This is a genomic window from Trinickia sp. HAY1-2D, from assembly GCF_056754935.1.
Window position 1 is genome coordinate 3,928,928 of sequence record NZ_JBPGWX010000002.1, and the last position, 57,036, is coordinate 3,985,963.

A 57,036-nucleotide genomic window follows, 5' to 3' on the forward strand; every position below is an offset into this window, starting at 1 on the left:
AGGAAATGTTCGCCGCCCGGAACGACCACCACAGGCAGCTCCTGCGGCCGTGCCCATTCGAAAACGGAGCCGATCGGCACGGTTTCGTCCAACTCGCTATGAATGACGAGCGTGTTTTCCGGCACGGGCGCAACGTCCCAGCGGCTCGCGGCCGTGCCGACGAACACGATCCGCTCGATGGCGACGCCGGCATCGCGCAGCCGCGCCGCCACATGCGAGAGCACGACCGTGCCGAACGAGAATCCGGCCAGTACGAGCGGCAGCTTGCCGTGCTCGGGGTCGGCGCGCATATGCTCGAGGACCGCCATCAAATCGTCGCGCTCGCCGACGCCGTTATCGTGTTCGCCCTGCGTGGCACCCACGCCGCGAAAGTTCGACCGGTAGACGACATAGCCCAATTGCACCAGGGTGCGCGCGAGCGTCACGGCAACCTTGTTGTCCATCGTGCCGCCGAACAGCGGATGCGGATGGGCAACGAGCGCCATGCCGCGCGGCGCATCGGCGGGCATATCGACGGCAACTTCGATCTTGCCGACGGGTCCGTCGATCAGAAATTTTTTCGTTTGGGCATTCATGGCGCGCGTGGTTCCGTCAATCGATCTTGAGCCGCTCGACAATCGTGCCGTGTTGGAGGTGCGACTCGACGATCTCATCGATATCCGATTCGTCGACATACGTGTACCAGGTGCCCTCGGGATACACGACGACGGTCGGCCCCAGTTCGCAGCGATCGAGGCATCCGGCTTTGTTGATCCGGACGTTGCCGGGGCCGGCGAGCCCCAGTTCTTTCACGCGCTTTTTCGCATAGGCCTGCATCGCCTCGGAGTTGCAGTTCGCGCAGCTGGGACGATCGGCGCCGGGCTCGCGCCGGTTGACGCAGAAAAATACGTGGTACTTGAAAAAGGAATCCATGATTTCCAGAAAATGAAGCGGCGCCAGGCGGCGGCCGCATCGGCCTACGAGGCCCGGCCGATTATAGCCAGTAAGCGGGCTCGTCCGCTCGCGCAGGGCTTGCGCACGGCCGACGCACAGCCGGACGGTCCCGCGTACGTCGAGCCGGTCAGCAATCAGCCTTCGGATGACGCCGACGTCTCGAAGCCGGCATCGATGCGCTTCGATGAACGGGCCCGTCGGAACTGGGTCGGCGTGACCGAGGTCTGCGCGCTGAACGCACGGCTGAAATGGCTCTGATCAGCGTAACCGCACCGGATCGCGATCTCGGAAAGAGCCAGCGCGGTGTTGGTCAGCAAATCCTTCGCCCGGTCGACTCGTTTGCGCGCCAACCATTGATGCGGAGCATATCCCGTCGACCGCTTGAATGAACGCGAGAAATGGCTACGCGAAAGACCGCAATAATTGGCAAGTTCAAGCAATGAGACCTGTCCATCGAGGCGCTCGATCAGGTAGTCGGTGGCGCGCCGCATCTGCCAAGGAGCGAGACCACCGTTCACTCTGGCGAACCGAAGCTGCATTTTCCCGTACGTGACGGCAATATGCAGATTCAGCGCATATGAAACGTGCTCGACAAACAATTGGCTCGCGCGTTCCTGATGCTCGAGCGCCGGAAGCAAGCTTGTCCCCAAGGAAAAAATCACCGGATCGAGGGTGTTCTCGTGAGGAGGGCAAACAAGATCGTTGATCCGCTGAGTGCCCGCTTCCCATGCGATTTCGTCGAACGCTGCGCGTGCGATATGAATATGCAGGCAATCGAATGTCGCCCGCATGTTGGCCCGCCACAACTGATCGAGGTTGTATATCGCGACTTCCCCGGCTCGATGATCCACCACCGGTCGAGGCTTGCCGTCGCACCACAGGTCCCAACTGGGCATCGCTTCCAGCATCAGATAAACGGCGAATGCGTCCTCCAGCGGATAGTCCGGAGTGAGACCGTGGTTGGCTACGTCGCATCGTTCCCTGTTGAGGAACATCGTCGACTTCTGCAACGTCGTCACGAATAGCGTCGGCGTGTCTCGCACGCCGATGTAAGAGGTATGTAATCTTTCGCGCGGGTCCATTTCGTCGATGACAGTAGTTTGCGAAAGTTGCGCCTTCGTAACAACGAGCCGGCAGCACCATCGTGCGGTGCCCCTGGACACGGCAATGCGAATTGCATAGTGCAAGCCAGTTTACAGCCATTAAATAAAAAATAAGAGCACACAGAGTCAAACACGGCACGCCGATTCAAGCCCGCCAGGCGCGTTGTCCCGATCATGGAACGCGTTCCGCCCCACTCGACGCAGCGTCCTCCGCGAAAAACCCACCATGAACCGTGCCGTTGCCCGCTTCTTGACCGCTTGCTCGCTGCTGGCGAGCTTATGCGCCTCCGCGCAAACTTCCCAACCCAATGGCTGGCGCGCCCCAGAGGCAATTGTCGCGCCGTCGCATTTCTCGGGTGTGCATGGCTTGGCAATCGATGAGCATGGCCGCCTGCTCGCCTGCACGATCATCGGCAATTCGATCTGGCAAGTCGACCGCACCACCGGTGACACAAAGGTGTTCATCGGTAGTCCCGATGGGCAGGCCGACGACATGGCCATCGGCCCGCAAGGCCAGATGGCCTGGACCAGCTATCTGGCGGGCGTCGTGCACTATCGCGCGGGTCCACGTGCGCCGATACAGGTGGTGGCCAGCGATTTGCCGGGCATCAATGCCGTCGCTTTCGACCCAAGGACGGGCAAGCTCTATGTCAGCCAGGTCTTCGCCGGTGATGCCCTCTGGGAAATCGACGTGACGGGCGCACATCCGCCTCGGCTCATCGCGAAGGACCTCGGCGGCTTGGACGGCTTTCAGGTCGGTGCCGACGGCATGATCTACGGCCCGCTGTGGTTCAAGCACAGCGTCGTGAGAATCGACCCGGCGAACGGCGCGCTCAGCGTGATCAACGCCGAATTCAGCGCGCCCAGCGCCGTCAAACTCGATGCCTCGGGCAACCTCTGGGTCGTCGACGCGGCAACCGGGGAACTCAGCAAGGTCGATCCGGTAACCGGCCGCAAGACGGTGTTCAAGACGCTGAAGCCCTCGCTGGATAACCTCGTGCTTGCGTCTGACGGCACGATCTACGTCTCCAACTTCGCTGACAACTCGATCACGGCTGTCGATATGGCGAGCGGTTCGTCGAGGCTGCTGACCGGCGGGCTGGTTGCGGTGCCCGCCGGCATCAAGGTGTCGGGCGGCAACATGTGGCTTGCCGATATTTTCAGCTACCGCAAGGTCGATTTGGCCAGCGGCGCCGTGACAGACGTCATGCGCATGTGGGCCGCCGGCTCTACGTTGCAATACCCGTTCGCCCTCGGCCTCTCCGATAAGCTGGTCGTTTTGGCCTCGTGGATCACCGGCACCGTACAGGTGCTCGATCGCGCGAGCAACACGACGCTCGCCACGACGACCGGCTGGCAGACGCCCTACGCTGCGCTGCCGCTCGCGGACGGCAGCGTGCTCGTCGCCGAGTTCGCCACCGGCAATATCACGCAGGCGAGCGGTGCGGGGTTCGCCACGCGCAAGATCGTAGCCACGGGGCTGGCGGGACCGGCGCAAATGACGCTCGGCCGCGACGGCGCACTCTACGTCACCGAATCTGCCGCGGGCGACCTTGCGAGGATCGACCTCGCGACGGGCAACAAGCGTGTGGTGGCCAGCCAGCTCGCGCTGCCTGAAGGCGTTGCTCAAACGCCCTGGGGCACCTTCATCGTTGCGGAAGCGGGCGCGGGCCGCCTGAGCGAAATCAACCCCATCACGCAAAAGCGTCGCATCGTGGCCGATCAGCTGCCCATCGGCATGCCCGGTGCTCCGGGCATGCCGCCCCCTACGTGGCGACAGGCGTCGACGTCGGTACCGATGGCACGGTTTACTTCAGTGCGAATCGCAACAACGCGATCTACCGCGTGCGGCCACGGTGAACATGCGCGCAATGCAATCCCTTGTTCATCGCGGACCCTGGCGGATGAAGCTTGCAGACGATCGTCGCATCGACGTGGCGGCGTTCGGCGAGCGACAACTCGATGATGTCGGGTTGCCGAAGGGGCCCGCGCCGGACGACGCGACCTCCGGCACCTCCAGGCTGTTGTCGGCTATCACGCGTTGCCCCGACGGCGTCGCGCGCGAACGGCAGGTTCGCGCCGCGATTCAAGACGCAGGGTTCCAATGGCTGTGCTATTGGCGCATACATCGCATGGGCGGGAGCGTTCGACATGCCGCATGGTTCGACACGTATTCGCCCCCGGCCTGGCGTGCGTGTTTCGAGCGAAGCGGGTTGCTCAGCGGCGATCCTCGCATCGACCCGGCGAGCCGGTGCGACTGGCCATTTGCTTGGGAGCTCGCTTCGCTCTGCGCGGACCGGCATGGCCGTCACGCCGACCCCGCGACCCGGCGTTTCAGCGAGAGCGCGGCGCGGGCCGGCGTGCGCAGCGGCGTGACGATCGGACTTCCCACCGGCAAGACGTTCCAGCGGGCGATCGTCACCTTGTCGAGCGCGCGAGCCGATCGACGCTGGATCACCGATAAAGCGATCGGCGAAGCCCATGCGGTCGCCCTTGCCATGCATGAGTTCGTCCAACCACGGCTACGGCATCTGATTGCAGATCCGGAAGCCGGCGTGTTGAATGACGTGCAGCATGCTGTGCTGCGCTTCGTCTCACGGGGAATCAGCAATCGGGAAATTGCCGAGCGCTTATCGATATCGACTCACGTCGTGGCGTACCACCTGGAGCAGTTGGAACGCAGATACGCCGCCCGGAATCGGGTCCAGCTTGCGTATATGGCGGGCCGGATTCTGCATGAGTAACTCACGGGTCCTCGCGGGCGTGCGTGGCGAACGGGACCACGGGCATGGCGAACGGCTGCACTGCGCAGCACCGGTGACCTCCTCTGCGCTTCAGCAATCGGGAGGGCGGTATGTCATACGAAGCACTCGATGACGAGCGGGCGAGTGTGCTGTTGCCAAGCGAGTTCGACGCCTGTACCGGGTTTCAAGCGCCCGTGGGGGCCTCGCAGGCCCCATGCTGCGCGCCCCGGATCCATTATGTGGATGAATCCGCGGTCGAGCCGATGCTGCGCAGCGATGAACTCGGCAGCGAGACGCGCCTCGCGGCTGAAATTGGCGCGGCGGCCGACCTCGGCGAACTGACGCGTCTGGTCGGCAGTGTCGCGCACGTGCTAGGTTTCCGTCGTCTCGCTTATCTGACAGTGAGGACCGACGCCCACGGCCGAGTCGATCGCATCTATCTGCTGCGCAACGCTTTCGCGCCGAGCCTCATGCAACGCATGGTGCGTACGGGCATGCTCGAACGCAACGCGCGTCTGCGCACGGTGCTGACCAGCCAGCTGCCGCAGCGATGGGAGCTGAAGACGTTGATGCGCACATACGGTGCGAGCCAGTTCGCGGACGAGGACCGACAACTCCTCCATGAAATGCGCGAGAAGGGTTTCCTAAGTGGTCTGGCCTTTGGCTTGCCGATTTCCAATACGTCGATGCGTTCGATCCTCGTCCTTGCGTCGCAGCGCGAGAGCGCGGCCGACTGGCTCACCGAGGATGTCATCGTTCAATGCCTGACGTTCGGTTCGTCGCTGCATCAGCGTTGCGCGGCTTATCTGCGCGCGGCCCAACGGCAGGAGGCGTTCGGTCTGCTCTCGCCGCTGCACCGGCAAATCCTCGATCTGCTGGTGCTCGGGCTGACGGACAAGGAGATTGCCGCCAGGCTCGATATGAGCGCCCACACCGTCGACTATCACCTGCGCCAGCTCAAGGAGCGATATGGCGCACGCGATCGCAGCCACCTGGCATTCATTGCCGGTAGCCGCGATTGGAGATGAGGAAGTCGCGTCCCGTTGGGCAGCGGCCAGGTCACTGAGCTTGCGCAGCCAGCGGGGCCTGCATGCCGAGCCATGCGATCAACTGCGCGATCAGTTCGTCGCTCGCGGCGGACAGCGCTCCGACCCCGCCCGCGGCGCTCGACGTCCTCGCGGGCGCGCGGGCGGTGAACGTGCGTTGCGCGAGGACCTTGCCACTGCGGGCCAGCGTCGCGCGCGCGGTGACGGCGCCATGACTCTGGTCCTCGCCATCGAAATCCTGCTCGAACTGGTCGAGCTCGACGGTGAGAAGCGGCGCGCTCGCCGTTTCGTCGCCGGAGAGCACGGCGCCTTGCGCGGCAAGCGCGCTGCGCAAGCGCTGCGTGAGCAACTGCGGGGGCGCCATCGTCCAGTGGCTGTGCGCATATGACGAGGTCTGGCGCGGATCGACGTAGTTCATCCGGTAGAGGATCGCGTCGCTGTCGAGCGCGCGCGGCGAGCGCACTTCGAACATTCTCACCGCGGGTAGCGGGACCACCGACGGATGCGTCTTGGGCGCGGGCCCGAGGTCGTAGCGGATATCCGATACGGCTGCGGGAGTACCCAGCGTGCATGCCGCAAGCAGCATCGCCCCCAACGCGGCAAGCGTTGCCGACGCATAGTGCGCGCGCATGAAGATGCGCCCTGCGCGGGTATCCGAAATTGATTCCATCGAACGTGTGATACGTGACATAGATCGCTTCCTTTCCTTCCCTTCTTTTTCGAACCCGGGTCCTCAGCGCGAGGCGGCAGCCCCCTTGGGCCATGCGAAACCGCGCTCGCCCGGTCCCGGCGTAGCGGCACCGACGCCGAACAGCACACTGCGCGGACTCGTGCCGAAAACCGTCGCCGCATGGTCGATCGAGCGCGCGGCGCCGCCGACGTCGGCCGCGAGTGCATTCACGCGCGGCAACGTGTCGTACTCGATGCGCGCCGACATGGCTTCGATCGACGCGTCCATCTGCGCAACGGCCGCGCCCGCGCGATCGGCCGCCGCCCCCATTTTGTCGAGATTCGCGTAAAGCGGCCCGTGCGGCGCACTGAGCGTGCTCATCAATGTCTCGGCCGATGCAAGCGTGCGCCTCGTCTGCGCGAGCGTGTCCGGCAATTGCTTCGCCGCGGGCGCGGCCTGCGAAGCGAGCACCGTCAACGCGTCCGCTGCGTGCTGCACGCTCGCGGCGGTTGCCATCAATTGAGCCTGCGTCTCGGGAGAAAGCATTGCGTCCGCACGCGTCGCGACGCTTTCGAGCTCGCCCAGCAATGCATCGCCGCGCCGTTGCAATTGATCGAGCAGTCCGGGCCGCAACTGCAACTGCGCGACATGCTTCGACGAAGACGGCAACGGCGCCTGGTCGCCCCCGGTGTCGTCGAGTTGCACGAAGGCGAGCCCCGTCACGCCTTGCAAGGCGAGGCTGCCGTATGTCGAGCGCGTCATGGGCGTGCTCTTGTCCAAGAGAATCCGGATCACGATCTGCCCGGGATGGGCGCGGTCGAAGCGGATCCACTGCACTTTGCCCACATCGAGGCCGCGATAGCGGACCGGGGCATCGGTCGTGAGTCCCGTCACGCTCGTACGCGATACGAGATCGTAGGGGATGCGCACCGCGCGATCGAAGTTGAACCAGAAAACCGCGAGCACGATCGTCACGGTCAGTCCGATCGCGAACACCCCGGTCCAGAACGCATGCGACTTGTTTTCCATTCGCGTATTCCTTGAAGCTCAAAGTCGCGAGGCGCCGCGCCGGCGCCTCACAGGGGCACTTCGGCCGACGCGGCCTCGAGTGCGGCCGGCGGCAGCTTGGCCCGGCGCTCGGGCGGCAGGGCCTGCAGCGCGCGCCGCCCGCGGCGGCCGAGGAAGAACTCGCGGATGAACGGATGATCGACGCCCGCCGCCTCTTCGATGGGCGCCGCCACGAGGACCCTGCGATCGGCGAGGACGGCCACACGCGTCGAGATCGCGGCCATGGTGTCGAGGTCGTGCGTCACCATGACGACAGTGAGCCCGAGCGCGCGATGCAGGGTCGCGATCAGCTCGACGAACTCTTCCGACGACTGGGGATCGAGGCCCGCCGTCGGTTCGTCGAGAAACAGCAGCTCCGGCTCGAGTGCGAGCGCGCGCGCAATGCCCACGCGCTTGATCATTCCGCCCGAGAGCGCGGCCGGCATTTTCGAGGCGTGCTTGCAAGGCAGTCCCACCATCTCCAGCTTGAGCATCACGAAGTCGTGCAGCAGTTTGCGCGGCACCCGGCCGAGCTCGCGCAGCGGCTGAGCGACGTTATCGAACACGGACAGCGACGAAAAAAGCGCACCCTGCTGAAAAAGCATCCCGAGGCGGCTGCGCATGAGCTTCGCCGTTTTCGCATCGACCTTCGTCGTGTCTTCGCCGAAAAGCAGGATGGAGCCCGAGCTTGGCGCTTCGAGACCGAGGATCTGCCGCACGAGCGTCGTCTTGCCGGAGCCCGAGCCCCCGACGATCGAGACGATTTCGCCTCGCCGTACCGCGAAATCGAGGTGCTCGTGCACGATGTTGCTGCCGTAGCGCTTGGTGAGATCGCGCACGTCGATGACCGTCTCCGCAATGGCCGGCGGCGGGCGGTCGCGTACGGCGGCGGAAAGCGGCGCGGTCATGGGCTCTTCAGATGCCTACGTTCTGGAACATGATGGCGAAGATGGCATCGGCCAGAATCACGACCGTGATCGACGACACGACGGATGACGTCGTGCCGGTGCCGAGGCTCTGCGAATTCGGCTGGATGCGAAAGCCGAAATGGCACGCGACGAGCGCAATCAGGATACCGAACGCCACCCCCTTGCCGAGGCCGATGTAAAGATTCACGATCGGCACGACCTTCGGCAAGGCGCGCACGAAATAGCTGATGTCGATGCCGAGCACGAATTGCGCCGAAAGCGCACCGCCGGCCAGCGCGACCAGGTCGGTCCACATCACGAGCAGCGGCATGGCCACGCCGAGCGCCACGACGCGCGGCAAAATCAACCGCAGCCCGTGCGGGATGCCCATGACGCGCATCGCGTCGAGCTCCTCCGTCACGCGCATGACGCCGATTTGCGCCGTGATCGCCGACCCCGACCGGCCCGCGACGAGGATCGCCGCGAGCACCGGCCCGAGCTCGCGAATCACCGCCAGCCCGAGAATGTTGACGATGAACTGATTGGCGCCAAAAAGCCGAAGCTGCTGCGCCGAGAGGTAGCTGAGCACGATGCCGATCAGGAACGCCACGAGTGCGGTGATCGGCAGCGCGCGTGTGCCCGCGTGATAGATATTGGCCGAGATCTCGGTCCACGGGGCGCTCGACGGATGGCGCACGATCGAGAGCAGATCGAGTATCACGCGCCCGAACATCGTCACGCCGCCCTGGACATGCCCGGCGAACGTGAAGATCGCTTCGCCGAGCGCCGTGACCGGACCGATGCGCTCCACGCGCTCGGGCTCCTCGCGCTGTTTCTCGAGCAACGCGATGCGCGCGAAAATGTCGCGCTGCGTCTCGGTCAGCGCGAGCCGCTCCGGCATCTTGCGTCCCCAGACGCTCCAGAGCGCCTGCGCACCGACGTGGTCCATCCGTGCGATCTCCGACAAATCCCACTGCGCCGACGTGTTTCCCATCAGGCCGACAAGGCGTGTGGTCGCACCGGCGCGGGCGCGGTCGCGCGCGAGCGCCAGCGCGGTCCATTGGCCCGACAGACGCACGAGCGGACCGGCGCTGCCGGCCGTGACCTGCAACCCGGGCGGAGTATCGAAGTCCAAGGACGACACGCTCCTTTCGCGATGGTGAGCGGCCATTGTAGCCAGCCACAGGGGCAAGCGCACCGTTCGCGTCGCGCGACGCCGCGCTCGATGCGATGCCGCTCGATGCCGCGCGATGCCATTAGCCGCCTCGCGCGAATGACAGGCCCTACAATACGCGTCATGACCGATACCCATTTCGACGCGTCGTCCTCGACGCCTTCGGGCGAGCCCCGCCCAAATGAATCGCGCATCGATCGGGAGCGCGCCGTGGCGCTCAGCCGCGGCGTGTCCTCGCCGATGCTCGAGATCGTCGACGAAACGGCCTCGACCAATACGGATCTGATGCAGCGCATGAAAGCGATGCCGCGCGAGGGGGCAGTGGCCGGCGTGCACGTGGTGCGCGCAGCTTACCGGCAAACGGCCGGGCGCGGGCGACAAGGTCGTAGCTGGCAGGCGGAACCGGGCCGCGCACTGATGTTCTCCGTGGGCTGCATCGTGCCGAGGCCCCTCTCGGGGCTCGCAGGTTTGAGCCTGGCCGTTGGCGCCGCGCTCGTCGAACGACTGCGCGCGTTGCCCGGGCTGGCGGCCGGCGACGCGGCGCGCATCGCCCTCAAATGGCCCAACGACCTGCTGCTCGACGGCGGCAAGCTCGCGGGCATTCTCGTCGAAACGGCCTGGAGCACGGCCGCGGCAACCGCAGCCGTGATCGGCGTGGGCATCAACGTTCGCAGCGACCCCGCGCTCGATGCCGAGCTCGCCGCGGCGGCAGCCGCCTTGCCCGAGCAGGCTCGGCCGACGCCTCCCGCGGCGCTCTCGCAGATTCTGCCGGACGCGGACCTCACGCTGACGCTTGCCGCCGCCCTGGCGGGGCTCTCCGCCATGGTCGACACGTTTTCCAGCGAGGGTTTCGCGGGATTTCGCGCGCGCTGGAGCGCCTGCCACGCCTACGCGGGGCGCGAGGTCGTGCTGCTCGAAAACGGCGAACCGTTCGCGCGCGGCACGGCACTCGGCGTGGACGACGCCGGCCAGTTGCTGCTCGAAACGGCCGACGGCATCCGGGCCATCGCGACCGGCGATGTCTCGCTGCGTCTCGCACCATCGACACCATGACACGCGCGCCGTTTCTGCTGGTCGACGCAGGCAACAGCCGCATCAAATGGGCGTTGACCACGGTTGATGGGACGATGTTGGAAACGGGGGTATTCGGGCACGCGAGCGCTGCGCAGGCGCAATCGGATCAGCCTGTCCCCGCGGAACCGGCGTGGCAGTCGTCGTCGCTGCGTCCTTCGGGGGCATGGATATCGAACGTGGCGGGCGCCGCCGCGGGAGAGCGTCTGGACGCGCTGATCGACGCCGCTTGGCCGGGCCTGCCGCGCACGACGATCCGCGCATCGGCGCATCAGTGCGGCGTCACGAACGGCTATCGGGAGCCGGCGCGCCTGGGCAGCGACCGCTGGGCGGCGATGATCGGCGCGCGCGCCGCCTTTCCCGGCGAAGATCTGCTGATTGCAACGCTCGGGACTGCGACGACGCTCGAGGCGCTGCGCGCGGACGGCATGTTCACGGGAGGCCTCATTGCGCCGGGTTGGTCGTTGATGATGCGCTCGCTGGGCGAACACACGGCGCAACTACCGATAGTCGCGGCCCATTCCGTACAGGAGCCGTCCAGGTCCAGCACGGCTCACGCTCGCGAGTGGTTCGCGACGGACACGCCGCAGGCCATTTCGGCGGGCTCGCTGCTGGCGCAGACGGCACTCGTCGAGCGCGCCTGGCATGAACTCGCGCGCGCCTGGAATGCGCCGGTGCGGCTCGTGCTCGGCGGAGGCGCAGCCGATACGATCGCGCGCGCGCTGAACGTGCCGTGCACGCGCCACGATTCGCTGGTGCTCTCGGGGCTGGCGCTCATTGCGGCCGAGGGTTCCGCATAGGAGAAAGTTAGGAGAAAGCCGAGCGCGCGACGCAGCGCGCGGTGCGGGCACGCTGTGAGCCTGCGGCTTTTGCGATCGTTCAAGTTCGACTACGAGGGAGACAGGCAATGTTGCGCTGGCTGATTGTCATTCTTTTACTAGCCAATGTGCTCGCCTTTGGCTTCGCGAGCGGCATGCTCGGCCGCCTGCCGGCATCCGGGCCGCTCGAGCCCGGCCACCTGAACCGGCAGGTTCACCCCGAATGGCTGCAGGCGCATCCGATCACGGCCGCCGACGCAGGCGAGCAAGCCGTTGTCGGAACCCCTGCACCGGCGCCGCTGGTTGCGGCGACGCCGCTCGGGCGATGACGTGTGTGATTCGGTTGTGGTCGTTTGCTACGGTCGGCAGCGCGACACGAGCGAGACGTACTGGAAACGACTGCCGGACTACGCGCCGGATTGCGCGCGGACCCTCGTCAACAGCGCTGTGGTCGAGCGGTCGTGCTCGAACGGGATCGCCAGCGCACGCCCTCCCCAGCCGCGCACGAGCGCCGATTCGGGTAGCGTGTCCATGTCGTAATCGCCGCCCTTCACCAGGATGTCGGGATGCAGCGCCGCGATCAGATCGATCGGCGTTTTTTCCTCGAACGTCACGACCCAGTCCACGCTTTCGAGCGCGGCCAGCAAAGCCATGCGGTCGACTTCACGATTGATCGGGCGATCGTCGCCCTTGCCGAGCATGCGGACCGATGCATCGCTGTTCACGCCGACAATGAGGCACGCGCCAAGCGCCTTCGCTTGCGCGAGATAGGTCACGTGGCCGCGATGAAGAATATCGAAGACGCCGTTCGTGAATACCACGGGCGCCGCCAGCGTCGCGCGGCGCGCGGCCAGTGCTTCACGCGTGACGATCTTGCGCTCGAAGGAAGCGCTCATCAGGCCGGTTGCTGCTCGGCCGAGCCTTGTTGCGACTGCAAACGCGCCGCGACTTCCTTGCGATAGCGATTGAGGTCCTGCGCCGTCGTGAACGTGCGTTCGAACAGGATCGACAGATTGTGCAGGATGCGCTCGACGACCTTCTTCTCCCAGCCGTCGTCGAAACGGATCTGCTCGTCGAGCCAGCGCTCGAGCCATTCGGGATCGGGAAGACGCGATTGGATCGTGTCGCGCGGGAACAGGTCGCGATTGACGTGCAGGTTGGTCGGGTGCAGCGGCTTTTCGGTGCGGCGGGCCGACGCCATCAGCACGCCGATCTTGGCGAACGCGGCACGTGCCACGTCGCCGCAATTGGTGAGCGCCTTTTTCATATACCGCAAGTACGCACCGCCATGACGCGCCTCGTCACGCGAGATCGTCTCGTAGATGTGCTTGATGACGGGCTCGGTATGCCACTCGGCCGCGCGGCGATACCAGTGATTGAGGCGAATCTCGCCGCAAAAGTGCAGCATCAGCGTTTCGAGCGGCGGCGCGGGATCGAATTGGAATCGCACGGCATGCAGCTCTTCCTCGCTCGGTACCAGTTCGGGGCGGAAACGCCGCAGGTATTCCATCAGAACGAGCGAATGCTTTTGCTCCTCGAAGAACCACACGCTCATGAACGCCGAAAAATCGCTGTCGTGATGATTGTCGCGCAGGAACATCTCGGTCGCAGGCAGCGCCGACCACTCGGTGATCGCGTTCATCTTGATCGTGGCCGCCTGCTCGTCGGTCAGCAACGAGGCATCGAACGTGTCCCAGGGGATGTCCTTTTCCATGTCCCATCGAACCGATTCGAGCGATTTATAAAGTTCCGGATAAAGCATGGTGTTCATCTTCCCACCCCTCGTCTGCCCATTGCGACTCGTCAGTCGTCCACTCAACTATTGCTGCAAATGCACCAATGAGCACATCGAAGCAGCCAAATTCACTATTTTACGCGGTAATGTTGGCCGATCGTTGATCGAGCTCAAGTCACGAGCCCACGGCATCGGCCCGGCAGTCCGCCCGCCAGGACGGCCTATCGCCGCCCGTCGATGTCGGCCGCCGGATGTCGAGCGGGGCATCGCCCTGGCGCCGAGCCTTTCCTTTCGTGTACCCGGCGGACGGCGGCTCAACGGACTGCCGCGATCATGGTTTTCGGTATCGCCCACAAGATCGAAAGCTTTGGAATGATAGCATGGCGCCGCCCGCCAGCGGGGCATTTGGAGGCCGCCCGAGGCGATCCAGCCTCCGCGCAAACCGTCGCATCCACACGATGCGGATCGCACTCAACGCGCCGCGTCGCCGCTTGCGTGCATCGGCGCGTTCGCAGGCGGTGGGCTCGCGCGCACGCCGCGGTGATTCGCGGCCGCGATCCACGCGCGCAGTTGCTCGCTATGGGCCAGCGTGTCGCGGTAGCCGAGTTCCAGCAGCTCGCTCGCGAATTCGGCCTCGAAAAGCAGGTAGCTCGCGAACGACGCGCCGGCAGCGCGATTGCCCCCTACGGCGCCGAGCAGTCCACGCACGGTCAGCGGCAGCCGCTTCAAATGCCGTGCGGCGAGCAACTCGATGCGCTCGGACGGCGCGATCGCCAATACCTCGATATGGCGCCATCCGCTGGCAGGCTCGATTTGATGCGGCAGATGAAGAATCATCCGGTTGATGTGCTCGATACGCTCGATATCGGCACCGATCGAATCGAGAAACACGCTGGCCATCACCTGCTGGCCGATCTGCGCCAGCGTCGGATAGCCGGTCGCCGCACCCGGTGCAACCGGCACTTCGGGCCGCGGCGCGGCGGCGCCGAGCACGATGATGCGCTCGGCTCCGAAATGGATGGCCGGGCTGAGCGGTGCGATCTGGCGAATCGATCCGTCGCCGAAATACTCGATGCGCCCATCGAGCGGCAACGGGACGGCCGGAAAAAGGAATGGAATAGCCGAAGACGCGAGGAGATGCTCGGGGCCGAGCTTCACCATGGCCGCCGAGCGCTGCGCGCGCCGCCACTGTTGGATCGGCTCGGCGGCCTGGTAAAAAGTCAGATGCCGGCCGCTCGAATAACTGAGCGCGGAGATCGACAGCGCATGCAGCGCGCGCGATTCGAGCGCGGCGCCGATACGCGAGAACTCGAGTCCGTGGGCCAAAAGCTCGGCGAGCGGGCTGTTGTCGAAGAGCCCCCGCGGCGCTTGATGAACCGCCCAACCGATGCTCATCGCCGCGAGCCAGCGCGCGCCGGCCGCGGCGACGCCCCGCCAGTCCGTCCGATAGACCTGCCGGGCGCTGATATGGGACCAGAAATCGACGAGCCGCTCGACCCCCTCGGCAAAATCGTCGGCGTGGCTCGCTATGGAAGCCGCATTGATGGCACCGGCCGAGGTGCCGCAAACGACTGGAAACGCGATCGTGCGCCGATCGGGATCGACCTCGCGCGTGAGCTCGGCCAACGCCTTTAGCGCGCCCGCCTGATAGGCGGCTCGCGCGCCGCCTCCCATCAAAACGAGCGCGAGCCGCACGGCGCCTCCTTGCCGAGCGCCCCATGCACGCCCATCGATGCGTTCCGTCCGCCTGCTATTGCCACGTCAACCGCCTTCCCGCCATTCGGCCCGCCGTTGGGTCTTTCATTAGCGGGTTTATCGGCTTGTTCTCTCACTTCTTTACCGGCGCTTCCATCGTAAATCTAGCCTCGGTTTGAAACCCCGGCCTTCAGGCCGGTGAGCCGGACCCCGGCCTGAAGGCCGGGGTTTCGGCGATTCTTCGGGAGGGGTGCAAACCCCTTCCAAAAGGGTCTTGCCAAACCGGCCTGAAGGCCGGTTGTGGACAGTTGCTGCAGCTCCTGCAAGTCGTGCGCCTCGTTACCCCACGCGCGCTTCGTACGGTCCCGCGAGCGCCTACTTTTCGTTCGGCGAAGCCGGGGCGCCGCCGGCCGGTTTGCGCGTCGAGCTCCGCTTGGGCGAACTCTTCGCGCCCGTCTTCGCCGAGCTGCCGGTCGCCGTCTTGCGCGCACCGGCCGCCGCATCGCCCGGGCCGTCGGGCTTCGCGTCCGGCGCCGCGCCGGGCTGCGACACCGCGAACGATGCGAGCTGGTTGAACTGGGACTGCAGCATGTTCCACCAGGCCGTCGGGTCGAACGCGCCGGCATCGCTCGCTGCCTCGTCCTCCTTCGCACCCGCGCTTTCCTCGCGCGGTGCGCTGCCGGCGCCCGAGGGCTTTGTCGATGCCGCCGATGCGGCCGATGCCTCGCCGGCCGCCGGCTGCGTCATCGACGCCTGCGCAAACGCGCCGAACGCGCGCAGCGTGGAGAGCGTGGCGCGCTGCACCTCGAGCCCCTGAATCGCGGACTGCAGCATGTTCAGATTGAGCTTGAGCCACTGTTCGACGGCACGCAGATCGGTGATGCGTTTATCGAGCTCTTCGACGTTCGTGAGCGGCGTCATCATGTCCGACATCGCCGAAAGCGGCGAAGGGAAGCCCTGCGCGGTACCCGGCTGCGTGCCGGGAAACGCCGAGCCGAACGGGGTGAGGCGCATCATGCTCCACATCTTGTCGAGCATCTCGGCGGGCGGAAAACCCGGGAACCCGGGAAACGGCTGGTCGCCTTGGTTATCGGTCATTTGCGTCTAGCCTCTCAACGTCTATCGGTTATCGGGACGCGCCCCGCGCGCCGCCATCAGTGTAGGCTGCTTGTCTGCCGCATGCATCGGGCGAAACCCGGCGCGGCGAACGCGACGGCAGCCAGAACGCCGGATCAAGCCGCGGCAGCGGCATCGAGCGGCGCGACGGATTGCTCGATCGCGCCGAAGATCGAGCGGCCCGGCTCGTCGAACATCTCGATTCTGACCGTGTCGCCATATCGCATGAACTCGGTGACAGGGGCGCCGTCGGCAATTGTTTCGAGGCAGCGTTTCTCGGCGATACAGCAATATCCGCGCTGGGCATCCTTGTTCGATACCGTGCCCGAGCCCACGATCGCGCCCGCTCGCAGGTTACGCGTTTTCGTCGCGTGCGCAATCAACTGCCCGAAGTGAAACACCATGTCGGTGCCCGCGTCGGGCTGTCCTACCTTCTTGCCGTTCCAATGCACGATCATCGGCAGATGCAGCCGTCCCTCGCGCCAATGTTGGCCAAGCTCGTCGGGCGTCACGGCCACGGGCGAAAACGAAGTGGCCGGCTTGCTTTGAAAGAAGCCGAATCCTTTCGCTAGCTCGGGGGGAATCAGATTGCGCAGCGACACATCGTTCGCGAGCATCACGAGTCGCACCGCGCGCAGCGCGGCGTCGGGGGCGGTCCCCATGGGCACATCGCCGGTGACGACGGCCACCTCGGCCTCGAAGTCGATACCGAACGACTCCGACGGGCACACGATGTCGTCGCAAGGCCCCAGCAAATCGTCGCTGCCGCCTTGATACATCAGCGGGTCGGTCCAGAACTCGGGCGGCATCTCGGCACCGCGCGCGCGGCGCACGAGTTCCACGTGATTCACGTAGGCCGAAGCGTCGGCCCATTGATAGGCGCGCGGCAGCGGTGCCATGCAGTCTTTGGGCTCGAACGCGAAAGTGTTGCGCGCACGGCCCTGATTGAGGGCGTCGTAACGCTCGGCAAGCTGCGGCGCGTAAAACGGCCAGTCGTCGAGCGCGCGCTGCAGCGTGGGCGCAATGGCGTCGGCAATCGAGGCCGTGCGCAAATCGCGCGAGACGACGATCAATTGACCGTCGCGCGAACCGTCCTTGAGCGTGGCAAGTTTCATGAGTGGATGGAAATCGTTGTAGTGACGATGGAGGAAATCTATTTTACGATGGTGAATCCGCAACGGCGCCTTATCGTCCAGCGTCCCTATCGGCCTGATCGCTCCGATCATGCGCCGCACAGGTTTCAGGCCATATGTCCGCTTCCTCGATCATCCCTGAAGATTCCAATACGCGCACGGCCGCGTCCGGCGGTCAGGGCCACTCCGGCGATCCGCCCGACGATACGCCCGAGACCGAAGAGAAGGCGCGTGCCGGAATTCAATCGATCGAAGTCGGCTTCCGGCTGCTCGACGTGCTGACGCAGGCGCCCCGCGCGATGATGCTGCGCGACCTTGCGAGCCGCGCGGAAATGAGTCCGGCGAAGGCCCACCGCTATCTGGTGAGCTTCGTGCGACTGGGCGTCGTCGCCCAGGATCCGCTTAACGGACGCTACGAACTCGGCGGCTTCGCGCTACAAATGGGGCTCGCGCGGCTTGCCCGCATCGACGGCGTGAAGCTCGCGCGCATCGCGCTGGCCGAGCTTCATGAAGCGCTCGACGCGACGCTGGGCATCGCCGTCTGGGGTAATCTGGGGCCGACGGTCGTGCACTGGATCGAATCGAGTCGGCCCGCCAAGGCCGCGCTGAAGCTCGGCGACGTCATGCCGCTGATCGGCTCGGCCACGGGCCTGCTTTTCGCTGCATATTTGCCGCGCGGCAAAACGGAGCGGCTCATCGAGCGCGAACTATCCGTTGTGCGGCGCTCACCCCACGGTTCGGGGCCGCGCACGCGCGAGGAGCTCGAGCGCTTGCTGGCCGATGTACGAGCGCATGGCGGGGCGCGCGTCGAAGGATTGCTGCTGCCCACGATCGATGCGTTTTGCATGCCCGTGTTCGATTCGACGGGCGGGCTCGCTCTCGGGCTCATTGCGCTCGGCCACGAAGATACTTTCGACATTTCGTGGGAGGGCCAGATCGCCTGTGCGCTGCGAAGCTGCGCGCACAGGCTCTCGTATGAGCTCGGGTATAGCGCCGAGCCGCGGTAGTCGCAACAGCCACCCGCTGCGGCGGGCAGCGCCCACCGCCGGAACACGTTGCGGCGAATGTCGGTCGAACGGGACCTCGGTATGCGCCGAAGCGTCGTTCTTCACGCTGGAGCCTGCATTGCGCCGCACCTCGTTTCATCTGACTTTTGCGCTGGATCGCCATGCCACTCAGTTACGCCGCCGATTCGTCCCAAGCGCTGCCGGGCGCCGCGACGCTGCCGGCGCGGCCATGGCGCTGGGGCCTCGTGGCGGCCGGCGTCGTGCTGGCGCATGCCGTAGCCGCGCTCTGGCTCGTCCGCCATCGCGATGCATTTGCGCCCGATATCGCGAAGCCGCCCGTCGAGGTCGCGCTCCTTACGCCCGAGCGCATCGCGCGTGAGCCGGCTCCCCGTGCGACGCGCACCCCGGCGGCGACGCCGCGCGCAGCGCGTGTTCGGCGCGAAAAAGCGCCGCAGCACGTGCTGCAGTCCATCGCGCCAGACGCACCGCGAGCCGCCGCGCAGCGTCCGAGCGCGGACGCCGCCACCGCGGCGAGCACGAGACACGGCAACGCATCGGCAACGACTGCGGCCGGCGGCGCATCGGCCGACGGCGCCGGCACGGCACAGGACAAAGCGGTCGGAGTGAAATTTTCGGTGCCGCCGTCGGGCAATCTGAACTACGACACGTTTTACAACGGCGTGCAAAACGCGCCTGGCACGATCCAGTGGACGAGCGATGCCACCGGCTATCAGATAGTGGTCTCCGTGCCGCTGCCGTTCGTCGGCACGTTCACTTATGCCAGCGAGGGGCGCATCGACGCCTTCGGGCTCGCGCCGGAGCGCTATGTGGAGCGTCGCGGCCGACGCCCGGAGCAAGTGACCACTTTCGATCGCACGGCCCACCGCATCGCTTTCACGCGCACGAGCGCAACACTGGCGTTGCCCGACGGCGCGCAGGACCGCTTCAGCATGGTGATGCAGCTCGCCAGTCTCGTGCGCGGCAATCCCGATGCTTACCGGCCGGGCGTGACACGCAATTTCTATGTAGCCGACGACGATAGCGGCGAAACCTGGCCGATTGAGACAGTCGGCGACGAAACCGTGCGTACCGCCGCCGGTTACATCGGCGCGCGGCACTTCACCCGGGCGCCTCGGCACGCCGGCGATATGCGCCGCATCGATGTCTGGCTCGCGCCTGCGCTCGGCTGGTTACCGGCAAGAATTACGCAGACTGAACCGAACGGTACGCGGATCGAACTCGTCTGGCGGGGGCCTCTGGCCGCGCCAGGCGCGGAAAATGCATCGGCACAGATGACGACGGGCGAGCGGCCCGACGTTGTGCCGGTGCCAGTTCCGACACGCGAAGAACCCTGAACCGGCGGCCTGAGCAGCCGCGGAAGGACGCATCCGAGTAGTGTGGTCGGCCCCACGTTGCACGCCTCGAATGTTCCTTCGCCGCTCGAACGTTTTGTATGACCGGGGTCTAACTTTCAGGTCCGCGACGCTTTGTTTCGAATTCGATGTATGTTTCTTGCACGGTTTAAGCGTCGTTTAAGACCCACCCCTTGAAATTCCATACACAACGCTCCAATTACAGGGCGGAAACGGCCAGGAGCCAAACGGAATAAGGAGTGTCGCCATGCAAATGATCTACAACAGCCCTAATTATTGTGTCGTCGAGTTCGCGCCGCAGGCCGGCCACCTCGCGATGAATGCGGGCGGCTATGAAATCGTAGACAAGAACACGCAGCGCGAGATCTTCATCGACGGCGCGATGGCGGCACGTTTTCGCGAACACGTCCGCAAGCTGATCGAAGAGGAGCCTAGCCTCGACGAAGTGGACGAGTTCCTCGGTCAGTTCGACAGCCTGATGAACCAGCCCGTCGTGCTGCACTGACGTACGAGCGGAGCCCCGCACGGGCAGCGCCTCTCCTGCCGTAACCTACTGCAAACCCCTGTCCGGCATCCGCCGGCGGGGGTTTCGTCTTTATCGATCGCCACGGGGCCGCGCCGGCGGTGCCGGCGATGTCGAGCCGCAACCGCTACAATATCGGGCTCCCAACGTGCTCGGGCTCACGCCCCTTTAGCCATGACCTCGCAAGCCGCCCCATCCGTCGACACCGCCGCGGCCGGCGCAACGACCTATACGCGTGCCCACGCGCTGCCGGCACTGCTCGCATCGCGCATCCTCATTCTCGATGGGGCCATGGGTACGATGATCCAGCGCTACAAGCTCGACGAAGCGCGCTACCGCGGCGAGCGGTTCAAGGATTTCGAGCGCGACGTGAAAGGCAACAACGAGCTGCTTTCGATCACGCAGCCGCAGATCATCAGCGAAATCCACGAGCAGTATCTGGCGGCCGGGGCCGATATCGTCGAGACGAACACGTTCGGAGCCACGGCCATCGCGCAGGCCGACTACGGCATGGAAGCGCTCGCCCGCGAGATGAACCTGGCGTCGGCGCAACTCGCGCGGGCGGCCTGCGACAAATACTCGACGCCCGACAAACCGCGCTTCGTGGCCGGCGCGATCGGGCCGACGCCGAAGACGGCGAGCATCTCGCCCGACGTCAACGACCCGGCAGCGCGCAACGTGACGTTCGACGAACTGCGCGCCGCCTACTATGAGCAGGCGCAAGCGCTGCTCGAGGGCGGCGTCGATCTTTTTCTCGTCGAAACGATTTTCGACACGCTGAACGCGAAAGCCGCGCTTTTCGCGCTCGACGAATTGTTCGAAAACACCGGCGAGCGCTTGCCGATTATGATCTCGGGCACGGTAACCGATGCCTCGGGCCGCATTCTCTCGGGTCAGACGGTCGAAGCGTTCTGGAATTCGCTGCGGCACGCGAGGCCGCTTACGTTCGGTTTGAATTGCGCGCTCGGCGCCGCCTTGATGCGGCCTTACATCGCCGAGCTCGCGAAGCTTTGCGACGTCTACGTCTCGTGCTACCCGAACGCCGGACTGCCGAATCCCATGAGCGATACGGGCTTCGACGAGACACCGGCCGATACTTCGGGACTGCTGAAGGAATTCGCCGAAGCCGGGCTCGTCAATATCGCGGGCGGCTGCTGCGGAACGACGCCCGAGCATATCGCGGCGATCGCGAAGGCGCTTGCCGGCGTCAAACCGCGAACATGGGCCCACTATCGGGAGAAGGCCGAATGAGCATGACCGAGCACACGATGCGCCTTGCCGGCCTCGAACCGTTCAACGTCTCGACCGGCGCGCTTTTCATCAACGTCGGCGAGCGCACGAACGTCACGGGCTCGAAGGCATTCGCGCGCATGATCCTGAACGGCCAGTTCGACGAGGCGCTTGCGGTGGCGCGCCAGCAGGTCGAAAACGGCGCGCAAGTCATCGACATCAACATGGACGAGGCGATGCTCGATTCGAAAGCGGCGATGGTCCGCTTCCTGAATCTGATCGCGTCGGAGCCCGACATCGCGCGCGTGCCGATCATGATCGATTCCTCGAAGTGGGAGGTGATCGAAGCAGGCCTGAAGTGCGTGCAGGGCAAGGCCATCGTCAATTCGATCTCGATGAAAGAGGGCGAAGACGCCTTTCGCCATCACGCGCGTCTCATTCGCCGCTATGGCGCCGCCGCCGTCGTCATGGCCTTCGACGAACAAGGGCAGGCCGACACCTTCGAGCGCAAGACGCAAATCTGCGCACGCTCGTACCGGATCCTCGTCGATGAAGTGGGCTTCCCGCCCGAGGACATCATCTTCGATCCGAACATCTTCGCGGTGGCAACGGGCATCGAGGAGCACAACAACTACGCGGTCGACTTCATCCAGGCAACGCGCTGGATCAAGCAAAACCTGCCGTACGCGAAGGTGAGCGGCGGTGTGTCGAACGTGTCGTTCTCGTTTCGCGGCAACGATCCGGTGCGCGAAGCCATCCATACCGTGTTCCTCTACTACGCCATTCAGGCAGGCATGGACATGGGGATCGTCAATGCCGGTCAGCTCGGCGTGTATGCCGATCTCGACGCCGAGCTTCGCGAGCGTGTCGAGGATGTCATTCTGAATCGCCGCGCCGATGCGACCGACCGGCTGCTCGAGATCGCCGATCGGTTCAAGACCGGCGCCGCGAAGAAGGAAGAAAACCTCGAGTGGCGCAACCAGCCCGTCGAGGCACGCCTCGCACACGCACTCGTGCTCGGCATCACCACGTTCATCGTCGAAGACACGGAAGAGGCGCGCCAGAAAATCGACGCGGCGGGCGGACGCCCGATCAACGTGATCGAAGGCCCGCTCATGGATGGCATGAACATCGTCGGCGACCTGTTCGGGCAGGGCAAGATGTTCCTGCCGCAGGTCGTGAAATCGGCACGTGTCATGAAGCAGGCCGTCGCGCATCTGATTCCGTTCATCGAAGCGGAAAAAAAGCTGCTGGCCGCAGCCGGCGGCGATGTGCGTGCGAAGGGCAAGATCGTCATCGCCACCGTCAAGGGCGATGTCCACGATATCGGCAAGAACATCGTTTCGGTCGTGCTTCAGTGCAATAACTTCGAAGTCGTGAACATGGGCGTCATGGTGCCGTGTAACGAGATCCTCGCGAAGGCGAAGGTCGAAGGCGCCGATATCGTCGGCTTGTCGGGGCTTATTACGCCGAGCCTCGAAGAGATGGCCTATGTTGCGTCCGAAATGCAGCGCGACGAATATTTCCGCGTGAAGAAGATCCCGCTCTTGATCGGCGGCGCCACCACCTCGCGCGTGCATACCGCCGTCAAGATCGCGCCGCACTACGAAGGGCCCGTGGTCTACGTGCCCGACGCGTCGCGCTCGGTGTCGGTCGCCTCGAGCCTGCTCTCGGACGAAGGCGCAACCCGATATCTCGAAGAGATCAAGACGGAGTACGAGCGGATCAGGCAACAGCATGCGAACCGAAAGACGCAGCCGCTCGTCACGCTCGCGGCGGCCCGCGCGAACAAGACGAAGATCGATTGGGCGCATTTCAAACCCGTCAAGCCCAGAGCCGCCGGGCGGCGCGTGTTCAAGAACTACGATCTGAACGAACTCGTCAATTACATCGATTGGGGCCCGTTCTTCCAGACCTGGGACCTCGCGGGGCCCTACCCCGCGATCCTCAACGACGAGATCGTCGGCGAATCGGCGCGGCGCGTGTTCTCCGATGCGAAGTCGATGCTCGCGCGGTTGATCCAGGGCCGTTGGCTCACCGCGAACGGCGTGCTGGCCCTGTTGCCGGCCAATACCGTCGGAGACGACGACATCGAGATCTATACCGACGACTCGCGCAGCGAAGTTGCGCTGACCTGGCGCAATCTGCGTCAGCAAAGCGTGCGGCCCGTCGTCGACGGCGTGATGCGGGCGAACCGATCGCTTGCCGATTTCATTGCCCCGAAAGATTCGGGCATTGCCGACTACATCGGGCTTTTCGCGGTCACGGCCGGCATCGGCGTCGACGTCAAGGAAAAGCAGTTCCTCGCCGATCTCGACGACTACAGCGCCATCATGCTCAAGGCGCTCGCCGACCGCCTCGCCGAAGCGTTCGCCGAAGCGCTCCACGCGCGCGTGCGGCGCGACCTGTGGGGCTACGCGGCAAACGAGGCGCTCGACAACGAGGCGCTCATCGCCGAGCGCTATACCGGCATTCGCCCCGCGCCCGGTTATCCGGCCTGCCCCGATCACCTCGTCAAACGCGATCTTTTCAGGGTGCTCAAAGCGGAAGAAGTAGGAATGAGCGTCACCGATTCACTGGCCATGCTGCCGGCCGCCAGCGTGTCGGGGTTCTATCTTGCGCATCCGGATAGCCGCTATTTCTCGGTCGGCAAGATCGGCCGCGATCAGTTGGAGGATTACGCGCGCCGTATGGGCCTCTCCCTGCCCGACGCCGAGCGGGCGCTCGCGCCGCAGCTCTGAAATCGCGGGCCGCCCGTCGGCGGCCGCCATTTCGCCCAGCGAGGATGGATTTCGTCGAGCCCCCGAAAGGCCGGGTGCGCCACGCGGTAGCTTACGCGTTCTGGGTATTGCGGAAACGGCAGCGTGAAGCGGCTTTCCCCCGCGGTGCCGGCCAATACACCGCACTCGCCGGCCGCCCATTTCCGGCCGAGGGGAGCCACACGATGTCTCGTTTTCACTTTTCGCCGACCGCGAGTCCCTTGATCACGGATACGGCCTCGCCGATGCTGCCTGTTCGGCACAGCCCGTCACAACCGCCATCGCCTGAGCCGCCCGCATCATCGCCTGCCCAGCGCTCCGCGAGCGGGATGCTGAGCGCACTATCCGGTTTGCGCAGGTCGCCGCGAACGCCAGCGCCAGCCCCGCCGTCAACGCCTGCCGCTTCGCCAACGCCTGCCGATTCCCCAACGCCTGCCGCTTCGCCAACGCATGCTGCTTCCTCGTCGGCAATGGCGGCGGCGCGCGCACGCCTCGACATGACCGTTGCCACGGACAGCAGCCCCAGCTACTGGGACGTGCACAACGGTATCCAGCATATGTCGACTTTGTCCGCCAAGCGCGAGAAGCGCTTGTTCAAGAAATCGGCATCGCAGCAGTACCTGTATGCGAAAGGGCTGACGCCACAGGAGCGCACGGATCTGGAGCAGGCACTCGCATTCACGATCAGGTCCGGCCCGGACGAAGCGGCCCGTCAGGCGATGACCATGTGGTTGTCGGTACAGCAAGCCCGGTTGCGCATCCATAGCCAGGTGCAGCGGGTCCGATACGAGGCCGAGCAGTATCAAAATATCGCCACCCCGCTGGCAACGATCGTGGGTGCGCCGGTGGCGTTGCCGCTGCTTTACAGGACGCGCAACAGGTACTACGCCGACGCGGAGCGCCCCGAGTATGCCACTGCGTTCAACAACTTCATGAAGATGATCGACGATCCGCACGTCAGCGAGGATCTGCGCAACGTGGCGGCGTCGCGCCTCGCCTATCATGCGCGCAGGGAAGGAACGATCGCGCCCTTGGAGCGATTGTTGCTCCGTGGGGGCGGTCCGGCCGGGCTTGCGGAAGAAGGCTATCGTGTCGATGCAAGCGAGAACGACATTGCGTCGCATATCGGATCCGCATCCGACGACATCGACGCTCAGCAACGGCCGCTTGGCGCCGAGATCAACCGTTTTCTGTATTTTGCGCGCCAGCCCGCGATGCCCGATGCCGGCCGTTTCGATGACGGGGTAGGCGCCCGCGCGTTTGCCCGAGTATTGGCGCGCACCCTCGAAGACGTGGTCGACACCAACACGCCCAATCTCCACAATCACCCGACGATGCGGGCAGGCACCGACGTATTGAATGCCATCTCGCAGGATGCCGAACTGCGCGAATTCGTCTTCGCGATGTCCGTCAACGCCCTGGGCTCATGCACGGACAATGTCGCCGAAGGGTTTTCGTCGATCGTCAACGCGGTTCAGAAGCACAAGGTACTGACGGAGATCCAGGCCGGACGGATGGGCGAGACGGGGTTGAGAGAATGGACGGACGCCCAATTCCGGCTATCGGCACTCGAGACCGAGGTTCATCGCTTCATCGGACACACGCTCGCCGAATGCAACAGGCTGCTGCCCGAGCACCGCCAGGCCTTGACCGAGATATCGCCTGAATTGGGGCAACTGGCGAATCAGTCGGTGGAACCTCACCGCTCGGAGCACGAACGTATGGCTATTCTGGCCCGGCTCGGAGACGCGCAGCAGGATATACGAGAACAACTGGATAGCGGCATGGAGAGCGGGGCACTGTCCGCCGACGAGAAGCAGCATCTGGAAGCGCAGCTGGCACTGCTGCGAACGCACGACGACCTTGCGCGGCGCTGGACCAGCTTGACCTACGAGCCGCTCGAAACCATGCTTCATGCGAAGGCTTCGCTTTATAAAACGTTACACCTGCCGGACAGCACGCCCAGAAGCATGCAGTTCGACTTGACGAGCGCCCTGACGAAGCAGGATCTGCGGAAACTGGCCGAAGCGGTTCGGCAGCAGGCATCCGATCCCGAAGTCATGCGCGCCTACCGCCTCGGCCATGACACCTGGTGCGCGGGCACTCGGCTGATTCATCACGAGGCGTTCGACAAGCTCGAGGAGAAATTCGCGAGCGATCCGCTCTATGATCGCCCGATCCCACCGGCCGGCGAGGAGCATATCGAGGCGCAAGCGGCCTATGCGGCTGCCTTCAAGGAACTGGAGGCGCGCCAGCGGCAGGAGGAGAACGCCCTTTTGCAGCAGTACGCCCAATAAACGCGGTCAGACGCCCCAAAGCACGTCCGTGTTCTCCTTTTTTGCCGCGCGCAGCATATCGAGAAACGGATAAGCGCGCTGAGCGAGCCCGATCGGCAGCTCGTGCGGCTCGTGGCCTTCCTCGCCCTCGTGAAAATGGCCTTCGTGCTCGGCGGTTTCCTTCTTGTCGACGACGATCGCGGCCTCGAGCCGCTTGATGGCCGCATCGAGCTCGTCATGCGTGATGACGCCGCGCTCGCCCAGTTTCTTGCCGACGATGCCGACGAGGTACTGGGCCAGATTTTCCAGCATGACGACGTCCGGCGCCGAGCGGCATTTGAAGGTGATCAACATGAGCATTCCTTACGTTTTTCTGTCGAATCGAAACGCCCCGGCGCACTCCGACTGGCGGCCCCGCGCGAGGGCTTCTGATTCGAGATATTAGCACCTGCTAAAATCCGGCTAGACCGAAAAACGCATCGTCGCATGGTATGGTGCGTCGCACCGTCATTCGACGTCCAGGGCTCGCGCCGGCTGCCTTCGGCGCGCCGCCCGCTCGCAAGCGAGCGCCTGCCTCCTGCCGGTCCGCACGCGCGGGACCGCCTCACTCGATTCGCACGAAACAGCATGCTGCCTGATCAGAAAGAAACGCTTGAATCCCTGCTCGCCGCGAGCATTCGCCAAGTCACCACCGAGCCGGACGGCGCCGCCGCGCCCGCGCTGCCCGCGATCGTGCTCGAGCGGCCCAAGGTGGCCGCGCACGGCGACATCGCCTGCAATGCCGCGATGCAGCTCGCCAAGCCGCTCAAGACGAACCCGCGCGAGCTCGCGCAACGCATCGTCGACGCGCTGATGGCCGCGCCCGGCGCGCGCGATCTGATCGAAAGCGCGGAAATCGCGGGCCCGGGCTTCATCAACCTGCGCCTTGCGAGTGCCGCCAAACAGGCAGCGGTAGCGGCCGTGCTGAGCGCCGGCGAGGCATTCGGGCGCGCCAGGCGCGCAACGGGTCAGCGCGTGCTCGTCGAGTTCGTCTCGGCCAATCCGACCGGGCCGCTGCATGTCGGCCACGGACGGCAGGCCGCGCTCGGCGACGCGCTGGCCAACCTGCTCGCAAGCCAGGGCTTCGATGTGCATCGCGAGTTCTACTACAACGATGCAGGCGTGCAGATCCGCAATCTCGCCATCTCGACGCAAGCGCGCGCACGCGGGCTCAAGCCCGGCGATACGGGCTGGCCCGAATCGGCGTACAACGGCGAGTACATCGCCGACATCGCGCGCGATTACCTGAACGGCGAGACGGTAGCGGCCAAGGACGGAGAGCCCGTGAAGGGCGCGGGCGACCCCGAGGATCTCGACGCGATCCGCCGGTTTGCCGTCGCCTATCTGCGTCACGAACAGGACATGGACCTGCAGGCGTTCGGCGTGAAGTTCGATCAGTACTATCTCGAGTCGTCGCTCTATACGCACGGGCGCGTCGACGAGACGGTGCGAGCGCTGATCGCGGCCGGCAAGACGTTCGAGCAGGAAGGCGCGCTCTGGCTGCGCACGACCGAGTATGGCGACGACAAGGATCGCGTCATGCGCAAATCCGACGGCAGCTATACCTACTTCGTGCCCGATGTCGCCTATCACGTGACGAAATGGGAGCGCGGCTTCGCCAAGGTCATCAACGTCCAGGGCTCGGACCATCACGGCACGATCGCACGCGTACGCGCGGGGCTGCAGGCCTTGAGCGTGGGCATCCCGCAGGGCTACCCCGACTATGTGCTGCACAAGATGGTGACCGTCATGCGCGACGGCCAGGAGGTCAAGATCTCCAAACGCGCGGGCAGCTATGTCACCGTGCGCGATTTGATCGAATGGTCGGGCGGCGCGGCCCCGGGCTCGGAAGCGGCGCCCGATCTGCTCGACGAAGCGACGATCCGGCGCGGGCGCGACGCGGTGCGCTTTTTCCTGATCTCGCGCAAGGCCGATACCGAATTCGTCTTCGACGTGGACCTCGCGCTCAAGCAAAACGACGAAAACCCCGTCTATTACGTGCAATATGCGCACGCTCGGATTTCGTCGGTACTGGCCGAGTGGAAGGTGCGCTTCAACGGCGACGAAGCCGCGCTCGGCACCTGCGACGTTATGCCGCTCACGAGCGCGCGCGCGATGGCGCTGCTCGCGAAACTCGCCGAATACCCGGACATGCTCGCGCACGCGGCCACCGAACTGGCCCCGCACGCCATTGCCTTCTATCTGCGCGAACTCGCAGGCGAATTCCACTCGTTCTACAATGCCGAGCGCGTCCTCGTCGACGAACGCGCGGAGCGCGAAGCGCGCATCGCGCTCATCGCCGCGACGCGGCAGGTTCTCGCCAACGGTCTTGCCCTCATCGGCGTGTCGGCGCCGGCCAAAATGTAACGCCGAGGCGGCATGCGGCTCATCGCTATAATCGGGGGCCGCTCGCCGCGCGGTTTCAGTCGACGGGTTTTCCGGGTTTCTTTCGCAGGTGATTCAGACAATGGCCAAACCGAGCCGCACTTCGCCACGCAGCGCATCCAAGCAGTCCAGGCAGTCCAGGCAAACGGGGAGCACGTTCCTCGGCATCGTGCTGGGACTCATCGTCGGACTGGCGATCGCTGTCGTGGTGGCGCTTTACATCACGCGCGCCCCCACGCCATTCGTCGATAAGGTCGCTCCGCCCGCCGCCTCGGGCGCAGGCGCCGATCAACAATACGATCCGAACCGCGCGCTGCAAGGCAAGTCGCCCGGCCAGCCCGTGCCGCAAGCAGCCCAGAATCCGCCGCCCAACACCGCGCCCGGCCAGTCCACGGCCCCAGCCGGCAAGCCAAACGCGCCGGGCCTGCTCGAAGAGCCGCAGATCGTCGAAGTCCCCCCGCCGCGTCGGCAACCAGCGGGACACCGGCGCAGCCCCCGCAGGCCGAGCAAAACGGCGGCGCGGCCGCTCCGGCGAAAAAGCTGCCGCAAACGGCCAACGCACCGGCAGGCGGCAGCGTGCCGGCACCGCCGCACGCGAACAACGCGTCGGTACCCGTCGCGGCAAGCGCCGCGAACGCACAGGCGAATACGGGATACTTCCTGCAAGTGGGCTCGTACCGTACCGCGGCCGATGCCGAGCAGCAGCGCGCGCGCCTGGCCTTCCAGGGCTTCGAATCGAAAGTGACGCAACGCGACGCGAGTGGTACGACCTACTACCGCGTGCGCATCGGACCGTTCTCGAAATTCGAGGACATGAACGCGACGCGCCAACAACTCTCGGAAGCCGGCGTCGATACGGCCGTCATTCGCTTCACGAAACAGTAAATAATCAGGATCAACGTGACCGCCATGAAAAAACTGATTCGTTCCTTCCTGTTCGCATTCGGCCTCGCCGTCGTCGGCGTCACGCAAGCCGCGCCCGCGGCGCTCGTCGCCGGCAAGGACTATACCGTCATGAAGACGCCTCAGCCGGCGGACGTGCCCGCCGGCAAAGTGGAAGTCGTCGAATTCTTCTGGTACGGCTGCCCGCATTGCAACGAGTTCGAGCCATATCTCGAATCGTGGATCAAGAAGCAAGGGCCGGATGTCGTCTTCAAACGCGTGCCGGTCGCTTTCCGTCCCGAGTTCGTCCCGCACACGAAGCTCTATTACGCGCTGAAGACGCTCGGCGTCGAAGAGAAGCTCACGCCGCTGGTCTTCAACGAAATCCATCAGAAGAAGGACTACCTGCTCACGCCTGAAACGCAGGCGGATTTCCTCGCCAAGCAAGGCATCGACAAGCAGAAGTTCCTGAGCGCCTACAACTCGTTCTCGACTACGAGCGAAACCAACCGCGCAGCCCAGATGGTCAAGGACTACGATATCGACGGCGTGCCGACGCTCGTCGTTCAAGGCAAGTACGTGACCGGTCCCGCGCAGACGAACAGCCTGCCCGGGACGCTGACCGTGCTCGATGCGCTCGTCGCGCAGGTCCGCGCCAAGAAGATGTAAGCCGGCTGTGCGCCGACGGGACGTACCGCTCAAGGTATTCATCACGGGTGCATCGAGCGGCATCGGGCTCGCGCTCGCCACCGAATATGCGCGCCGCGGGGCCGTGCTCGGCCTCGTCGCGCGGCGCACCGAAGTACTCGATGCATTCGCCCGCCGCTTTCCCGCTACGGCTGTCGCCGCTTACCGCGCCGACGTGCGCGACGCGCACGCGCTCGCCGAAGCAGCCGAGCAGTTCATGGCGGCCCACGGGCTGCCCGATATCGTCATCGCCAACGCGGGCGTGAGCAAGGGTGTCGCGACGGGGCACGGCGATCTCGCCGCGTTTCGCGAAGTGATGGATGTCAATTGCTACGGCATGGCGGCCACGTTCGAGCCGTTTGCGGCCCGAATGAGCGAGGCGCGCCGCGGCACGCTCGTCGGCATTGCCAGTGTGGCCGGGGTACGCGGACTGCCGGGCTCCGGCGCCTATAGCGCATCGAAGGCAGCGGCCCTCGCCTACCTCGAATCGCTGCGCGTCGAAATGCGTCCCTTTGGGGTTGCCGTCGTGACCATCGCGCCCGGCTATGTCCGCACCGCCATGACCGCGCACAACCCCTATCCGATGCCCTTTCTCATGGACGCCGATCGCTTCGCCGCAAAGGCGGCCCGCGCGATCGAGCGCCAAGTCCGCTTCGCGGTTTTTCCGTGGCCGATGCGCGTCGTCGCTGCCGTGCTCCGGCTGCTGCCGCGCGGCCTGTACGACGCGATCTTCGAGAAGGCACCGCGCAAGCCACGTCAGCCGGCGGCCTGATGACGGCCGGCGCGAAGCGGTCTCGCGCTGCGCTCGCTCGTCGCCACCCACGCATTTCGATATATCGATATAGTTTGCGTGCCGTTGTCGCGCTCGCGGCATTGGTCTAAGCTGACCGCGGCCGGGCGCCGCGCGAAAGTGAGTCGAAGACCGCGGATGCACCCGGGCGCACGAACGAACACGATAACGCACGAAACTGCGCCAAACCGCGCCAAGCCGCGGATCACGCATCGCTCAATCGGAGAACCCATGCGCGTCAAACCGCTCGCTGCCTTGCTGGCTCTCTTGCCGGCCCTCTCGCTTGCCAAGCCGCTTACCGTCTGTACCGAGTCGAGCCCGGATGGCTTCGACGTCGTTCAATACAATTCGCTCGTGACGACGAATGCGTCGGCCGATGTCATCTTCAACACGCTCGTGTCGTACGACGAGGCGCAAAAGAAGGTCGTGCCGTCACTCGCCGATAAATGGGACGTCAGCGGCGACGGTCTCACCTATACGTTCCATCTGCGGCGGAACGTTCAGTTCCAGCAGACCGACTACTTCAAGCCGACCCGCCCGCTCACGGCCGACGATGTCGTCTTTACGTTCTCGCGCATGCTCGACGCGAACAACCCTTGGCACAAGGTCGCCGGCCCGAACGGCTTTCCGCATGCGCAATCGATGGGCCTCGTGAAGCTCGTGAAAGCGGTGACGAAAATCGACGACTCGACGGTGAAGTTCGAGCTCAATGAACCGAATGCGACGTTCGTACCGGTCTTGACAATGGGATTCGCGTCGATCTATTCGGCCGAGTATGCCGATCAGTTGCTCAAGGCGGGCAAAGAGACCGAGCTCAACGGCAAGCCGGTCGGAACCGGCCCGTTCGAGCTCAAGAGCTACACGAAGGACGCGCTCATTCGCTACGACGCGAACCCACGGTACTGGGGGCCCAAGCCGAAGGTCGACAAGCTCATTTATGCGATCACGCCCGACGCGACGGTGCGCGCGCAGAAGGTCCGGGCGCGCGAATGCGATATTGCGCTGTCTCCTAAACCGCAGGACGTGGCGGCCGCCAAGGCCGATAAAGCGCTGAAAGTGGTGGAGGCTCCGGCTTTCATGACGGCCTTCGTTGCACTGAATACCGAGCACAAGCCGCTGGACAACGAGAAAGTCAGACAGGCGCTCAATCTCGCCTTCGATCGCACCACCTATCTGAAGACCGTCTTCGACAATACGGCCCAGCCGGCGACGAATCCGTATCCGCCCAATACCTGGAGCTATGACAAGTCGATCGTGCCGTACGGATACAACATCGAGCAGGCCAAGAAACTGTTGCGCGACGCCGGCTTCCCGGACGGCTTCAAAACCACGATCTGGACGCGCCCGACGGGCAGCGTGCTGAATCCGAATCCGAAGGCCAGCGCGGAGCTCCTGCAGGCCGATCTTGCCAAGATAGGCGTGAAAGCCGACATCAAGGTCATCGAATGGGGCCAGCTCATCAAGGATGCCAAGCAGGGGCAGCACGACCTGCTCTTCATGGGATGGGCCGGCGACAACGGCGACCCCGATAACTATCTGACGCCGCTCTTCAGTTGCAATGCGGTGAAGTCCGGCATCAACTTCTCGCGCTATTGCGATCCGCAACTCGACAAGCTGATCGCCGATGGGCGCTCCACCGCCGATCAGGCCAAGCGGGCCAAGGACTACCAGGCTGCCCAGAAGATCATTCACGACGAGGCGCTGTGGATTCCGCTCGGTTATCCGACAGCGGCCGCCATTACGCGGGCCAATGTCAGCGGTTATCGTGTCAGCCCGTTTGGGCGGCAGAACTTCGATGGAGTGCAGGCGCAGTAGCCCGGCTCGAGCCGCGGCCCCTGCCGCTCGCGGCGGGGGCGCGCACTGTGTCGTTCGGACGTAGGTCGCCGGCGCTCAACCGGCGATTGCCGCCAACGCGTCCCGTACCGTGTTCATGACGGAGACCCAATCGCCGCGCGCAGGCTGTCGTATCAATCGCGCGCCCGGATACCACGGCGTGTCGGATCGCTCGAGACCCCAGCGCCAGTCCGGCGTATAAGACAGCAGCACCCATACCGGCTTGCCGAGCGCGCCGGCTAAGTGCGCGACGGCGGTATCGACGCTGATCACGAGGTCGAGCTCGGCGATGAGCGCCGCGGTCTCGGCAAAGGTATGCAAATCTTCGGAGACGTCGAGCACCGAAGCGTTTCGCAGCACCGCGAGATCCTCGGCCCGCACATCCTTGACGAGCGATACGAAGCTCGCGCGCTCCGCGAACGCGTCGAACACGGGTTGCCATGCCTCGAGCGAAGTCGAACGATGGCGGCCGTTGAGGTTGCCGGTATTGCCGCTCCAGGCCACGCCGACGCGCAGCCGACCATTCGTAGCCGCAAGCCGTTCCCGCCATCGCGCCCGCTTTGCCGCATCGGCGTGCAGATAGGGAATATCGGCCGGGATCGGTGCGCGATGCGCGGCCAGAGCGAACGGCAGGCTCAGCAGCGGACAATGCAGATCGAAGGGGGGCAGCGGCTCGCTCTCCCCGATGACGGCGGCCGCGCCGCGGTAATCGGACAATAGCTCGAGCAGCGCGTCCTGCACGCGCAAGACGACGCGTGCGCCGCTCGCTGTCAGCCAATCGACGTAGCGCACGAACTGCAACGTATCGCCAAAGCCCTGCTCGTTGAAAACGAGGATCGTCTTGCCCGCGATCGGCAACTCGCCGCGCCAGGGGTTCGGCCAGGACGGCAGCACTTGCTCGCCGTCTTTCCAGCGCCATTCGTATTCGCGCCAGCCGTGCTCGAACTGGCCGAGCAGCAGGTTCGTCTGCGCGCGATTCGTGCGCGCGCCCGGATGATCGGGATCGAGCTGAACGGCCTTCTTGAACATGCCCAACGCTTCGTCGACCCGATGCAGATCGCGCAACGCAACGCCAAGATTGATGTAAGCGACCACGGCTTTCGGATCGAGCTCGATAGCGCGGCGGTAGGCGGCGATCTCCTCCTCGTAGCGGCCCGCGAGCCCGAGTGCGCGGCCGAGGTTGTAGTGGCTTTGCCAGGCTCGGGGCTCGAGATCGCGCACCGTGGTCAGCACGCGGGCGGCGCGCTCATGGTCCTCGATCTCGCTGGCCGAGCGTGCCGCCGCATGGAGCGTCGCGACGGCACGCGGCGACAACGCGAGCGCTTCGTCGAAGCAGGCCAGCGCGCGCGCGTGCCGCCCCGCCGCCTGGTTGGCGAGGCCCGCGTCGTGCCAGCGAGCGGCCGTGGCCGGCAACGATGCGAGCGCGCGTTCGAAGTAGTCGGCCGCCGCGTTGGCGTCGCCTTGCCGCCCGGCGATATAGGCCAGCCCTTCCAGCGCGTCGCCGCAGCGAGGATCGGTCTCGATCGCCTCGCGCAGCAGCGCGGCCGCTTCGTCGAGACGCGAATCGCGAAAACGTGCGTAGGCGGCTTGGAGTCGGGCATCGAGGTCGGACGGGCGAGCGCGGTCGGTCATAAGGTGGGCGGATAGGGAACGTTGCACGGCGGGGTAAGCAGTTTAGCCGATGGGCCGCGGCAACCGGGGAGTGCGCGCTGCGCCGACTGTCCGCGCATCGGCAACGGGCCGCTTGCGCGGTTGATGGCACGCCGCGCGCCGGTGCTCTATGCTTGGGGCACTTTTCAGGTGCGACCAGACGCGCCGCGCCTTTTTTCCGGAGTCCACCATGTCGTACCTGCTCCTTATCGTCGAGCCCACCGATCAGCGCGATGAACGCACGCCCGAAGAAGGGCGCGCCGCTTACGACGCCATGCTTCGCTTCGCCGACGACCTCAAATCCCGCGGCATCCTCGTCGCGTCGCAAGCGCTGGCACATCAGCGCGAGTCCGTGCGCGTGCAGGTGCGCGACGGAGAACGGCGGCTGGTCGATGGCCCGTTCGCCGAAGCCAAGGAAATGGTGGGCGGCTTTTACCTGCTCAATTGCGATCGCGAGGAAGAAGCCATCGCCGTCGCCGCCGAATGCCCGGCGGCGCACTGGTGCACAGTCGAGGTACGGCGCCTCGCCCCCTGCTACGAGTAGGGGTTTCCCCTTAATCGAATCGGTTGGCGTCGATCCGCTCGCGTCCGAGTCGTCGTATCGAAGGAGGCCCGTCTCGAGGGTCGTCAACGATAAAGGAGCGATGCGATGCGATTCATGATCATGGTGAGAGCCACGGGGGCGAGCGAGGCGCAGACACGCCCCGGCGCGGGCGTCGAGGCGAAAGTGATGGCCGAGATGGCCGCCTATCACGAAGCCCTGGCGAAAGCCGGCGTGCTGCTGGACGCGAACGGTCTGAAGCCCAGCGCCCACGGCTGGCGCGTGCGCTATTCCAACGGCAAGCGCACCGTGATCGACGGCCCGTTCGCCGAAACCAAGGAACTCATCGCGGGCTATACGATGATCCAGGTCCGCTCGCGCGAAGAAGCGATGGAATGGGCACGGCGCTTCCCTGCGCCGTTCGGCGAGACGGAAGAAGGAACGATCGAGGTGCGCGAGGTGTTCGAGCTGGAAGATTTCGAGCCGGGCACCGCCGGCGCCGCGACGCTCGAACATGAGCGCCAGACGATACGGAGCTGAGCGACGGTGAAAACGACGGAAACGACGAACGCGACGCACCGCGCAATCGAGGCTGTCTGGCGCATCGAGGCCGCGCGCGTCGTGGCGCACGCGGCGCGGCTCGTGCGCGATATCGGCGTGGCGGAGGAACTGGCGCAGGATGCGCTCGTGGCCGCGCTCGAACATTGGCCGCGCGAGGGCGTGCCCGACAATCCCGGCGCCTGGCTGATGGCCACGGTCAAACATCGCGCGCTCGACAAGCTGCGGCTCGATGCGCTGCATGCCCGCAAGCACGAAGCGATCGGCCGCGACCTCGACGCGCTCGAAGCGCATATCACGCCCGATTTCGTCGACGGGCTCGATGTCGCGCGCGCGGACGACATCGGCGACGATCTCTTGCGTCTCGTGTTCACCGCCTGCCACCCGGTGCTGTCGACCGATGCCCGCGTGGCCTTGACCTTGCGGCTGCTGGGCGGGCTCACGACGCACGAGATCGCACGCGCGTTTCTCGTCTCCGAGCCGACGATCGCGCAGCGCATCGTCCGAGCGAAACGGACGCTTTCCGCCGCCAAAGTTCCGTTCGAAGTACCGCGGGCCGACGAACGCGCGACGCGACTGGCGTCGGTCCTCGAAGTGATCTATCTGATTTTCAACGAAGGCTATGCGGCGACGGCGGGCGACGACTGGATGCGGCCCGCGCTATGCGATGAAGCGCTGAGGCTCGGCCGCATTCTCGCGGAGCTAGCGAAAGAAGAAAGCGAAGTACATGGGCTCGTGGCACTGATGGAACTGCAGGCGTCGCGCCTTCACGCGCGCACCGATGCGAACGGACGCCCTGTCCTGCTTGCCGATCAGGACCGCTCACGCTGGGACCCGCTGCTGATTCGCCGTGGGCTGGCCGCACTCGAGCGGGCCGAATCGCTCGGCGGCACGCTGGGGCCCTACGCACTGCAAGCGGCACTTGCGGCCTGCCACGCGCGGGCGCATAGCGCCGCCGAAACCGATTGGGCCCAAATCGTCGCGCTTTACGATGCGCTGGCCCAAGTCGCGCCTTCGCCCGTCGTCGAACTCAATCGCGCTGTGGCGGTCGGCATGGCGTTCGGACCGGAAGCGGGGTTCGCCGTCGTCGAGCAGCTATCGGGAGAGCCGTCGCTTGCGCGCTATCACTGGCTGCCGAGCGTGCGCGGCGACTTGCTCGCGAAGCTCGGCCGGCACGAGGCGGCCCGCGCCGAATTCGAGCGCGCCGCCGCGATGACGCAAAACGGACGCGAGCGCGAATTGTTGCTCGAACGAGCCAGGCAAATGAGCGAGGCCAGCGCAGGCGGCGGCTAAGGGTAGGACCTGCGCGCCCCGGGCATGGCGGCCGTCGGCGTTGCGCTGCAAAGTCAGAAAGTTCTCCGGTCGCGGTCCGCTGCGAGCGACGACAATGTGGGGGCGACCTTAGAAGCGACATCATCGACCATGGACAAGCCCACGATACTGACCGGCGATCGCCCGACCGGCCCGCTGCACATCGGCCATTACCTCGGCTCGCTGCGCAATCGCGTCGCGCTGCAGGACAGCCATCGCCAGTTCGTGCTCATCGCCGACGCTCAGGCGTTGACCGACAACATGAACGATCCCGCCCGCGTTACACGCAACGTCGACGAAGTGGCATTGGACTATCTCGCAGTCGGCCTGGACCCGGCCAAGGTCACCATCTGTTTGCAATCGCAATTGCCGGCGCTGAGCGAATTGACGATGCTCTACCTCAACCTCGTCACCGTCGCGCGGCTCGAACGCAATCCGACGGTGAAGGACGAGATCCACGCCCGCGGGTTCGCCCGCGACATTCCGGCGGGCTTTCTCTGTTACCCCGTCGCCCAGGCTGCCGATATCACGGCATTCCGCGCCACCGTGGTACCGGTCGGCGAGGATCAATTGCCGATGATCGAGCAAACCAACGAGATCGTGCGGCGCCTGAACCGCCAGTCGGGGCGAAACCTCCTGCCCGAGGCCACGGCGCTGCTTTCCGAATTCGGCAGGCTGCCCGGCATCGACGGAAAAGCCAAGATGTCGAAGTCGCTGGGCAATGCCATCGCGCTGTCGGCCAGCGACGACGAGATCCGCCACGCAGTGAAGATGATGTACACCGATTCGAAGCACCTGCGCGTCACGGACCCGGGCCGCGTGGAAGGCAACGTCGTTTTCACCTACCTCGATGCATTCGATCCCGAGACGGCCGAACTCGAAGCGTTGAAGGCCCACTATCGGCGCGGGGGCCTCGGCGATAGCGTGCTGAAGCAGCGGCTCGAAGCCATCCTGATCAGTGTCATCGCCCCGCTGCGCGAGCGTCGCGCCGCCTATGCCGCCGACGCGGACACTGTGCGCGACATCGTTCGCAACGGTACGATGCTGGCCCGCGTCGTGACGCAGCAAACGCTCGAGTGGGTCAAATCGGCGCTCGGCCTTTACGCGTTCTGAAGACGGAACCGCACGACCCCGTCCGTTCCTTCGACCCGTTCGAGCTCGCCCGCCAGCCACAGCAAATTGAGGTGCGCGAGCGCTTCGCCCATCGCGAACGTCAACTGGTGAACGTCGAGCGCGCGCTTGAACATCATGGGCACGATCTCGGCTGCCGATTGCGGCGCACGCGCGCACGCCTCGCGCACTTCGGCGAGCCGCGCATCGTGATGCGCGCGCAATTGCGCGATGCGCGTGGCGAGCCCTCGAAACGGCCGCCCATGCGAGGGCAATACCAGCGTATCGGCGGGCATCGCCTCGTAGCGACCGAGCGATTCGAGGTACAACGCCAGCGGATTGCCCTCCGGCTCGATGTCGAATACCGATACATTGGTCGAAATGCGCGGCAGCACCATGTCGCCTGAAATCAACACGCCCGCGTCCTCGCTAAAAAGCGCGCAGTGTTCGGGCGAATGGCCGTAGCCGGCCACGACGCGCCATTCGTGCGCACCGATTCTCAACGTATCGCCATCGCGCAACCGGCGGAACTGCGACGGAATCGACGGTACGAGCCTGCTGTAGTAGTCGCGGCGATTGCGCAGCTTCTCCAGTGCGTCCTCATCGGCGAGCCCATGCCGCGCGAAATGACGCGCCGCGCCCGCACCACCGGCGTTGGAACCGTCTCCCGCAGCCATGACGCGCCCGAACATATACTCGCCGAGCGAGATCCAGAGCCGCACGTCCCAGCGCTCGCGCGCACCGCCCTTGCAAATCCAGTCGGCGAGCCCGAGGTGATCGGGATGGCAGTGCGTGACGAGCGTGCGCAGCACGGGCAGCCCATCGAGCTGCGTATCGAAGATCGCCTCCCAATGCGCCTTGATGGTTTCGTCGGCGATACCGCAATCGACGACCGTCCACCCCTCCCGCCCATCGATTTCATCGCGCAGCAGCCACAAATTGATGTGGTCGAGCGCAAACGGCAGCGGCATGCGCAGCCAATAGATGCCGGGCGCGACTTCACGCGTGTGCCCCGGCTCGACGAGCGTGTCGCCGAACGGATAGTCGAGTTGATGCTCGAGGATATTCATCAGTCGAAAACTCTCTTGGCCGTCCCGTCGCCGCGCCCCCGACAAACGGTGCCAGTTGCGCTTTGCGGAAGTTGACGATAACGTAAACGTCGATCGATTCTACCCGATCTGCCCGAAACGTCATTCGCGGCCATTGCCGCGGGCGTTCGGCCGATCCCGACCTATGAGCCAGCACTACACGATCACCGAGCTTGCGCGAGAATTCGCCGTCACACCGCGCGCCATCCGCTTCTACGAAGATCAGGGATTGCTCGCGCCGCGCCGCGAAGGTTCGAGCGGGCTGCGCCGCGTCTATTCGAATCGGGACCGCACGCGGCTCAAGCTGACGCTGCGCGGCAAGCGCCTGGGGTTCACGCTCTCGGAGATTCGCAACTTGCTAGACCTCTACGAATCGCCGACCGACACCGTGCCGCAATTGCAGGCGTTTCTCGCCACCATCGCGCAGCATCGCGACGTGCTCGAAAAGCAGCTCGAAGATCTGAATGCAACGCTTCAGGACCTCGCGCAGCACGAGGCGCAGTGCCGCTCGATGCTGGCCGAGAGCGAGACGAACGAAGCCAGCGAGGCGGAGCGCTCATGAATCAGTTTCCGAAACTGCTGTCCTCGCAGATCGGCTTCGATGTCGCACAGTCGATCCTCGAGGGATTCAACCGCCACTATGGCGCGTTTCGGGAAGCGGCCGTGCATGCGAAGACGCTCTTCGAAGCGGGAGACTGGCACGGCTTGCAAAAGCTCGCCCGGGATCGCATCGCCTCATACGACAATCGCGTCGACGAATGCGTGATGCGGCTCGAAGACGAATACGACGCGGAAAATATCGACGACGAAATCTGGCAGCAGATCAAGCTGCATTACATCGGACTGCTGACGCATCATCTGCAGCCGGAGTGCGCGGAAACGTTCTTCAATTCGGTCTGCTGCAAGATTTTGCACCGCTCGTATTTCAACAACGACTTCCTGTTCGTGCGCCCCGTCATCTCCACCGAATATCTGGAGAACGAGGAGCCCGCGGCCAAGCCGACCTATCGCGCTTATTACCCGGGCAAGGACGGTCTCGCGAAAACGCTCGAGCGCATCGTCACGAACTTCCAGCTCGACGTGCCGTTCGATGACCTCGAGCGCGACGTCGCTTGCATCATCGACATGATCCACGACACCTACGGTGCGTTTTCGGAAGCGTTCAACTTCCAGGTGCACGTGCTGTCGTCGCTTTTTTTCCGCAACAAGGCGGCCTACATCGTCGGACGGATCATCAACGGCGAGGTGCTGCTGCCGTTCGCAGTGCCGATCCGCCACGTACGTCCCGGCGTGCTCGCGCTCGATACGGTCCTGCTCAAGCGCGAGCAGTTGCAGATCATTTTCAGCTTCTCGCACTCCTATTTCCTCGTCGACATGGAGGTGCCGTCGGCGTATGTGGACTTTCTCGCCACACTGATGCCGGGCAAACCGAACGCCGAAATCTACACGTCGCTCGGACTGCAAAAGCAGGGCAAAAATCTTTTTTATCGCGACCTGCTCAAGCACCTCTCGCATTCGAGCGACCAGTTCATCGTCGCGCCGGGCATCAAGGGGCTCGTGATGATCGTGTTCACGCTGCCGTCTTTTCCGTACGTCTTCAAGCTCATCAAGGACTACTTTCCGCCGCCCAAGGACACGACGCGCGAGCGGATCCAGGAAAAGTATCTGCTCGTCAAACGGCACGATCGTCTGGGACGCATGGCCGATACGCTCGAATATTCGAGCGTCGCACTGCCGTTGTCGAGGCTCGACGACGCACTGATCCGCGAGCTCGAAAAAGAAGCGCCCTCGATGATCGAATACGAGGGCGACTGCCTCATCATCCGGCATCTGTACATCGAGCGCCGCATGGTGCCGCTGAATCTGTTCCTGCAAAACGGCACGGAGGCCGACATCGATCACGCGATCAAGGAGTACGGCGATGCGATCAAGGAGCTCATGCAGGCGAACATTTTCCCCGGCGACATGCTCTACAAGAACTTCGGCGTCACCCGGCACGGGCGCGTGGTCTTTTACGATTACGACGAAATCGAGTATCTGACCGATTGCAACGTGCGCCATGTGCCGCAAGCGCAAACCGAGGAAGACGAGCTTTCGGCGGAGCCCTGGTACACCGTCGGTCCGAACGACATCTTTCCGGAAACGTACGGCACGTTTTTGCTCGGCGACCCTACCGTGCGTCGCCATTTTCTACGCCACCATGCGGACTTCTTCGACCCCGCCTTGTGGCAAAAACACAAGGAGCTTCTTCTCAGGGGCGAATTGCCCGATTTTTTCCCCTATGACCAGAGCGTGCGCTTTTGCAAACGCTACCCCCACCGCTTTCGCCCTGCCGGCGAAACCGAGGGCGACGCGGACGGCAATGCGTCCGACGACGACAAGCAGGCAGCGTGAACGGCCGGGGCTTTTCGTCCCGGGACGATGAATCGCCCGTCCAACGCCGCGCGCGGCAGGCACACGTCGCTACGCCGAGGTCCAACCACTGATCCGACTATGAACGAAATCGACCAAAACCATCCCCTCGCACAGCTTTTCGTCAACAACCAGGCGTGGGTCGAGCGCAAGCTCGCCGAGGACCCGCAGTACTTCTCGCGCCTGGCGGACCAGCAAACGCCCGAGTACCTGTGGATCGGCTGCTCCGATTCGCGCGTGCCGGCGAACCAGATCATCGGTTTGCCGCCGGGGGAGGTGTTCGTCCATCGCAATATCGCGAACGTGGTCGTCCATACGGACCTCAACTGCCTGTCGGTCATCCAGTTCGCCGTCGATCTGCTGAAGGTCAAGCACATCATGGTCGTGGGGCACTATGGCTGCTCGGGCGTGGGTGCGGCGCTCTTCGATCGGCGCGTGGGTCTGGCGGATAACTGGCTGCACCATATTCATGACGTGCGAGCCAAACATGCGGCGCTGCTCGACGAATGGCCGATGGGCGAAGTACGTCATCGGCGTCTCGTCGAGCTCAACACGATCGAGCAGGTCGTCAACGTCTGCCGCACGACCATCGTCAACGATGCCTGGGCCCGCAGCCAGCCGCTGACGGTGCACGGCTGGACCTACGGCGTGCACGATGGACGCATGCGCAATCTCGGCATGACCATTTCGAACGCCGAGATGGTGGGTGCGACTTACGAACGTTGTATCGCCGCGCTGTCGGCCAAGGGGGCCGGCTCGAGCGTGAACGATATGGTCGCCGCCGACGCCGCCCAGCTGGAAAAGGTGAGCGCCATCGTCGAAGGTGTCATCCAGGAGATCAAACATGACTGACGCGAAAGCAAACGCGCGCGACGCGATCGTGATCGTGGGCGCGGCCCGCACCCCGATGGCGGGCTTCCAGGGCGAGCTGGCCTCGCTCACGGCGCCTCAGCTCGGCGCGGCCGCCATTGCCGCCGCGCTCGAACGCTCGGGCGTGAAGCCGGAGGCCATCGACGAAGTGCTGATGGGCTGCGTGCTGCCTGCAGGCCTCGGCCAGGCACCGGCGCGCCAAGCGGCGCTCGGCGCGGCACTGCCGCTTTCGACCGGCTGCACGACCGTCAACAAGATGTGCGGCTCGGGCATGCGCGCGGCCATGTTCGCGCACGACATGCTGGCGGCCGGATCGGTCGACGTCGCGATCGCGGGCGGCATGGAAAGCATGACCAACGCGCCCTATTTGCTGCCGAAAGCGCGCGGCGGCATGCGCATGGGGCACGGGCAGGTCATCGATCACATGTTCTACGACGGCCTCGAAGACGCGTACGACAAAGGGCGGTTGATGGGTACGTTCGCCGAGGAATGCGCGGCTTCGTTCGGGTTTTCGCGCGAGGCGCAGGATGCGTTCGCCGTCGAATCGCTCGTGCGCGCGAAACGCGCCAACGAAGACGGCTCGTTCGCGTGGGAAATCGCGCCCGTGAAAGTGGCGGGCCGCAAGGGCGACGAGACCACCATCGCGCGCGACGAGCAGCCGTTCAAGGCCAATCTCGAGAAGATTCCAACGCTCAAGCCCGCTTTCAGCAAGACGGGCACGGTCACCGCTGCCAACTCGTCGTCGATCTCGGATGGCGCGGCGGCGCTCGTCATGATGCGGGCCGCGCACGCCGAGGCACTCGGGCTCGCTCCGCTCGCGCGCGTCGTCGGACATTCGACTTTCGCTCAGGAACCGTCGAAGTTCACGACCGCCCCTGTCGGCGCGATCCGCAAGCTGCTCGAGAAAAACGGCTGGCGCGCGAATGATGTCGATCTGTACGAGATCAACGAAGCGTTCGCCGTCGTCACGATGGCCGCGATGCGCGAGCATGCGATCGCGCACGAGAAGGTCAACGTCCATGGCGGCGCCTGCGCGCTCGGCCATCCGATCGGCGCATCGGGTGCCCGCATCCTCGTCACGCTGATCGGCGCGCTCAGGAAGTACGGCGGCAAGCGCGGCGTTGCCAGCTTGTGCATCGGGGGCGGCGAGGCAACCGCCATGGGTATCGAGATCGTCTGATCTTCGAGGGTTCATCGCGCGCGCCGGCCGGCCAAGGTCGTAGCGGTCCGCGGCGGCGCTTTCCGAGGGACGAATGACATGAGAACAGCATTGATCGTAGGCGCATCGCGCGGCATCGGCCATGAGTTCGTCCGTCAATACCGCGAGGCAGGCTGGCGCGTCATCGCCACGGCGCGCGATAGCGGGTCGCTCGAAGCGCTCGAAAGCACGCTCGGCGCGGAAGCGGTTTCGCTCGACACGACTGAGCCCGACGAAATCGCCGCCTTCGCGGACAGACTCGCGGGCGAGCGTTTGCATGTCGCCGTCATCGCAGCCGGCGTCTACGGACCGCAGACGGAAGGCGTCGAAGCGTTTTCGGTCGAAGACTTCGACTACGTCATGACGACGAACGTGCGCGGCCCCATGCTGCTGATCCCCGTGCTGTTGCCGCTCGTCGAATCCGTCGAAGGGGTCCTGGCCGTGCTGTCGAGCCGCATGGGCAGCATCGGCGAGGCAACGGGCACGACAGGCTGGCTTTATCGCACGAGCAAGGCGGCGCTCAATTGCGCGGTACGCATCGCCGCGCTGCAAACGCGTCACGCGAGCTGCATCGCACTCCATCCCGGCTGGGTGCGAACGGACATGGGCGGTGCGCAAGCCGCGCTCGATCCTGCGTCGAGCGTGGCCGGCATGCGCAACGTGATCGCGCAAGCGGGTGCCGCGCGCAAAGCATTCAACGGACACTTCGTGCAGTACGACGGCACGACGATCGACTGGTGAGACTCGCGCGGGCCGACGCCGCGCACCGACATGCCCGACGACAGAGGCGAGTCGGATCTTATCGATGAGGAGACAGATTCAATGGTGCTCGATCAGGATCACACGATGATCCGCGATGCGGTGCGCACGTTCGTGCGCGATGCGATCCTGCCGCATGCCGCAACCTGGGACCGCGACCGCGTCTTTCCAAAAGACGTGCATCGCCAGCTCGCCGAACTCGGCGCGTACGGCGTCATGGTCCCCCCCGAACACGGCGGCGCGGGGCTCGACGCACTCGCGCTGGCGCTGATTCTGGAAGAGATCGCGGCAGGCGACGGCGGGACGTCGACCGCGATCTCCGTCAATAACTGCCCCGTGTGCAGCATCTTGCTGACCTATGGAAGCGACGCGCAAAAGCGCGACTGGCTTGCCCCGCTCGCGCGTGGCGAGATGCTCGGCGCGTTTTGCCTGACGGAGCCGCAGGCGGGCTCGGATGCGTCGGCATTGCGCACGAGCGCGCGACGCGATGGCGACAGCTACGTCATCGATGGCGTGAAGCAGTTCATCACGAGCGGCAAGGAAGGCGACGTGGCCATCGTGCTGGCGGTGACCGACAAGGCAGCGGGCAAGCGAGGCATCAGCGCGTTCATCGTGCCGACGGCGACGCCCGGCTATATCGTCGCGCGGCTCGAGGACAAGCTCGGCCAGCACTCGTCGGACACGGCCCAGATCGTCTTCGAGAACTGCCGCGTTCCCGTCGGCAACCGCATCGGCGCCGAAGGCGAAGGCTACCGGATCGCGCTATCGGGGCTCGAGGGCGGGCGCATCGGCATCGCGGCGCAAAGCGTGGGAATGGCGCGCGCGGCATTCGACGCAGCGCTGGCCTATGCCCGCGAGCGCGAAAGCTTCGGACAACGAACCTTCGATCATCAGGCCGTGCAGTTCCGCTTCGCCGAAATGGCCACGCAACTCGAAGCCGCGCGTCAGCTCGTCTGGCATGCCGCCTCGCTGAAGGACGCGGGACTGCCGTGTCTGACCGAAGCGGCCATGGCGAAACTCTTTGCGTCGGAAGCGGCTGAACGGATCTGCTCGGCCGCGCTCCAGAGTTTTGGCGGCTACGGGTATGTCACCGATTTTCCGGTGGAGCGCATCTATCGCGATGTGCGGGTTTGCCAGATCTACGAAGGTACGAGCGACATTCAGAAAATCCTCATCGCGCGAGGGCTCGCTTGAGTACTCCGCTCGGCCGCGCGGCGCCTTGTGCGCGCCGCGCTTGGCCCGTAATGCGTCTATCCGATGAAGGCTGATCGAATCGAAGCTACGGCGACTGTCTGTCCGTGCGGCGGTGCCGCGCCGGGCCGTGCGCCGACGGCCAAAGCCCCGCTTTTCGCGCAGTGCTGCGGCCGCTATCTGAGCGGCGCCGCCCACGCGCCCAACGCGCTCGAACTGATGCGCTCCCGCTATACGGCCTATGTACTCGGCGATACGGCGTATCTGCGCGCAACGTGGGATCCCGCCACCTGCCCGCGCGATCTCGATGTCGATCCCGCGGCGCCCGACGCGCCCAACTGGCTGGGGCTGCAGATCAAACGCCACGAGGTGCTCGATTCGGCTCACGAATGCGTCGAATTCGTCGCGCGGTTCAAGCAGGGCGGGCGCGGCCATCGGCTGCACGAGCTCAGCCGTTTCACGCGCTCGGACGACGGCCGATGGCGCTATGTCGATGGGGAGGTGAGCGAGCGCTGACTCTCGAGGCAAGTGCAGCCACTCGCGGCCTCGCACGGGCGAATCGGCGAATTTTCGCGCTCCCGCGCGTCGGCCGCTCGGGCACAGTGACAAGCCCAGAATCCGAAACGGTCACGCCTCATGCCCCGATCCGCTCAACGCTCCGATGCGCCCGCGCTCGCGCCCACTCAGATCGCGCTGCTGCTGCAAGGCGGCGGCGCACTGGCCAGCTTTCAGTGCGGGGCGTACGAAACGCTTCAAGCCGCTGGCATCGAACCGGCATGGGCCGTCGGCATTTCGAGCGGCGCACTGAACGCCACCATTCTCGCCGGCAATCCCCCCGAGCGCCGGCTCGAGCAACTGCGCGCGTTCTGGGAGACGATCAGCCAGCCCGCGCTACCCTACCCGCCGGCGCTGCGGGCATGGAGCACTTTCGTGCGGGGCCGCGCGGGCTTTTTTCGGCCCAAGCCTGTGCCGACCTTCATGCAGCGCTATTACGGCTCGGAATTCGAGAGCTGGTACGACGTCTCGCCGCTGCGCGACACGCTCGAACGGTTCGCCGATTTCGACCGCATCAACGATGCGCGCTCGATGCGCTTGTCGCTCGGGGTGGTGGAAGTACGCAGCGGCCGATGCGTCTATTTCGATAACCGGCGTACGCGGCTCACGGCCGAGCACGTCCTGGCCAGTTGCGCATTACCGCCCGGATTTGCCCCCATCGAAATCGACGGCATGCACTATTGGGATGCCGGCCTGATCTCGAATACGCCGCTCGAGTGCCTGCTGCTCGATTGGCCGCAGGTTCCGACGCTCGCCATTGCGGTCGATCTCTGGCGGGCACCCGGCACCGTGCCCGTCGATTCCACCGCGATTGCGTCCGTCATGCAGGACCTCCAATACACGGCTCGGACGCAACCCACGCGGGCCATGCTGGATGCGATGGACGAGACAAGGGCGTCGCTCGCCGCACTCCTCGACACCGTCCCCGAGACGTGCCGGCAAACGTCTGCCTACGACGACGCACGCGCGACGCTCCAAAGGCCATCGCTGAGCGTTCTGGATGTGGTCTACGACGACAAGCCGTGCCAGGACTATTACAAGACCTTCGACTTTTCGCATCCCCAGCTCGAAGCACACTGGAAAAACGGCAAGCGTGCGATGCGCGCGGCGCTCGCACGCGACGGCGACACCCTCGGCCTGATGACCCACTTGCCTGCGCAGCGAGCCGTTGCCTGAGCGGTTCGCCGATCCGTGTCCGCAGTTCGCCGACTATTCGGATTCCTAAATAGTGGGTATCGCTCGAAATACCGCCAATTAAGCGTCCGCTGACTCCGCATCACTGCGCCGATGCCCAAACGTTTGCGCAAACAAACTGGGGTTGTCCTCCATTTGCGCGCGCATTTTGTCCAGCTAGGATGAGCATCGCGCATGTCGCGTATCACTCAGACGATTCTTCTTTTGCGGGTCGTCGCCGGCCGGGTTTGGCCGGTCGATGTCGCGTGCGGCGATAGATAGCAGACCTATCTAGCTCGCCGGCGTGACGGATACGCGTCGTGCTCCCGTGTTCCTACGCCAACGATGCCCAGCTGCGCCGCGCACCGAATGGGCGAATTGCAGCCTTTGCCCGCCTCTTTTCCGGCAAAAGCTCAGCAACGCGAACACGGATACTGATCCGGGTCGGCAGTAAGCAGTCCTCGGGACGAAGACCCGTCGTCGGCATGCATTTGATTTCAGAGCGGGCACACGCATGAGTTGGAAAAAAGTATTGGTAGGTGGATTGTGCGTGTGCGCCTGGGCGACGGCCCAGGCGGGTTCGGGCGCGACGGCGCAAAATCCCGTGCTCGCCTCGAACGAACCGGGCCCCCTTTCCGCACCGAGCGTCACGCGGCTCGAGTTCGGCGACACGGGCCTGCCTCACGTTGCTTCCGACTTGAACGAGCGTATCGTACGCATCCCCGTCGATACTGTGGGCTCGATCACACTCGAGGCGACAATCTTCAAGCCCGACGGCCCGGGTCCGTTCCCGACGGTCGTTTTCAATCACGGCAAGATGCCGGGCGATCCGCACGCGCAGGCGCGCAGCCGTCCGCTCGCCTTCGCCCGGGAGTTCGTACGCCGCGGCTACGCGGTCGTCGCGCCCAATCGTGAAGGCTTCGCCGGTTCGGGCGGCACTTATCGGCAAGAAGGCTGCGACGTCGAGAAAAACGGCATGGCGCAAGCCGACGACGTCGCTGCGACGATCGCCTATATGTCGAAGCAATCGTATGTCGACGCGGCCCACATCGTCGTGGCAGGCACCTCGCACGGCGGCCTCGCGACGATTGCCTATGGCGCCACAACTACCGCGCCAGGCGTGCGCGGCCTCATCAATTTCTCGGGCGGGCTGCGCCAAGACGCCTGCGAGGGTTGGAAGGACAATCTGACGCACGCATTCGAGGCCTATGGCCAACATGAGCGGCTGCCGTCGCTGTGGCTTTACGGCGACAACGACTCGATCTGGCCCTCCGATCTCGTCTCCCGGATGTACGCAGCGTATGTCGAACATGGCGCGCATGCCCGCATGGTCGACTTCGGCTCGTACAAGAACGATGCGCACCGGCTCGTCGTCGATCGCGACGGCGTGCAGGTCTGGTGGCCGGCCGTCGATGCGTTTCTCGCGCGCATCGGCATGCCGACGCGCATGCAGTACCGCGTCGACAATCCGCCCCTGCCGCAGGCGACGGGTTATGCCGCCGTCGATTCGATCAACGCCGTGCCTTATGTCGACGCCGCCGGGCGCGCCGCCTACAGCAAGTTCCTCCGTCAGTTCCCGAGCCGGGCTTTCGCGATCTCGTCCTCCGGCGCGTGGTCGTGGGCCGAAGGCGGCGACGATCCCGTTGCCGTTGCGCTGAACAATTGTCGCCGCGAGAACCACGGCGCCGCCTGCAGCCTCTATGCAGTCAACAGCGAAGTCGTCTGGCAGGACGGCACGCGAACCGCATCGACGCGCAACGACGCAGGCGATCACGAGGCTTCGGCGAACACCGAGGCTATCGCCGCAGGTTCGCTCGCGAGCCGCTGATCCCATTCCGAGTTCGATCCGCAGCGGGACGTGCAAAGGCACGTCCCGCTGCGTTTTTGCGCTCGAATCCTGGCCTTTCGATAGGTTTTTTTGGGGGCGTGAGGTCACTTTGCCGTCGTCAACGGTGGGCAACGCACGGTTTCTGATGTGAAGCGCCCCGAGCTGTATCGAACAGGCGCGATCTTGCCCGTCTTCGCCATCCGATTTCACGCGTGCATCGGCTCCAGGAACGCGTTACTCTCACGTCCGTTTTTGCGATCCGCGATTGCTGCCGCGCCCACGAAGTGCGATACATGTGGCCGTTTTAATGCAGCCGCATCGCGCACGAAGAGCGCCGAGGCACGCCTGAACATTCGGAGTAGCGATTGGATAGAGACGCGAACATCGGGACGAATAACGACACGAAACGCATCGCGCGCGACGATTGGGTCACGCGCAGTCTGCAGGCCGTCTGGCATCCGTGTACGCAGATGAAGCACCACGAGCGCATGCCGCTCGTCGCCGTCTCGCGCGGCCAAGGCCCGTGGCTCTACGACCATGCGGGGCGGCGTTATCTCGATGCGATTAGCTCATGGTGGGTGAATCTCTTCGGCCACGCGAATCCGCAGATCAATGCCGCGCTGAAAGCCCAGCTCGATACGCTCGAGCACGCGATGCTCGCCGGCTGTACGCATACGCCGGCCGTCGAGCTTGCCGAGCGGCTTCGCGCACTGACGCAAGGCACTCTCGGTCACGCGTTTTTTGCATCGGACGGCGCATCGGCCGTCGAGATCGCGTTGAAGATGAGTTTTCACTACTGGCGCAACCGGGGGCAGGACGGCAAGCGCGAATTCGTCTGCATCGCGAACGGCTATCACGGCGAAACGATCGGCGCACTCGGCGTAACCGATGTGGCGCTGTTCAAGGACGCTTACGATCCGCTGATCCGGCGCGCGCACGTCGTCGCGTCGCCCGATGCGCGCGCTGCAAAAGAAGGCGAGCAGGCAGCCGACGTCGCGGCCCGGGCACTCGACGACGTCCGCCAGCTCCTCGAATCGCGTGCGCAGCAGATCGCCGCGGTGATCGTGGAGCCGCTCGTGCAGTGCGCGGCGGGCATGGCCATGCACGATCCATCCTACGTAAGCGGCTTGCGCGAGCTGACCGAACGCTATGGCGTGCATCTGATCGCCGACGAAATCGCGGTCGGATGCGCACGCACCGGCACCTTCTTCGCGTGCGAGCAGGCACATATCTGGCCTGACTTCCTGTGTCTCTCCAAGGGCATCACGGGCGGCTATTTGCCGCTGTCGATCGTGCTTTCCCGCGATACCGTCTTCGAGGCCTTTTACGACGACGATACCGCGCGGGGCTTTTTGCACTCGCATTCCTACACCGGCAACCCGCTCGCCTGCCGTGCGGCGCTGGCAACGCTCGATCTTCTCGGGCACGCGAACGTGCTGGCCGAAAACGAGCGTAAATCGTCGCTTCTTTTCGAGGCACTGGCGCCGCTCGCCCGGCACCCCGCCGTGCGCAACATGCGCCGCTGCGGAACGATCGTCGCATTCGATGCCATGCTCGAGCCGGACGCCGCGCGCACGTTCTCGCGGCGCTTTTTCGAAGCCGCGCTCGAGCGCGAGCTGCTGCTGCGGCCGATCGGTACGACCGTCTATCTGATGCCGCCCTATGTTCTCGACGACGAAACGATCGCGTGGGCCGCGGCCCGCACGCGCGAGACGTTCGAGGCGACGATCGAATATCGGGGGTGACGATGTACTTGCTCGAAACGCTGCGCGAGGGTCTCGCCGAACTCGATTCGCGCGGCCTGAGACGGCATCGGCGCATTGCCGAGACGGCCTGTGCCGCACATATGCGCGTGGACGGCCGCGAGATCGTCGGCTTTGCCAGCAACGACTATCTCGGCCTGGCCGCTCATCCGGCCCTCGCCGCCGCCGTCGCGGAGGGCGCCGAACGATACGGCGCGGGCAGCGGCGGTTCACATTTGCTGGGCGGCCACTCGCGCGCTCACGCGCAACTCGAACAGACACTCGCGGCGTTCTGCGGCGGCTTTGTCGATACACCGCGCGCGCTGAGCTTTTGCACCGGCTACATGGCGAACGTCGCGACCCTGACCGCACTCGCCGGACGCGGTACGACGCTCTATTCGGATGCGCTCAATCATGCCTCGTTGATCGATGGCGCGCGCCTCTCACGTGCCGACGTCCAGATCTACCCGCACGCCGATACGGATGCGCTCGCGGCGATGCTCGACGCATCGGATGCGGGCGTCAAGCTCATCGTGACCGACGGCGTATTCAGCATGGACGGCAACGTCGCGCCGCTGGCCACGTTGCTCGCGCTGGCCGAGCGTCACGGCGCGTGGCTCGTCGTCGACGATGCGCATGGCTTCGGCGTACTCGGGCCGCAAGGGCGCGGCGTCGTCGCTGAGCTCGCGTTGCGCTCCCCGCATCTCGTCTACATCTGCACCTTCGGCAAAGCCGCGGGCGTCGCGGGGGCCGCGGTAATCGCACACGAGACCGTCATCGAATGGCTCGTGCAACGCGCGCGCGCCTATATCTTCACGACGGCGTCACCGCCTGCCGTCGCGCACGCGGTATCGGCCAGCCTCGAGCTGATCCGCGGCGACGAAGGCGATGCCCGGCGCGCGCATCTGCGGGCATTGATCGAACGCACGCGCGCGATGTTGCGCGCCTCGCAGTGGCAGCCCGTCGATTCGCACACGGCCATTCAGCCGCTCGTCATCGGCGATAACGAAACGACGCTCGCGCTCGCCGCCCGCTTCGACGCCGAAGGCTTGTGGGTACCCGCGATTCGGCCGCCGACGGTCCCCGTCGGCACGTCGCGGCTGCGCATATCGCTTTCGGCCGGGCATTCGTTCGACGATCTTGCACGGCTCGAAAACGCACTGTCGCGCATAGAAGCGGGAGGCAACGCATGAGCGCATCGCTCTCGAGCGCGTTGTCCGTTTTCGTGACGGGCACGGACACCGAAATCGGCAAAACATTCGCTTCGTGTGCGTTGCTGCATGGCTTCGCTCACGCGGGGCTGCGCGCGGCCGCGATGAAGCCGGTCGCCGCGGGCGCGTTCGAGCGCGACGGCGTATGGCATAACGAAGATACCGATGCACTCGATGCAGTTGCGAATACACCGTTGCCGCCCGAACTGCGCACGCCGTTCCTACTTCGGGCGCCGGCCGCTCCGCACATCGTCGCGGCGCACGAAGGTGTCGCACTCGATATCGAGCAAATCGTCGCCTGCCATCGCGAAGCGATGCGGCGTGCCGATATCGTCGTCGTCGAAGGCGTCGGCGGATTTCGCGTACCGCTCACCGATACGCGCGACACAGCGGACCTTGCCGTCGCGCTCGGCTCGCCCGTCGTGCTCGTCGTGGGCGTGCGACTGGGTTGCATCAACCATGCGCTGCTCACGGCGCAAGCCATTGCGCAACGCGGCTTGACGCTCGTCGGATGGATCGCGAACGTCGTCGATCCCGACATGCGCTTCATCGACGAGAACATCGATACGCTGCGCGGCTGGCTCATGCGCGAGCATGGCGCGCCGCTCATCGGCTCGGTGCCCTGGCTCACACCCGCCTCCCCCGAGCGCGCCGCCGCGCGGCTCGACGTTTCATCGTTGCTGCTCGCGCTGCGCACGGCGCGGGCGTCGGCCTCCCAGCATTCATTGCATCCCGATCAGGACTGACGACATGACATCAGCACAGACTGCCGCCCCTGCCGCTCCGGCCCCGACATCCGCTACCGAACCCGGAAGTGCCGCCGCATCGCGCTGGCGCGTGGCCGATGTGGTCGCGCTTTACGCGTTGCCGTTCAACGATCTGCTCTACCGCGCGCAACAGGTGCATCGCGAGCATTTCGACGCCAACGAAGTGCAGCTTTCGACGCTGCTCTCGATCAAGACCGGGGGCTGCGAAGAGGATTGCAAATACTGCTCGCAGTCTGCCCATTACGACACCGGCCTGAAGGCCGAGAAGCTCATGGATGTCGATGCCGTCCTCGCCGCGGCCCGGACTGCGAAAGAGAACGGTGCTACACGTTTTTGCATGGGGGCGGCGTGGCGCAATCCCAAGGAGCGCCATATGGAGCCGATCGAGAAGATGATCCGAGGCGTCAAGGCCATGGGACTCGAGACCTGCATGACGCTCGGCATGCTCGAAGCGCATCAGGCCAAGGCACTCGGAGAAGCCGGCCTCGACTACTACAACCATAATCTCGACACGTCGCCCGAGTTCTACGGACAGATCATTTCGACACGCACCTACGAGGACCGGCTTCAGACGCTCGATCGCGTGCGCGATGCGGGCATCAACGTTTGCTGTGGCGGCATCATCGGCATGGGCGAATCGCGCCGCGAACGTGCGGGGCTGATTGCGCAGCTCGCGAATCTGGACCCTTATCCGGAGTCGGTGCCGATCAATCACCTCGTCGCCGTTGAAGGCACACCGCTCGAGGCAGTCGAACCGCTCGATCCGTTCGAATTCATTCGCACGATCGCCGTGGCGCGCATCACGATGCCGCGTGCGATGGTGCGCCTCTCGGCAGGCCGGCAGCAGATGAACGATGGGCTGCAAGCGCTCGCATTCCTGGCCGGGGCGAATTCGATCTTCTACGGCGATGTGCTGTTGACGACGGGCAATCCGCAGGCCCAGAGCGATCGTAAGCTGCTGGAGCGATTGGGGATGCGCGCCCAGGGCGCAGGCGCCATGCCGGGCGCCGATAAGGGCGGTCGCTAACTCCTCATACCTTGTCCTCCAGGCGGACCACCCTGAACTGGCTCGACGGGCCGAACTCGGTTGCCTCGGCCGCGAGGTAATGCATCGGGCGGCCGATGTCGACACGCGAGATATATCGCCCTTCGTCGTCTTGCAGTGTCATGAGCGTTTGCGCTTCATCGACGAATCGATAGGTGAAGTCCGTCAGGCCTTCTTTCTTGGCTATCACGAGGTGATCGACGTGTGGGGTCGCGGGATCGGCCCCGAAGGCCCAACCGCGGTCCGTGGCAGGGTTGTAGAAGCGGACGAGCCGATCGACAGGATCGAACGCGGCCTGGAAACGGCACGAATCGCCCGCGCGTTCGTTTCTGATCGTCAAATCGCCAAAGGCCGGGTCGACACAGGCGAACCGCCCGTTGTCCGACATCAAATACATCGATTCGATATGCACGCTATGACTCCATTGAGTTGGAAAGCGGGCGCATCTTATCGGCCGCACACCGTGTGCAATAGCGGCAGGCGAAGGATTGGGACGCATTCACCGGTAGAGCCTTCGCCGCGCGCGATGCGCGTCGTGCGACGCAAGCACGTAAAATACTGGGCTTCGAGCCATTCGGGGTGCAACACGCACGCCAAGCCATCCGCCGAGTCCGCATGAAAGTCCTCTTTTTCGCGCCCGAAACGGGCGACGCCGATGCATGGCGCGCGTCGCTCGCGCGCGTCCTGCCCGACGCCGACATTCGCGTCTGGCGCCCCGGCGATACGGCCTACGCCGACTACGCGATCGTCTGGCGCCCACCGCGCGAGCTGTTCACCGCGCGCGAGGGGCTCAAGGCGGTCTTCAACCTCGGCGCCGGTGTCGATGCGATCCTGCGTTTCGAGCGGGAAGCGCCGGGCACGCTTTCTCCGGACGTGCTGCTGATTCGCCTCGAAGACACGGGCATGGCCGCGCAGATGAACGAATACGCGGCGTACGCCGTTTTACGCTACCTGCGCCGCTTCGACGAATACGAACTCATGCAGCGCAGCGGCGAGCCTCACTGGCAAGTGCTCGATCCGCATCCGCGCGAGACGTTCGTCGTAGCCGTGCTCGGATTGGGCGTGCTCGGCACGCAAGTCGCGCGCACGTTGGCGTCGTTCGGCCTGCCGGTGCGCGGCTATAGCCGCAGCCTGAAGACGCTCGATGGAATCGAAACGTTCGCGAGCGACGCGGCGCCGGGCGACGCTGCGCCGGGCGCCGCCGCGCTCGACGCATGTCTCGAGGGCGCGCGGGTGGTCGTCAATCTCCTGCCGAGCACGCCCGAAACCGAAGGCGTTCTGAACCGGCGCACGTTCGGGCGTCTCGCGCGTGGCGCTTACCTCGTGAATCTCGCGCGTGGCGCACATGTCGTCGAGGAAGACCTGCTCGACGCCTTGCACGAGGGTCGGATCGCAGCCGCAACGCTCGACGTCTTCAGAGAAGAGCCGTTGCCCGCGGGCCACCGCTTCTGGCGCGAACCGCGCGTGACGATTACGCCGCATACTTCCGCGCAAACGCTTCGGGAGCCCGCCGCGCAGCAGATTGCCGCCAAGATCGCCGCGCTTTCCCGCGGCGAAGCCGTGAGCGGTATCGTCGATGTAGCGCGCGGTTATTAACGTTGCGTATCCTGTCGATTGTGAGCATTCCTGAACGAATTGAATCCGGAGACATCCCATGTCATTGCCGCGCGCAGTGAAGATTGTCGAAGTCGGCCCGCGTGACGGGCTGCAAAACGAGAAAGCGTTCGTGCCGACCGCGGTGAAGATCGATCTCATCGACCGGTTGTCGGAGGCGGGGTTTGCGAACATCGAGTCGGCCTCGTTCGTTTCGCCGAAGTGGGTGCCGCAAATGGCCGACGGCGCCGAGGTGATGGCAGGCATTGCGCGCCGCACCGGTACCCTCTATTCGGCGCTGACGCCGAATTTGCGGGGTTTCGAGGGTGCGCTTGCCGCACGGGCGGACGAGGTCGTCATCTTCGGCGCGGCGAGCGAGGCGTTCTCGCAGCGCAATATCAACTGCAGCATCGCGGAAAGCATCTCGCGCTTCGAGCCCGTCGCACGTGCCGCACAAAATAACGGGCTGCGGCTGCGCGGCAGCATCTCGTGCGCGCTCGGCTGTCCCTATCAGGGCGAAGTGCCCGTGTCGGCCGTGGTGGACGTCGTACAGCGCATGGCCGATCTCGGCTGCGACGAAATCGACATCGCCGATACGATAGGCGTGGGTACGCCGAAGCTGACCCGCGAAGTGTTGTCGGCCGTGACGAAGGTTTTTGCGCGCGAGAAGCTCTCGGGCCACTTCCACGATACCTATGGGCAGGCGCTCGCCAACATTTACGCGGCGCTGCTCGAAGGCATCGAGATCTTCCACGCGTCGGTGGCCGGTCTGGGTGGATGCCCGTACGCCAAGGGCGCGACCGGCAATGTTGCAACGGAAGACGTGCTTTACCTGATGAACGGTCTCGGCATCGAAACCGGGATCGATCTCGATCGCGTGGTGGCCGCCGGTGAGTTCATCTCGAGTTCGATCGGCAGAGCCAATGTGTCGCGTGCAGGCCGCGCGCTGCTCGCGAAAAAGGAAAGCCAACAGGAATCGAAATAGGCGCCCGCGCGCCGGCTCATTCATCCAGATAACCAGCGTTTTACCATGAGCGACGAACACTATTTGCCGAGCAATATGCCGGAGACTCCCGATGCCTCGGAGCCTTTGGATGCGCTGCCCGAATCGGCCCGGCGCGTGGCACTGTTGCTGCGCGAATGCGGCCATGAAAAACCCGTGGTGATGCTGCCGCAAACCGGCAAGACGTCGGCCGAGGCCGCTTCGGGGCTGGGCTGCTCTGTCGCCCAGATCGCGAAATCGATCCTCTTCAGGCGTCGCGACGACGATGCGCCGGTGCTCGTCATCGCAAGCGGCGCGAATCGCGTCGATGAAGAGAAAGTGGCACAGCGCGTGGGCCCCGTCGCACGCGCCGATGCGAAATTCGTACGGGAAAAGACCGGTTACGCGATCGGCGGCGTCTGTCCGATCGGCCATGTCACGGCACCCGTGACGCTGATCGACGAGGACTTGCTGC

At 64.9% G+C, this 57,036-nt stretch carries 53 protein-coding genes and 1 pseudogene (2 of these 54 only partly in view); 37 read left to right on the top strand and 17 right to left on the bottom strand.

Annotated elements, in window-relative coordinates:
• The 3 genes from ACR9ZC_RS25330 to ACR9ZC_RS25340 all read right to left on the bottom strand — a co-directional run.
• On the bottom strand, window positions 1–575 hold the 5' portion of the coding sequence (locus ACR9ZC_RS25330) for an alpha/beta hydrolase (protein WP_481582358.1). The gene continues 52 nt to the left of window position 1, outside the view; the window shows 575 of its 627 coding nt (coding positions 1–575); it begins with the start codon at window positions 573–575; its stop codon lies beyond the left edge, outside the window.
• Between the two features lie 16 nt (window positions 576–591).
• Window positions 592–912 carry a (2Fe-2S) ferredoxin domain-containing protein gene (locus ACR9ZC_RS25335; protein WP_173255013.1) on the bottom strand — a complete coding sequence of 107 codons (321 nt, stop codon included), beginning with the start codon at window positions 910–912 and terminating at the stop codon, window positions 592–594.
• A 155-nt stretch (window positions 913–1,067) separates the two neighbouring features.
• On the bottom strand, window positions 1,068–1,952 hold the full coding sequence (locus tag ACR9ZC_RS25340; protein WP_481582359.1) for a helix-turn-helix domain-containing protein: 885 nt from the start codon (window positions 1,950–1,952) through the stop codon (window positions 1,068–1,070).
• Between the two features lie 310 nt (window positions 1,953–2,262).
• Between ACR9ZC_RS25340 and ACR9ZC_RS25345 the strand changes: the two genes are divergently transcribed.
• The 3 genes from ACR9ZC_RS25345 (at window position 2,263) to ACR9ZC_RS25355 (ending at window position 5,808) form a co-directional block, all read left to right on the top strand.
• On the top strand, window positions 2,263–4,002 hold the full coding sequence (locus tag ACR9ZC_RS25345; protein WP_481582360.1) for a Vgb family protein: 1,740 nt from the start codon (window positions 2,263–2,265) through the stop codon (window positions 4,000–4,002).
• Window positions 3,941–4,780: a helix-turn-helix transcriptional regulator gene (locus tag ACR9ZC_RS25350; protein WP_481582361.1), complete on the top strand. Its 840-nt coding sequence runs from the start codon at window positions 3,941–3,943 to the stop codon at window positions 4,778–4,780. The genes ACR9ZC_RS25345 and ACR9ZC_RS25350 overlap by 62 nt, the downstream gene beginning before the upstream one ends.
• 110 nt (window positions 4,781–4,890) lie before the next feature.
• Window positions 4,891–5,808, top strand: a complete 918-nt coding sequence (locus ACR9ZC_RS25355; protein ID WP_481582362.1) for a helix-turn-helix transcriptional regulator — start codon at window positions 4,891–4,893, stop codon at window positions 5,806–5,808.
• A 31-nt stretch (window positions 5,809–5,839) separates the two neighbouring features.
• Here the strand turns inward: ACR9ZC_RS25355 and ACR9ZC_RS25360 are convergent, their stop codons facing one another.
• From ACR9ZC_RS25360 to ACR9ZC_RS25375, 4 genes are read right to left on the bottom strand one after another with little or no spacing between them, the layout of a single operon-like run.
• Window positions 5,840–6,517, bottom strand: a complete 678-nt coding sequence (locus ACR9ZC_RS25360) for an ABC-type transport auxiliary lipoprotein family protein (RefSeq protein ID WP_481582363.1) — start codon at window positions 6,515–6,517, stop codon at window positions 5,840–5,842.
• Window positions 6,518–6,559: 42 nt separating this feature from the next.
• Window positions 6,560–7,525: an MlaD family protein gene (locus ACR9ZC_RS25365; protein WP_481582364.1), complete on the bottom strand. Its 966-nt coding sequence runs from the start codon at window positions 7,523–7,525 to the stop codon at window positions 6,560–6,562.
• A gap of 47 nt (window positions 7,526–7,572) precedes the next feature.
• A complete protein-coding gene (locus ACR9ZC_RS25370; protein ID WP_331569388.1) occupies window positions 7,573–8,451 on the bottom strand; it encodes an ABC transporter ATP-binding protein in 879 nt (292 codons plus the stop codon).
• Between the two features lie 7 nt (window positions 8,452–8,458).
• Entirely contained in the window at window positions 8,459–9,586 is a 1,128-nt protein-coding gene (locus tag ACR9ZC_RS25375; RefSeq protein WP_481582365.1) for an MlaE family ABC transporter permease, read from the bottom strand.
• Window positions 9,587–9,748: 162 nt separating this feature from the next.
• Between ACR9ZC_RS25375 and ACR9ZC_RS25380 the strand changes: the two genes are divergently transcribed.
• From ACR9ZC_RS25380 to ACR9ZC_RS25390, 3 genes are all read left to right on the top strand, one after another.
• Complete coding sequence (locus ACR9ZC_RS25380) at window positions 9,749–10,678, top strand: biotin--[acetyl-CoA-carboxylase] ligase (protein WP_481582366.1); 930 nt, start codon at window positions 9,749–9,751, stop codon at window positions 10,676–10,678.
• The gene (locus ACR9ZC_RS25385; protein WP_481582367.1) at window positions 10,675–11,496 is read left to right on the top strand and encodes a type III pantothenate kinase; all 822 of its coding nucleotides are present in this window, start codon (window positions 10,675–10,677) and stop codon (window positions 11,494–11,496) included. Before ACR9ZC_RS25380 ends, ACR9ZC_RS25385 begins: the two co-directional genes overlap by 4 nt.
• Window positions 11,497–11,603: 107 nt before the next feature.
• On the top strand, window positions 11,604–11,843 hold the full coding sequence (locus ACR9ZC_RS25390) for a hypothetical protein (protein ID WP_173255003.1): 240 nt from the start codon (window positions 11,604–11,606) through the stop codon (window positions 11,841–11,843).
• A 78-nt stretch (window positions 11,844–11,921) separates the two neighbouring features.
• On the opposite strand, the gene rfaE2 is transcribed toward ACR9ZC_RS25390, so the two are convergent.
• The 5 genes from rfaE2 to ACR9ZC_RS25415 all read right to left on the bottom strand — a co-directional run bounded on the left by rfaE2 (window position 11,922) and on the right by ACR9ZC_RS25415 (window position 17,175).
• Window positions 11,922–12,410, bottom strand: a complete 489-nt coding sequence (gene rfaE2, locus ACR9ZC_RS25395; RefSeq protein ID WP_331567041.1) for a D-glycero-beta-D-manno-heptose 1-phosphate adenylyltransferase — start codon at window positions 12,408–12,410, stop codon at window positions 11,922–11,924.
• Window positions 12,410–13,276: a ferritin family protein gene (locus ACR9ZC_RS25400; RefSeq protein WP_331567057.1), complete on the bottom strand. Its 867-nt coding sequence runs from the start codon at window positions 13,274–13,276 to the stop codon at window positions 12,410–12,412. The genes rfaE2 and ACR9ZC_RS25400 overlap by 1 nt, the downstream gene beginning before the upstream one ends.
• A gap of 444 nt (window positions 13,277–13,720) precedes the next feature.
• Entirely contained in the window at window positions 13,721–14,944 is a 1,224-nt protein-coding gene (locus ACR9ZC_RS25405) for a patatin-like phospholipase family protein (RefSeq protein ID WP_481582368.1), read from the bottom strand.
• A gap of 375 nt (window positions 14,945–15,319) precedes the next feature.
• Complete coding sequence (locus ACR9ZC_RS25410) at window positions 15,320–16,042, bottom strand: PhaM family polyhydroxyalkanoate granule multifunctional regulatory protein (protein WP_481582369.1); 723 nt, start codon at window positions 16,040–16,042, stop codon at window positions 15,320–15,322.
• A 134-nt stretch (window positions 16,043–16,176) separates the two neighbouring features.
• Entirely contained in the window at window positions 16,177–17,175 is a 999-nt protein-coding gene (locus ACR9ZC_RS25415; RefSeq protein ID WP_481582370.1) for a fumarylacetoacetate hydrolase family protein, read from the bottom strand.
• 134 nt (window positions 17,176–17,309) lie between these two features.
• Here ACR9ZC_RS25415 and ACR9ZC_RS25420 point away from each other — a divergent pair, with 134 nt between their 5' ends.
• From ACR9ZC_RS25420 to metH, 5 genes are all read left to right on the top strand, one after another.
• Complete coding sequence (locus ACR9ZC_RS25420) at window positions 17,310–18,200, top strand: IclR family transcriptional regulator (RefSeq protein ID WP_481582371.1); 891 nt, start codon at window positions 17,310–17,312, stop codon at window positions 18,198–18,200.
• A gap of 155 nt (window positions 18,201–18,355) precedes the next feature.
• Complete coding sequence (locus tag ACR9ZC_RS25425) at window positions 18,356–19,555, top strand: DUF3108 domain-containing protein (protein WP_481582773.1); 1,200 nt, start codon at window positions 18,356–18,358, stop codon at window positions 19,553–19,555.
• Between the two features lie 265 nt (window positions 19,556–19,820).
• On the top strand, window positions 19,821–20,078 hold the full coding sequence (locus ACR9ZC_RS25430; RefSeq protein WP_085227764.1) for a BTH_I0359 family protein: 258 nt from the start codon (window positions 19,821–19,823) through the stop codon (window positions 20,076–20,078).
• 192 nt (window positions 20,079–20,270) lie between these two features.
• A complete protein-coding gene (locus ACR9ZC_RS25435) occupies window positions 20,271–21,347 on the top strand; it encodes a homocysteine S-methyltransferase family protein (protein ID WP_331567053.1) in 1,077 nt (358 codons plus the stop codon).
• A 2-nt stretch (window positions 21,348–21,349) separates the two neighbouring features.
• A complete protein-coding gene (gene metH / locus ACR9ZC_RS25440) occupies window positions 21,350–24,067 on the top strand; it encodes a methionine synthase (protein ID WP_481582774.1) in 2,718 nt (905 codons plus the stop codon).
• 214 nt (window positions 24,068–24,281) lie between these two features.
• On the opposite strand, the gene ACR9ZC_RS25445 is transcribed toward metH, so the two are convergent.
• Window positions 24,282–24,584, bottom strand: a complete 303-nt coding sequence (locus ACR9ZC_RS25445) for a hypothetical protein (protein WP_481582372.1) — start codon at window positions 24,582–24,584, stop codon at window positions 24,282–24,284.
• Here ACR9ZC_RS25445 and ACR9ZC_RS25450 point away from each other — a divergent pair.
• Window positions 24,583–26,382 carry an NEL-type E3 ubiquitin ligase domain-containing protein gene (locus ACR9ZC_RS25450; protein WP_481582373.1) on the top strand — a complete coding sequence of 600 codons (1,800 nt, stop codon included), beginning with the start codon at window positions 24,583–24,585 and terminating at the stop codon, window positions 26,380–26,382. The two genes, ACR9ZC_RS25445 and ACR9ZC_RS25450, sit on opposite strands and share 2 nt — an antisense overlap.
• 6 nt (window positions 26,383–26,388) lie before the next feature.
• On the opposite strand, the gene ACR9ZC_RS25455 is transcribed toward ACR9ZC_RS25450, so the two are convergent.
• Complete coding sequence (locus ACR9ZC_RS25455; protein ID WP_481582374.1) at window positions 26,389–26,715, bottom strand: DUF1840 domain-containing protein; 327 nt, start codon at window positions 26,713–26,715, stop codon at window positions 26,389–26,391.
• Between the two features lie 273 nt (window positions 26,716–26,988).
• Between ACR9ZC_RS25455 and argS the strand changes: the two genes are divergently transcribed.
• The 5 genes and pseudogenes from argS (at window position 26,989) to ACR9ZC_RS25480 (ending at window position 32,959) form a co-directional block, all read left to right on the top strand.
• The gene (gene argS / locus ACR9ZC_RS25460) at window positions 26,989–28,767 is read left to right on the top strand and encodes an arginine--tRNA ligase (protein WP_481582375.1); all 1,779 of its coding nucleotides are present in this window, start codon (window positions 26,989–26,991) and stop codon (window positions 28,765–28,767) included.
• Window positions 28,768–28,867: 100 nt separating this feature from the next.
• Window positions 28,868–29,670: pseudogene (locus ACR9ZC_RS25465) on the top strand (SPOR domain-containing protein).
• Window positions 29,671–29,694: 24 nt separating this feature from the next.
• A complete protein-coding gene (locus ACR9ZC_RS25470; protein ID WP_481582376.1) occupies window positions 29,695–30,336 on the top strand; it encodes a thiol:disulfide interchange protein DsbA/DsbL in 642 nt (213 codons plus the stop codon).
• Between the two features lie 7 nt (window positions 30,337–30,343).
• Window positions 30,344–31,126, top strand: coding sequence for an SDR family oxidoreductase (locus ACR9ZC_RS25475; protein ID WP_481582377.1), 783 nt, complete (start codon window positions 30,344–30,346; stop codon window positions 31,124–31,126).
• Between the two features lie 249 nt (window positions 31,127–31,375).
• Window positions 31,376–32,959: an ABC transporter substrate-binding protein gene (locus ACR9ZC_RS25480; protein WP_481582378.1), complete on the top strand. Its 1,584-nt coding sequence runs from the start codon at window positions 31,376–31,378 to the stop codon at window positions 32,957–32,959.
• A gap of 75 nt (window positions 32,960–33,034) precedes the next feature.
• Here the strand turns inward: ACR9ZC_RS25480 and ACR9ZC_RS25485 are convergent, their stop codons facing one another.
• Window positions 33,035–34,609 (bottom strand): tetratricopeptide repeat protein, encoded by a 1,575-nt coding sequence (locus ACR9ZC_RS25485; RefSeq protein WP_481582379.1) that lies wholly within the window; start codon window positions 34,607–34,609, stop codon window positions 33,035–33,037.
• Window positions 34,610–34,817: 208 nt separating this feature from the next.
• Between ACR9ZC_RS25485 and ACR9ZC_RS25490 the strand changes: the two genes are divergently transcribed.
• The 4 genes from ACR9ZC_RS25490 (at window position 34,818) to trpS (ending at window position 38,150) form a co-directional block, all read left to right on the top strand.
• The gene (locus tag ACR9ZC_RS25490) at window positions 34,818–35,171 is read left to right on the top strand and encodes a YciI family protein (RefSeq protein WP_331570063.1); all 354 of its coding nucleotides are present in this window, start codon (window positions 34,818–34,820) and stop codon (window positions 35,169–35,171) included.
• Between the two features lie 105 nt (window positions 35,172–35,276).
• The gene (locus ACR9ZC_RS25495; RefSeq protein WP_481582380.1) at window positions 35,277–35,708 is read left to right on the top strand and encodes a YciI family protein; all 432 of its coding nucleotides are present in this window, start codon (window positions 35,277–35,279) and stop codon (window positions 35,706–35,708) included.
• Between the two features lie 6 nt (window positions 35,709–35,714).
• Window positions 35,715–37,019, top strand: coding sequence for an RNA polymerase sigma factor (locus ACR9ZC_RS25500; RefSeq protein ID WP_481582381.1), 1,305 nt, complete (start codon window positions 35,715–35,717; stop codon window positions 37,017–37,019).
• Window positions 37,020–37,148: 129 nt separating this feature from the next.
• Complete coding sequence (gene trpS, locus ACR9ZC_RS25505; protein ID WP_481582382.1) at window positions 37,149–38,150, top strand: tryptophan--tRNA ligase; 1,002 nt, start codon at window positions 37,149–37,151, stop codon at window positions 38,148–38,150.
• Here the strand turns inward: trpS and ACR9ZC_RS25510 are convergent.
• Window positions 38,138–39,217, bottom strand: a complete 1,080-nt coding sequence (locus ACR9ZC_RS25510; protein WP_481582383.1) for an MBL fold metallo-hydrolase — start codon at window positions 39,215–39,217, stop codon at window positions 38,138–38,140. The two genes, trpS and ACR9ZC_RS25510, sit on opposite strands and share 13 nt — an antisense overlap.
• Window positions 39,218–39,380: 163 nt before the next feature.
• Between ACR9ZC_RS25510 and ACR9ZC_RS25515 the strand changes: the two genes are divergently transcribed.
• From ACR9ZC_RS25515 to bioB, 13 genes are all read left to right on the top strand, one after another.
• A complete protein-coding gene (locus ACR9ZC_RS25515) occupies window positions 39,381–39,797 on the top strand; it encodes a MerR family transcriptional regulator (protein ID WP_481582384.1) in 417 nt (138 codons plus the stop codon).
• Window positions 39,794–41,629 (top strand): bifunctional isocitrate dehydrogenase kinase/phosphatase, encoded by a 1,836-nt coding sequence (gene aceK, locus ACR9ZC_RS25520; RefSeq protein WP_481582385.1) that lies wholly within the window; start codon window positions 39,794–39,796, stop codon window positions 41,627–41,629. The genes ACR9ZC_RS25515 and aceK overlap by 4 nt, the downstream gene beginning before the upstream one ends.
• A 99-nt stretch (window positions 41,630–41,728) precedes the next feature.
• Entirely contained in the window at window positions 41,729–42,499 is a 771-nt protein-coding gene (can, locus tag ACR9ZC_RS25525; protein ID WP_331570073.1) for a carbonate dehydratase, read from the top strand.
• Window positions 42,492–43,697 (top strand): acetyl-CoA C-acetyltransferase, encoded by a 1,206-nt coding sequence (locus tag ACR9ZC_RS25530; RefSeq protein WP_481582386.1) that lies wholly within the window; start codon window positions 42,492–42,494, stop codon window positions 43,695–43,697. The genes can and ACR9ZC_RS25530 overlap by 8 nt, the downstream gene beginning before the upstream one ends.
• Before the next feature lie 78 nt (window positions 43,698–43,775).
• A complete protein-coding gene (locus ACR9ZC_RS25535) occupies window positions 43,776–44,456 on the top strand; it encodes an SDR family oxidoreductase (protein WP_481582387.1) in 681 nt (226 codons plus the stop codon).
• Between the two features lie 81 nt (window positions 44,457–44,537).
• On the top strand, window positions 44,538–45,668 hold the full coding sequence (locus tag ACR9ZC_RS25540; protein WP_481582388.1) for an acyl-CoA dehydrogenase family protein: 1,131 nt from the start codon (window positions 44,538–44,540) through the stop codon (window positions 45,666–45,668).
• Between the two features lie 63 nt (window positions 45,669–45,731).
• Complete coding sequence (locus ACR9ZC_RS25545; protein WP_481582389.1) at window positions 45,732–46,181, top strand: YchJ family protein; 450 nt, start codon at window positions 45,732–45,734, stop codon at window positions 46,179–46,181.
• Between the two features lie 120 nt (window positions 46,182–46,301).
• Window positions 46,302–47,396 carry a patatin-like phospholipase family protein gene (locus tag ACR9ZC_RS25550; protein WP_481582390.1) on the top strand — a complete coding sequence of 365 codons (1,095 nt, stop codon included), beginning with the start codon at window positions 46,302–46,304 and terminating at the stop codon, window positions 47,394–47,396.
• Window positions 47,397–47,907: 511 nt separating this feature from the next.
• Window positions 47,908–49,221, top strand: coding sequence for a dienelactone hydrolase family protein (locus tag ACR9ZC_RS25555; RefSeq protein ID WP_481582391.1), 1,314 nt, complete (start codon window positions 47,908–47,910; stop codon window positions 49,219–49,221).
• A 365-nt stretch (window positions 49,222–49,586) separates the two neighbouring features.
• The gene (gene bioA, locus ACR9ZC_RS25560; protein ID WP_481582392.1) at window positions 49,587–50,966 is read left to right on the top strand and encodes an adenosylmethionine--8-amino-7-oxononanoate transaminase; all 1,380 of its coding nucleotides are present in this window, start codon (window positions 49,587–49,589) and stop codon (window positions 50,964–50,966) included.
• A gap of 2 nt (window positions 50,967–50,968) precedes the next feature.
• Window positions 50,969–52,156, top strand: a complete 1,188-nt coding sequence (bioF, locus tag ACR9ZC_RS25565; RefSeq protein WP_481582775.1) for an 8-amino-7-oxononanoate synthase — start codon at window positions 50,969–50,971, stop codon at window positions 52,154–52,156.
• Window positions 52,153–52,920 carry a dethiobiotin synthase gene (gene bioD / locus ACR9ZC_RS25570; protein ID WP_481582393.1) on the top strand — a complete coding sequence of 256 codons (768 nt, stop codon included), beginning with the start codon at window positions 52,153–52,155 and terminating at the stop codon, window positions 52,918–52,920. The genes bioF and bioD overlap by 4 nt, the downstream gene beginning before the upstream one ends.
• Window positions 52,921–52,924: 4 nt before the next feature.
• A complete protein-coding gene (gene bioB, locus ACR9ZC_RS25575) occupies window positions 52,925–53,968 on the top strand; it encodes a biotin synthase BioB (protein WP_481582394.1) in 1,044 nt (347 codons plus the stop codon).
• Window positions 53,969–53,972: 4 nt separating this feature from the next.
• On the opposite strand, the gene ACR9ZC_RS25580 is transcribed toward bioB, so the two are convergent.
• On the bottom strand, window positions 53,973–54,398 hold the full coding sequence (locus ACR9ZC_RS25580; protein WP_481582395.1) for a hypothetical protein: 426 nt from the start codon (window positions 54,396–54,398) through the stop codon (window positions 53,973–53,975).
• Window positions 54,399–54,601: 203 nt separating this feature from the next.
• On the opposite strand from ACR9ZC_RS25580, the gene ACR9ZC_RS25585 reads away from it, so the two are divergent.
• The 3 genes in view from ACR9ZC_RS25585 to ACR9ZC_RS25595 are tightly spaced (at most 58 nt apart) and all read left to right on the top strand, a layout consistent with a single transcriptional unit that may run on beyond the window.
• Window positions 54,602–55,582, top strand: coding sequence for a 2-hydroxyacid dehydrogenase (locus tag ACR9ZC_RS25585; RefSeq protein ID WP_481582396.1), 981 nt, complete (start codon window positions 54,602–54,604; stop codon window positions 55,580–55,582).
• Window positions 55,583–55,640: 58 nt separating this feature from the next.
• Complete coding sequence (locus tag ACR9ZC_RS25590; protein ID WP_481582397.1) at window positions 55,641–56,564, top strand: hydroxymethylglutaryl-CoA lyase; 924 nt, start codon at window positions 55,641–55,643, stop codon at window positions 56,562–56,564.
• Window positions 56,565–56,609: 45 nt separating this feature from the next.
• Window positions 56,610–57,036: the 5' portion of a YbaK/EbsC family protein gene (locus tag ACR9ZC_RS25595; protein WP_414720248.1), read on the top strand. 116 nt of this gene lie beyond the right edge of the window; only the first 427 of its 543 coding nucleotides appear in the window; the start codon lies at window positions 56,610–56,612; the stop codon falls past the right edge of the window.

Coding starts and splice junctions, on each gene's coding strand:
- ACR9ZC_RS25540 (WP_481582388.1), top strand. CDS start 44,538: ATGGTGCTCGATCAGGATCACACGATGATCCGCGATGCGGTGCGCACG.
- ACR9ZC_RS25430 (WP_085227764.1), top strand. CDS start 19,821: ATGCAAATGATCTACAACAGCCCTAATTATTGTGTCGTCGAGTTCGCG.
- ACR9ZC_RS25455 (WP_481582374.1), bottom strand. CDS start 26,715: ATGTTGATCACCTTCAAATGCCGCTCGGCGCCGGACGTCGTCATGCTG.
- ACR9ZC_RS25365 (WP_481582364.1), bottom strand. CDS start 7,525: ATGGAAAACAAGTCGCATGCGTTCTGGACCGGGGTGTTCGCGATCGGA.
- rfaE2 (WP_331567041.1), bottom strand. CDS start 12,410: ATGAGCGCTTCCTTCGAGCGCAAGATCGTCACGCGTGAAGCACTGGCC.
- ACR9ZC_RS25335 (WP_173255013.1), bottom strand. CDS start 912: ATGGATTCCTTTTTCAAGTACCACGTATTTTTCTGCGTCAACCGGCGC.
- ACR9ZC_RS25345 (WP_481582360.1), top strand. CDS start 2,263: ATGAACCGTGCCGTTGCCCGCTTCTTGACCGCTTGCTCGCTGCTGGCG.
- ACR9ZC_RS25380 (WP_481582366.1), top strand. CDS start 9,749: ATGACCGATACCCATTTCGACGCGTCGTCCTCGACGCCTTCGGGCGAG.
- ACR9ZC_RS25515 (WP_481582384.1), top strand. CDS start 39,381: ATGAGCCAGCACTACACGATCACCGAGCTTGCGCGAGAATTCGCCGTC.
- ACR9ZC_RS25435 (WP_331567053.1), top strand. CDS start 20,271: ATGACCTCGCAAGCCGCCCCATCCGTCGACACCGCCGCGGCCGGCGCA.
- trpS (WP_481582382.1), top strand. CDS start 37,149: ATGGACAAGCCCACGATACTGACCGGCGATCGCCCGACCGGCCCGCTG.
- ACR9ZC_RS25420 (WP_481582371.1), top strand. CDS start 17,310: ATGTCCGCTTCCTCGATCATCCCTGAAGATTCCAATACGCGCACGGCC.
- bioB (WP_481582394.1), top strand. CDS start 52,925: ATGACATCAGCACAGACTGCCGCCCCTGCCGCTCCGGCCCCGACATCC.
- ACR9ZC_RS25415 (WP_481582370.1), bottom strand. CDS start 17,175: ATGAAACTTGCCACGCTCAAGGACGGTTCGCGCGACGGTCAATTGATC.
- ACR9ZC_RS25450 (WP_481582373.1), top strand. CDS start 24,583: ATGACCGTTGCCACGGACAGCAGCCCCAGCTACTGGGACGTGCACAAC.
- can (WP_331570073.1), top strand. CDS start 41,729: ATGAACGAAATCGACCAAAACCATCCCCTCGCACAGCTTTTCGTCAAC.
- ACR9ZC_RS25535 (WP_481582387.1), top strand. CDS start 43,776: ATGAGAACAGCATTGATCGTAGGCGCATCGCGCGGCATCGGCCATGAG.
- argS (WP_481582375.1), top strand. CDS start 26,989: ATGCTGCCTGATCAGAAAGAAACGCTTGAATCCCTGCTCGCCGCGAGC.
- ACR9ZC_RS25360 (WP_481582363.1), bottom strand. CDS start 6,517: ATGTCACGTATCACACGTTCGATGGAATCAATTTCGGATACCCGCGCA.
- ACR9ZC_RS25490 (WP_331570063.1), top strand. CDS start 34,818: ATGTCGTACCTGCTCCTTATCGTCGAGCCCACCGATCAGCGCGATGAA.
- ACR9ZC_RS25355 (WP_481582362.1), top strand. CDS start 4,891: ATGTCATACGAAGCACTCGATGACGAGCGGGCGAGTGTGCTGTTGCCA.
- ACR9ZC_RS25350 (WP_481582361.1), top strand. CDS start 3,941: ATGAAGCTTGCAGACGATCGTCGCATCGACGTGGCGGCGTTCGGCGAG.
- bioD (WP_481582393.1), top strand. CDS start 52,153: ATGAGCGCATCGCTCTCGAGCGCGTTGTCCGTTTTCGTGACGGGCACG.
- aceK (WP_481582385.1), top strand. CDS start 39,794: ATGAATCAGTTTCCGAAACTGCTGTCCTCGCAGATCGGCTTCGATGTC.
- ACR9ZC_RS25385 (WP_481582367.1), top strand. CDS start 10,675: ATGACACGCGCGCCGTTTCTGCTGGTCGACGCAGGCAACAGCCGCATC.
- ACR9ZC_RS25480 (WP_481582378.1), top strand. CDS start 31,376: ATGCGCGTCAAACCGCTCGCTGCCTTGCTGGCTCTCTTGCCGGCCCTC.
- ACR9ZC_RS25370 (WP_331569388.1), bottom strand. CDS start 8,451: ATGACCGCGCCGCTTTCCGCCGCCGTACGCGACCGCCCGCCGCCGGCC.
- ACR9ZC_RS25470 (WP_481582376.1), top strand. CDS start 29,695: ATGAAAAAACTGATTCGTTCCTTCCTGTTCGCATTCGGCCTCGCCGTC.
- ACR9ZC_RS25585 (WP_481582396.1), top strand. CDS start 54,602: ATGAAAGTCCTCTTTTTCGCGCCCGAAACGGGCGACGCCGATGCATGG.
- ACR9ZC_RS25410 (WP_481582369.1), bottom strand. CDS start 16,042: ATGACCGATAACCAAGGCGACCAGCCGTTTCCCGGGTTCCCGGGTTTT.
- ACR9ZC_RS25445 (WP_481582372.1), bottom strand. CDS start 24,584: ATGTCGAGGCGTGCGCGCGCCGCCGCCATTGCCGACGAGGAAGCAGCA.
- ACR9ZC_RS25555 (WP_481582391.1), top strand. CDS start 47,908: ATGAGTTGGAAAAAAGTATTGGTAGGTGGATTGTGCGTGTGCGCCTGG.
- ACR9ZC_RS25400 (WP_331567057.1), bottom strand. CDS start 13,276: ATGCTTTATCCGGAACTTTATAAATCGCTCGAATCGGTTCGATGGGAC.
- metH (WP_481582774.1), top strand. CDS start 21,350: ATGACCGAGCACACGATGCGCCTTGCCGGCCTCGAACCGTTCAACGTC.
- ACR9ZC_RS25530 (WP_481582386.1), top strand. CDS start 42,492: ATGACTGACGCGAAAGCAAACGCGCGCGACGCGATCGTGATCGTGGGC.
- bioF (WP_481582775.1), top strand. CDS start 50,969: ATGTACTTGCTCGAAACGCTGCGCGAGGGTCTCGCCGAACTCGATTCG.
- ACR9ZC_RS25545 (WP_481582389.1), top strand. CDS start 45,732: ATGAAGGCTGATCGAATCGAAGCTACGGCGACTGTCTGTCCGTGCGGC.
- ACR9ZC_RS25390 (WP_173255003.1), top strand. CDS start 11,604: ATGTTGCGCTGGCTGATTGTCATTCTTTTACTAGCCAATGTGCTCGCC.
- ACR9ZC_RS25590 (WP_481582397.1), top strand. CDS start 55,641: ATGTCATTGCCGCGCGCAGTGAAGATTGTCGAAGTCGGCCCGCGTGAC.
- ACR9ZC_RS25495 (WP_481582380.1), top strand. CDS start 35,277: ATGCGATTCATGATCATGGTGAGAGCCACGGGGGCGAGCGAGGCGCAG.
- ACR9ZC_RS25485 (WP_481582379.1), bottom strand. CDS start 34,609: ATGACCGACCGCGCTCGCCCGTCCGACCTCGATGCCCGACTCCAAGCC.
- ACR9ZC_RS25510 (WP_481582383.1), bottom strand. CDS start 39,217: ATGAATATCCTCGAGCATCAACTCGACTATCCGTTCGGCGACACGCTC.
- ACR9ZC_RS25550 (WP_481582390.1), top strand. CDS start 46,302: ATGCCCCGATCCGCTCAACGCTCCGATGCGCCCGCGCTCGCGCCCACT.